The organism is Listeria immobilis (assembly GCF_014322845.1).
GTDB classification, from domain to species: domain Bacteria; phylum Bacillota; class Bacilli; order Lactobacillales; family Listeriaceae; genus Listeria; species Listeria immobilis.
This window is the reverse complement of sequence record NZ_JAASUA010000005.1, coordinates 173015-214444: the sequence shown is the minus strand read 5'-3', so window position 1 is coordinate 214444 and position 41430 is coordinate 173015. Positions and strand designations below refer to the sequence as shown.

At 36.6% G+C, this 41430-nt stretch carries 39 protein-coding genes (1 of these 39 running past the window's edge); 22 read left to right on the top strand and 17 right to left on the bottom strand.

All coding sequences use genetic code 11. The annotated features are described in order from the left end of the window. Positions 1–822 (top strand): SH3 domain-containing protein (locus tag HCJ45_RS08785; RefSeq protein WP_187124543.1); only part of this gene is annotated, 822 nt, incomplete at its 5' end. Between the two features lie 77 nt (positions 823–899). On the opposite strand, the gene budA is transcribed toward HCJ45_RS08785, so the two are convergent. From budA to ilvD, 10 genes are all read right to left on the bottom strand, one after another. Continuing rightward, positions 900–1619: an acetolactate decarboxylase gene (gene budA / locus HCJ45_RS08780; RefSeq protein WP_187124542.1), complete on the bottom strand. Its 720-nt coding sequence runs from the start codon at positions 1617–1619 to the stop codon at positions 900–902. Between the two features lie 190 nt (positions 1620–1809). Further along, positions 1810–3078, bottom strand: coding sequence for a threonine ammonia-lyase (gene ilvA / locus HCJ45_RS08775; RefSeq protein ID WP_187124548.1), 1269 nt, complete (start codon positions 3076–3078; stop codon positions 1810–1812). Between the two features lie 18 nt (positions 3079–3096). Further along, the gene (gene leuD, locus HCJ45_RS08770; RefSeq protein WP_187124541.1) at positions 3097–3678 is read right to left on the bottom strand and encodes a 3-isopropylmalate dehydratase small subunit; all 582 of its coding nucleotides are present in this window, start codon (positions 3676–3678) and stop codon (positions 3097–3099) included. Then, entirely contained in the window at positions 3665–5053 is a 1389-nt protein-coding gene (gene leuC / locus HCJ45_RS08765) for a 3-isopropylmalate dehydratase large subunit (RefSeq protein ID WP_185345437.1), read from the bottom strand. Before leuC ends, leuD begins: the two co-directional genes overlap by 14 nt. Position 5054: 1 nt before the next feature. Beyond that, positions 5055–6107, bottom strand: a complete 1053-nt coding sequence (gene leuB / locus HCJ45_RS08760) for a 3-isopropylmalate dehydrogenase (protein ID WP_185395481.1) — start codon at positions 6105–6107, stop codon at positions 5055–5057. Position 6108: 1 nt separating this feature from the next. Further along, on the bottom strand, positions 6109–7647 hold the full coding sequence (locus HCJ45_RS08755; protein WP_185395480.1) for a 2-isopropylmalate synthase: 1539 nt from the start codon (positions 7645–7647) through the stop codon (positions 6109–6111). Between the two features lie 156 nt (positions 7648–7803). Continuing rightward, the gene (gene ilvC / locus HCJ45_RS08750; RefSeq protein ID WP_185395479.1) at positions 7804–8799 is read right to left on the bottom strand and encodes a ketol-acid reductoisomerase; all 996 of its coding nucleotides are present in this window, start codon (positions 8797–8799) and stop codon (positions 7804–7806) included. A 65-nt stretch (positions 8800–8864) separates the two neighbouring features. Continuing rightward, on the bottom strand, positions 8865–9356 hold the full coding sequence (gene ilvN / locus HCJ45_RS08745) for an acetolactate synthase small subunit (protein ID WP_185345425.1): 492 nt from the start codon (positions 9354–9356) through the stop codon (positions 8865–8867). Then, positions 9357–11078, bottom strand: coding sequence for a biosynthetic-type acetolactate synthase large subunit (ilvB, locus tag HCJ45_RS08740; protein ID WP_185345422.1), 1722 nt, complete (start codon positions 11076–11078; stop codon positions 9357–9359). 17 nt (positions 11079–11095) lie between these two features. Beyond that, complete coding sequence (gene ilvD, locus HCJ45_RS08735; RefSeq protein ID WP_185345419.1) at positions 11096–12790, bottom strand: dihydroxy-acid dehydratase; 1695 nt, start codon at positions 12788–12790, stop codon at positions 11096–11098. A gap of 664 nt (positions 12791–13454) precedes the next feature. Between ilvD and HCJ45_RS08730 the strand changes: the two genes are divergently transcribed. Beyond that, on the top strand, positions 13455–13982 hold the full coding sequence (locus tag HCJ45_RS08730) for a GNAT family N-acetyltransferase (protein WP_185395478.1): 528 nt from the start codon (positions 13455–13457) through the stop codon (positions 13980–13982). After that, positions 13955–14440 carry a DUF6884 domain-containing protein gene (locus tag HCJ45_RS08725; protein ID WP_185395477.1) on the top strand — a complete coding sequence of 162 codons (486 nt, stop codon included), beginning with the start codon at positions 13955–13957 and terminating at the stop codon, positions 14438–14440. The genes HCJ45_RS08730 and HCJ45_RS08725 overlap by 28 nt, the downstream gene beginning before the upstream one ends. Here HCJ45_RS08725 and HCJ45_RS08720 read toward each other — a convergent pair. From HCJ45_RS08720 to zwf, 3 genes are all read right to left on the bottom strand, one after another. Next, positions 14423–14560: a hypothetical protein gene (locus HCJ45_RS08720; RefSeq protein ID WP_185345409.1), complete on the bottom strand. Its 138-nt coding sequence runs from the start codon at positions 14558–14560 to the stop codon at positions 14423–14425. The two genes, HCJ45_RS08725 and HCJ45_RS08720, sit on opposite strands and share 18 nt — an antisense overlap. A gap of 32 nt (positions 14561–14592) precedes the next feature. Then, complete coding sequence (locus tag HCJ45_RS08715) at positions 14593–15027, bottom strand: YueI family protein (RefSeq protein ID WP_185345406.1); 435 nt, start codon at positions 15025–15027, stop codon at positions 14593–14595. Between the two features lie 113 nt (positions 15028–15140). After that, complete coding sequence (gene zwf, locus HCJ45_RS08710; protein ID WP_185345403.1) at positions 15141–16616, bottom strand: glucose-6-phosphate dehydrogenase; 1476 nt, start codon at positions 16614–16616, stop codon at positions 15141–15143. A 301-nt stretch (positions 16617–16917) separates the two neighbouring features. Between zwf and rnz the strand changes: the two genes are divergently transcribed. From rnz to HCJ45_RS08630, 16 genes are all read left to right on the top strand, one after another. After that, positions 16918–17838, top strand: coding sequence for a ribonuclease Z (rnz, locus tag HCJ45_RS08705; protein WP_185395476.1), 921 nt, complete (start codon positions 16918–16920; stop codon positions 17836–17838). Positions 17839–17842: 4 nt separating this feature from the next. Then, entirely contained in the window at positions 17843–18634 is a 792-nt protein-coding gene (locus HCJ45_RS08700) for an SDR family NAD(P)-dependent oxidoreductase (protein ID WP_185395475.1), read from the top strand. Between the two features lie 46 nt (positions 18635–18680). Further along, positions 18681–21023: a helix-turn-helix domain-containing protein gene (locus HCJ45_RS08695; RefSeq protein ID WP_185395474.1), complete on the top strand. Its 2343-nt coding sequence runs from the start codon at positions 18681–18683 to the stop codon at positions 21021–21023. A gap of 254 nt (positions 21024–21277) precedes the next feature. Continuing rightward, complete coding sequence (locus HCJ45_RS08690; RefSeq protein WP_185345467.1) at positions 21278–22420, top strand: M20 family metallopeptidase; 1143 nt, start codon at positions 21278–21280, stop codon at positions 22418–22420. After that, entirely contained in the window at positions 22420–23820 is a 1401-nt protein-coding gene (locus tag HCJ45_RS08685) for an MFS transporter (protein ID WP_185395473.1), read from the top strand. Before HCJ45_RS08690 ends, HCJ45_RS08685 begins: the two co-directional genes overlap by 1 nt. A gap of 12 nt (positions 23821–23832) precedes the next feature. Next, positions 23833–25020: an amidohydrolase gene (locus tag HCJ45_RS08680; protein ID WP_185395472.1), complete on the top strand. Its 1188-nt coding sequence runs from the start codon at positions 23833–23835 to the stop codon at positions 25018–25020. 189 nt (positions 25021–25209) lie between these two features. After that, complete coding sequence (locus HCJ45_RS08675) at positions 25210–26412, top strand: MFS transporter (RefSeq protein WP_185395471.1); 1203 nt, start codon at positions 25210–25212, stop codon at positions 26410–26412. A gap of 116 nt (positions 26413–26528) precedes the next feature. Next, positions 26529–28181, top strand: a complete 1653-nt coding sequence (locus HCJ45_RS08670) for an aryl-sulfate sulfotransferase (protein ID WP_187124540.1) — start codon at positions 26529–26531, stop codon at positions 28179–28181. A gap of 194 nt (positions 28182–28375) precedes the next feature. Then, complete coding sequence (gene dinB / locus HCJ45_RS08665) at positions 28376–29446, top strand: DNA polymerase IV (protein WP_187124539.1); 1071 nt, start codon at positions 28376–28378, stop codon at positions 29444–29446. Between the two features lie 188 nt (positions 29447–29634). Next, positions 29635–30384, top strand: coding sequence for a GntR family transcriptional regulator (locus HCJ45_RS08660; protein ID WP_187124538.1), 750 nt, complete (start codon positions 29635–29637; stop codon positions 30382–30384). Positions 30385–30400: 16 nt separating this feature from the next. After that, positions 30401–30841 carry a PTS sugar transporter subunit IIA gene (locus HCJ45_RS08655; RefSeq protein WP_185345372.1) on the top strand — a complete coding sequence of 147 codons (441 nt, stop codon included), beginning with the start codon at positions 30401–30403 and terminating at the stop codon, positions 30839–30841. Positions 30842–30845: 4 nt separating this feature from the next. Then, entirely contained in the window at positions 30846–31127 is a 282-nt protein-coding gene (locus HCJ45_RS08650; RefSeq protein WP_185345370.1) for a PTS sugar transporter subunit IIB, read from the top strand. A 15-nt stretch (positions 31128–31142) separates the two neighbouring features. Next, a complete protein-coding gene (gene ulaA / locus HCJ45_RS08645) occupies positions 31143–32411 on the top strand; it encodes a PTS ascorbate transporter subunit IIC (protein ID WP_187124537.1) in 1269 nt (422 codons plus the stop codon). A gap of 23 nt (positions 32412–32434) precedes the next feature. Beyond that, positions 32435–33352: a phosphotriesterase family protein gene (locus HCJ45_RS08640; RefSeq protein ID WP_187124536.1), complete on the top strand. Its 918-nt coding sequence runs from the start codon at positions 32435–32437 to the stop codon at positions 33350–33352. 23 nt (positions 33353–33375) lie between these two features. Continuing rightward, a complete protein-coding gene (locus HCJ45_RS08635; RefSeq protein WP_343068879.1) occupies positions 33376–33975 on the top strand; it encodes a bifunctional 4-hydroxy-2-oxoglutarate aldolase/2-dehydro-3-deoxy-phosphogluconate aldolase in 600 nt (199 codons plus the stop codon). 12 nt (positions 33976–33987) lie between these two features. Continuing rightward, a complete protein-coding gene (locus tag HCJ45_RS08630; RefSeq protein WP_187124534.1) occupies positions 33988–34731 on the top strand; it encodes a creatininase family protein in 744 nt (247 codons plus the stop codon). A gap of 51 nt (positions 34732–34782) precedes the next feature. Here HCJ45_RS08630 and HCJ45_RS08625 read toward each other — a convergent pair whose 3' ends face one another. From HCJ45_RS08625 to HCJ45_RS08610, 4 genes are all read right to left on the bottom strand, one after another. After that, a complete protein-coding gene (locus HCJ45_RS08625) occupies positions 34783–35982 on the bottom strand; it encodes a toxic anion resistance protein (RefSeq protein ID WP_185345355.1) in 1200 nt (399 codons plus the stop codon). Next, positions 35960–36619: a 5-bromo-4-chloroindolyl phosphate hydrolysis family protein gene (locus HCJ45_RS08620; protein ID WP_187124533.1), complete on the bottom strand. Its 660-nt coding sequence runs from the start codon at positions 36617–36619 to the stop codon at positions 35960–35962. The genes HCJ45_RS08625 and HCJ45_RS08620 overlap by 23 nt, the downstream gene beginning before the upstream one ends. 356 nt (positions 36620–36975) lie before the next feature. After that, positions 36976–37974 carry an NAD(P)/FAD-dependent oxidoreductase gene (locus HCJ45_RS08615; protein WP_187124532.1) on the bottom strand — a complete coding sequence of 333 codons (999 nt, stop codon included), beginning with the start codon at positions 37972–37974 and terminating at the stop codon, positions 36976–36978. Beyond that, positions 37964–38788 carry an ABC transporter ATP-binding protein gene (locus HCJ45_RS08610; protein ID WP_185380836.1) on the bottom strand — a complete coding sequence of 275 codons (825 nt, stop codon included), beginning with the start codon at positions 38786–38788 and terminating at the stop codon, positions 37964–37966. The genes HCJ45_RS08615 and HCJ45_RS08610 overlap by 11 nt, the downstream gene beginning before the upstream one ends. 163 nt (positions 38789–38951) lie before the next feature. Between HCJ45_RS08610 and HCJ45_RS08605 the strand changes: the two genes are divergently transcribed. From HCJ45_RS08605 to HCJ45_RS08595, 3 genes are all read left to right on the top strand, one after another. Further along, positions 38952–39893, top strand: coding sequence for an iron-hydroxamate ABC transporter substrate-binding protein (locus HCJ45_RS08605; RefSeq protein ID WP_187124531.1), 942 nt, complete (start codon positions 38952–38954; stop codon positions 39891–39893). Between the two features lie 101 nt (positions 39894–39994). Beyond that, on the top strand, positions 39995–41020 hold the full coding sequence (locus HCJ45_RS08600; RefSeq protein WP_187124530.1) for a FecCD family ABC transporter permease: 1026 nt from the start codon (positions 39995–39997) through the stop codon (positions 41018–41020). Next, positions 41020–41430 carry the start of a FecCD family ABC transporter permease gene (locus HCJ45_RS08595; RefSeq protein ID WP_185345338.1) on the top strand. Its footprint extends 612 nt past the window's final position, so 411 of the gene's 1023 nt are visible here — the first part of the coding sequence; its start codon is at positions 41020–41022; the stop codon falls past the right edge of the window. The genes HCJ45_RS08600 and HCJ45_RS08595 overlap by 1 nt, the downstream gene beginning before the upstream one ends.

Here is a 41430-nt window from a genome sequence, read left to right as displayed (position 1 = left end):
ACAGCGGTATTAAAAACTTATTACGCGAAAGATAACTTAAATCTAAGAAGTGCAGCAACATGGGATAGCGATGTAGCTCAAAAAGTACAAAAAGGTGAAAAAGTAACAGTCAATGTAAAAGCTGGTACAAACGGTTGGCATAAAGTCACTTATGCTGGTAAAACAGGCTACATGATTTTAAATGATAACTATTTAGTGACAACGCCATTAAATATGAAAACTTACTATGCCATCAATGCGTTAAATCTAAGAAGTGCCGCTAATTGGGATAGTAGCGTCAGTCAAACAGTACCAGAAGGCGCACAAGTAAAAGTTGAAATGGACACCAATACAGGTGCATGGTACAAAGTGACCTACCAAAATAAAACAGGTTATATGCCGTTAACTAGTGATTATCTATCTGAAACAGCGGTATTAAAAACTTATTACGCGAAAGATAACTTAAATCTAAGAAGTGCAGCAACATGGGAAAGCGATGTAGCTCAAAAAGTAGAAAAAGGTGAAAAAGTAACAGTCAATGTAAAAGCTGGCACAAATGGCTGGCATAAAGTCACTTATGCTGGTAAAACAGGCTACATGATTTTAAACGATAACTACTTAGTGACAACGCCATTAAATTTAAAAACATACTATGCCATCAATGCATTAAATTTAAGAAGTGAAGCAACTTGGGATAGTAGTATCAGTCAAGTAGTTCCAGCAAATGCTAAAGTAAAAGTTGATATGGACACTAACATAGGTGTATGGTATCAAGTAACTTACCAAAATAAAACAGGTTATATGCCATTAACAGATGATTATCTATCTTTAACAGCAAAATAAAATAGATTTCAACTATAATTAATCAAAAAACCAGAAATTAGAGGAATAATCTAATTTCTGGTTTTTGATTAATAACATTAATTTTCCGCGGCTTCAATCTGCTCTAACATATCTGGTGTACTTAAATCACTTCTAAGGAATTCGGTCGTTTGTGGTAATTGTAGTTCGAATTCTGTTTGTTGGGCAACTTCTATCGTTCCTTCAAGCATTTCATAATCAAACACATGACCACCAATTTTTCGCAAATCATCAATGAAATGCACATGATAACCAGAAACGCCGATTCCACTAATATAAGCAGGAGTCCAAAAGCCAACAATAGTCCCAGTAATATATTCAAAATGATAAGTTGGCTGCTCTTTCACTGCCTCTATTAATGGCGGATAAGGTCGTTGTTGTTTGGGAACCACACGTGTATCAACAAATTTGAAATTTCCAGTCATTTTTACCGCATAAAAAACATTTGGCCCTTGTACTAATTCCGCGATTTGTTCTTCCACTCTTTGTTTTGTTGTTGGCTCCATGACTTTAAAAGAAGTATCCGCGTCAAAAAAAGTAGTACTAGCATAAGGTGTTGTGTCTTCTGGCTTAACTTTATAAGCTTGACCATCAGAACGAATTTGAAAAGCTTCTCCGTCTAAAATAATTAGTTCACCGTCAAACTCATCAAGTGTTCCAATACCAAGATCTCCATGCTGTAATAATTCTTTAAAACTAGTTGTTCCGCTAAATAGACCGCCAACTAGTGCTGCCATAGTTGAATGCTGAAATAATCGATTTTTTCTTACTGCGTCCATAATTGCCACTCCTTGAATTGTTATATATGAAAAAACGAATTTAATAATACAGTTTTATTTTAATAACTTTATTATACTACTTTATAACCGTAAACAAAAGATTTTAAACTGGTTTTTAAAATAAAATTCAACTATAACAGCGTGTTAAACTGTAATATAAAAAAGTTCCTACTAAAAAGTAGGAACCCTTTTACACAAGAAGTGTATATAGTGTTTGATTGTCATTAATAGGAATATAACTAGGGTCAAATGCGGCGACTCGTTCAAGCAACCCCTCATAATCATTTTTATTTTGGAGAAGTACGCCAATAATAACCGGACCATTACCACGATTTACTTTTTTTGTATATTCAAACTTGGTAATATCATCGTGTGGACCAAGCACATCATTAACAAATTCTTTTAATGCTCCAGGTCTTTGTGAGAAATTAACGATAAAATAATGTTTTAAACCTTCATGTAGCAAGGAACGTTCTTCTATTTCTTGCATTCGATTAATGTCGTTGTTACCACCGCTAATAACACAGACCACTGTTTTGTCTTTGATTTCCTCGCGATAGGTATCAAGTGCAGCAACCGACAGAGCGCCAGCAGGTTCGGCAACGATTGCTTGTTTCGTATACATATCTAAAATCGTTGAACAAACAGCGCCTTCTGAAATAGTTGTTACTTCATCTACCAATACTTTCGCATGTTCAAAAGTTAAATTACCAACTTCTTTGACCGCAGCTCCATCAACGAATTTGTCGATTTTATTTAGTTTTACGACTTGATTTTGTTTTAAGGCTTCGGTCATGGAAGGTGCGCCATCTGGTTCGACACCGATTATTTTCGTGATAGGACTTTTCGCTTTTAAGTAAGTTGCCACACCGCTAATTAATCCGCCACCACCAATTCCAGCAAATACATAATCAGCCTGTTCATGCGCTTTATTTAAATCTGCCACCATTTCAACAGCAAGAGAGCCTTGACCAGCAATAATATCTGGATCATCAAAAGGCGGGATAAAAGCTTGCCCATGTTCTATAGCAAATTCTTTGGCCGCTGCCGCAGAAGCATCAAATGTGTCACCAATTAAAACTACTTCTACATTACTACCACCGAAAAATTTTACTTGTGATACTTTTTGCTGTGGAGTAGTTGTAGGCATAAAGATGGTTGCTGGAACTGTCATACGTTTACATGTATATGCCACACCTTGCGCATGATTTCCAGCACTAGCACAAACTACGCCACGTTCTAATTTTTCTGCTGGAAGTCTTGAAATTGCATAAAAAGCACCTCTTAATTTAAAGGAACGAACACGTTGTAAATCCTCTCGTTTTAAATACACATTGCAATGATATTTTTCAGAAAGATAAAAATCATATTCGAGTGGTGTATGTCTGACGATAGATTTTAATACGTTATAAGCTTTTTCTACATCTTTCTCTGTTACTAATAAATCAACTAATTCCATCATCCTCACAACCTTTTCTTATATCGAATCGACTTTTTGTTCATATGCTTTAATGGCATCAATATATTCAAATGTAATCGCAATATCATCTAATCCATTAATAAATTTATTTTTCCATGTTGCATCTATTGCGAACGGGTAAGTCCCAACCGAACTAATAACTTGTTGGTTTGGTAAGTCGATTGTTAGTTTTTCTTCTGCTGAAAGTTCCGCTAATTTTTCGCGTGCTTCTTTTGGCAGAACGATAGGGAGGACACCATTTTTCGTGCAATTCATATAAAAAATATCACTATAACTTCCAGCGATAATCACACGGAAACGGTAATCTAGTAACGCCCATGCAGCATGTTCCCGAGAAGAGCCGCAGCCAAAATTCTCACCAGTAATTAAAATAGTCGCTTCTTGACGGTCTGGAGCATTTAATGGGAAATCTGGATTAGGTTTACGATTAGGTAAATAGCGCCAACTATCAAAGAGGAATTCTCCAAAACCAGTGCGCTCAATTCGTTTTAAAAAACTTTTAGGAATGATTTGATCCGTATCAATATTATCATTCATTAGTGCAACTGTTTTACCAATATGAACTTTAATTGCTTCCACTTATAACCGCCTCCTTACGAATATCAATAAAGTGCCCATTTATCGCCGCTGCAGCAGCCATTGCCGGGGAAACTAGATGTGTACGTGCGCCTTTACCTTGTCTACCTTCAAAGTTTCGGTTGGAGGTCGAAGCGCAGTGGACACCATTTGGAACCTGATCGGGATTCATACCGAGACACATTGAACAACCTGGTTCACGCCACTCGAAACCAGCTTCTTTAAATATTTTATCAAGTCCAATTGCTTCTGCCGCATTACGAACTTGTCGAGAACCAGGAACAACTAGAGCACGAATATTATTTTTGACTTTGTTTCCTTTAACAATACGTGCTGCTTCTTCCAAATCAGACAGGCGAGCATTGGTACACGAACCGATAAAAACATAACCAAGTTCAATTTGTTCAGCTTTTTGACCAGGCGCTAGTCCCATATATTCATAAGCACGTTCATAGTTCATATCTTTGATTTCAGGAAATGCTTTTGAGAAAGGGACGCCCATTTCCGGATTGGTTCCCCAAGTAACATATGGCTCTAAAATGCTTGCATCCATTTCGATATGAAGATCATAGGTAGCGTCTTCATCAGTCGCAAGTGTTTCCCAGTCTTGAATGGCTGCTTCCATATCGGTAGGGGCATATTCACGACCGCGAACATATTCGAACGTAGTAGCATCCGGTGCCATCATTCCCATTTTTGCGCCACCTTCAATTGCCATGTTACAAATGGTCATTCGCTCTTCCATTGACATATTACGAATCGTTTCGCCGTAGTATTCCACCGCATATCCAGTACCAAAGGCAACACCATATGTGGCAATTAAATGCAAAATAATATCTTTTGCATAGACACCTTTTGGCAATTTCCCGTTAATTTCAATTCCCATAGATTTTGGCTTTTGCTGCCAAATTGTTTGGGTTGCAAAGACATGCTCTACTTCACTAGAGCCAATCCCAAAACCAATTGCTCCAAAAGCGCCATGAGTTGCAGTATGTGAATCACCACAAACAATCACTTTTCCCGGTTGCGTAAGTCCTGTTTCTGGACCAACCATATGAACGATTCCTTGACGGTCACTTCCCATATCTGCTAACGTAACACCAAATTCTGCACAGTTTGTTTGAAGTGCTTCAATTTGTTTTTTAGCCACAAGATCTTGAATGTTGAAAATATCTTCTGTTGGCACATTGTGATCCATCGTTGCAAAAGTTTTATCGGGTCTACGTAGTGGTCTGTTTTCCATACGAAGCCCTTCAAAAGCTTGAGGAGAAGTAACTTCATGAATTAAATGGAGATCAACATATAATAATTGCGGTTCACCTTCTTTGCCAGAAATGACATGGCGATTCCAAAGTTTATCAAATAGTGTTTGCCCCATTTTATTCTCCTCCTTTAATTTGTTTTAGTACTTCACTTGTAAAATCAGTAGTGGATGTATTCCCTCCAAGATCAGCAGTTAAAAATCCAGCTTCCATTGTTGTGGCAGTTGCTTTATCAATTGCATCAGCTTCTTTAAAAAGGCCGAAAGATTGACGAAGCATCATTGAAATGGAAGAAATCATCGACATTGGATTAGCAATATTTTGGTTAGCTATATCTGGTGCCGAGCCGTGAATTGGTTCGTATAAAGAAGGACCGTTCTCAGCATGACTAGCGGAAGGGAGCATCCCAAGCGAACCTGTAATAACAGAAGCTTCATCACTTAAAATATCGCCAAATAAATTTTCTGTCACAATAACATCAAATGAAGTGGGGCGCTGAATAAGAAGCATCGCCGCAGCATCTACATATAAATGCTCTAAAGTGATGTCTGGATGTCTACTTGCTACTTCTTCCGCGATTTGACGCCATAATTTACTAGAAGCAAGAACATTTGCTTTATCTACTGAAGTTACTTTTTTATTCCGAGTGGCAGCAATGGTAAAAGCTTTTTCGATAATTCGTTCTATCTCTGCTCTCGTGTAAGTTAACGAATCTACTGCTGAATTATTATCCCAATGTTTAGGTTCGCCAAAGTATAGACCGCCAGTTAATTCACGAACGACAATAAAATCAGTTCCTTCAACAATTTCCTTTTTTAAAGGGGATAGCTGTGTTATTGAGCTTGGAACTTGAATGGGGCGAATATTGGCGAAAAGACCAAGAGCCTTTCGAAGTGCCAGCAATCCATCTTCTGGTCGTTTTGTAGCATTGTCCCATTTAGGCCCACCAATTGCGCCGAGTAGAATAGCATCGGCATTTTGACAAGCTTTTAATGTTGTGGTGGGGAGTGGAACACCAGCTACATCAATTGCAGCACCACCAAAAGGATGTGATTCTATTGTAAATGTATGCTGATATTTTTTGGCGATTGCTTCAAGGACTTTTATGCCAGCTGTCATAATTTCTGGTCCAATACCGTCACCAGCAAGGGAGGTGATTTTATAAGCCACGTTATTTTACCTCCTCAAAATCAGCTTGGTTACTCGCAATTTTACTTTTCCCTGAGGCGTGCAAATAAGCTTTGGCACTTGCAGTTAGTACATCAAAGTCAATGCCGATACCATGGAATTCTAAACCTTTAGTATCTTTTATAACCACATGAACTTCTGCTTGAGCATCTTGGCCTGCAGTGATTGCTTGAATACGGTAATCCGTTAATTCCACAGATTGCTTCATTAAACGATTAATCGTGTTATAAATCGCTTCAATACTACCAGAGCCTGTTGCAGCATCTTCTGTAGTAACACCATCTTTTTCTTCAATGCGGACAATGGCTCCTTGGACTCCACCAGTAACATATTGAACTTGTAAATGTTTTAGTTCAAAATCTTTTGAGGACTCAGAAGACTGACCAAGAATCAGCGCATGAAGATCTTCTTCGGTGACTTCTTTTTTTGCATCTGCAAGTTGTTTAAATCGTTTAAAAGCATTTTTTTGTTCTTGTTCGTTTAACGCATAGCCCATTTCTTCCATACGCGTATTAAATGCATGTTTGCCGGAAAGTTTTCCAAGTGGTAGTGAGTTTTTATCTACACCAACAAGCGCTGGTGTAATAATTTCATACGTATCAGGGTTTTTTAGCACACCGTCTTGGTGAATGCCTGATTCATGTGCATAAGCATTTCCACCGATAACCGCTTTGTTACGAGGAACGGGCATGCCTGACAAACGGCTTACCAAATCACTCGCATTTTTAAATTGATTTAAAATGATGTTCGTCTCTGCTTGATAAAAATCTTTGCGAATATGGAGAGCAACAGCTACTTCTTCAAGTGCAGTATTTCCAGCACGTTCGCCAATACCGTTGATGGTTCCTTCCACGCGAGTTGCCCCATTTTCAATTGCAGCAAGTGCGTTTGCGGTAGCCATACCAAGGTCATCATGGCAGTGGGAAGCAAATGTAACCTCATCAAATTGCTTGATTTCACGGCGCAAGTCTTGGAATAATTTACCAAACTCAGTAGGATTTGTATAGCCGACTGTGTCTGGAATATTTATGACAGTTGCACCTGCATCAATTGCCGTTTGAACAGCTTCAATAAGGAAAGCTCGATCGGTTCTTGTGGCATCTTCTGGTGAAAATTGTACGACATCAAATTTTTGTTTTGCATAACTAACATGGTGTTTAATGGAAGCGAGAACTTCCGCCCGACTCATTTTTAATTTAAATTTCATGTGTACATCGCTAGTTGCTAAGAAGATATGTATTTGCGGAGAAACAGCCTCTTTAAGCGCTTCCTCAGCTCGGTTGATATCTTCTTCCACACAGCGAGCTAGCCCTGTTACAGAACAATGTTTAATCGCATTTGCAATGGCCTTGACACATTCAAAATCTCCAGGAGAAGAAATCGGAAAGCCGGCTTCAATTACATCAATCCCGAGTTTTTCGAGTTGTAAGGCGATCTGGATTTTCTCCTTTACGTCAAAATTAACTCCAGGGGTTTGTTCGCCATCTCGTAGTGTTGTATCAAAAAACTGGATTTTCTTCATTCGATTTCACCTCTTGTTTTATATTAGATAGGGAAGCTTGGATTTTTCCTGCTTTCAGTATCAGTTTAGGAAAGAAATATTTCTTTCTTAAACTCATAATGAAATGGAATAAACGGTTGCTAGGCAAGGATTCTTACCTAGCAATCGTCTTAAGTATTAATGTTGTGGTTTCACAAATGGCATCATTTCACGAAGTTCAGCACCGACTTTTTCGATTTGATGACCTTGTTGTTCCGCGCGCATTCTATGGAACTCTTTAAAGCCATTTTTATTATCATCTATAAAAGCTTTAGCAAAGTTTCCATTTTGAATGTCCGTAAGTACTTCTTTCATCGCTTTTTTAGTATCTGCTGTAACGACACGTGGACCAGAAACGTAATCTCCATATTCTGCTGTATTAGAAATGGAATAGCGCATTTTTTCCATGCCGCCTTCATACATTAAATCAACAATTAATTTCATTTCATGGAGTACTTCAAAATAAGCAAGTTCTGGTTGGTAGCCGGCTTCTACAAGTGTTTCAAATCCTGCTTGAATTAAATGAGTTGCCCCGCCACAAAGGACAGCTTGTTCACCAAATAGATCCGTTTCAGTTTCTTCTTTGAAAGTAGTTTCGATAACGCCAGCGCGAGTAGCTCCAATTCCTTTTGCATAAGAAAGGGCAGTGTCACGTGCATTGCCAGTTGCATCTTGGTAAATAGCGAATAGAGAAGGGACCGCACCACCTTCAACAAAAGTACGACGAACAAGATGTCCAGGTCCTTTTGGAGCTACAAGGAAAACATCCACATCACTAGGTGGCTTAATTACGTCAAAATGGATATTAAAACCATGAGCAAAAACTAGTGCATTCCCAGCTTTTAAGTGTGGTTTAATTTCTTTTTCATACGTATCGCCTTGCGTTTCATCCGGTAAAAGTATCATAATAACATCGGCTTTTTCAGCTGCTTCACTAACAGAATAGACATCAAAACCATCATTACGAGCTGATTCTGCAGATTTCCCTTCACGAATACCAATAATTACTTGGTTCCCATTATCACGTAAATTTTGAGAGTGGGCATGACCTTGCGAGCCATATCCAATTACTGCTACTGTTTTACCTTCTAGCACGTTATTTTTCACTGCATCTTCATAATAAACTTTTGTCATTTTCCTAACCTCCACTAATTTCTTTTTATATTGCAAAGCACCTGACTTGCATGCTTTGTACAAACTTAATTCATTTTTTTTGCACTTCTTGTAAAACCAGTGACACCTGTTCGCGCCATTTGTTTAATTCCGTAAGGGCGTATAATATCGACGAAAGCATCGATTTTCTCGCTTGTACCTGTAACTTGGATAACGACATTTTTTGTTCCAACATCAATTACAGTTGCTCTAAATGGTTCAATCACTGCATTTAGTTCTGATCGAAGCGCGGCGGGGGAGTTGATTTTAATTAAAGCAAGTTCCCGTTCGATATGCGCATCATCCGTAATATCACTCACTTTTAGCACATCAATTTGCTTATTTAATTGCTTCGTTACTTGTTCGATTTCATATAGCGAATCTACATGGACAACGATAGTAATCCGAGATACATTAGGGATTTCGGTCCAGCCAACAGAAATGCTATCAATATTATATTGGCGTCTGGAGATAACCCCAGTGATACGATTTAGTACGCCAGAAGAGTTATTCACTGTAGCAGTAATGATTCGGCGCATTTATTCCACCCCTTCCATTTGGTGATTTGGTTTACCGCTTGGAACCATTGGAAGTACTAGTTCGTCTTTTGCAACATGGACATCAATGACAATCGGACCGGGATGAGAAAAAGCTTTTCTTAAATCTTTTTCTAGCGTTTCTGGATTGGTAAGCCGAACTCCCTTGACACCGTATGCTTCTGAAAGTTTCACAAAATCTGGTTGGCTCGAGAAAATGGAGTGGGAATATCTTTCACCGTGGAATTTTTCTTGCCACTGCCGAACCATCCCAAGCGAGCCGTTATTGATAATGACTGTTTTTACATTGATTTGATAATCATTTAAAATTGCTAGCTCTTGATTGGTCATTTGAAAACCACCATCACCAACAATGGCTACAACTGTTTTTTCTGGGAAAGCAAGCTGTGCGCCAACTGCTGCTGGAAAACCAAAGCCCATTGTTCCAAGACCGCCACTAGTAATAATTTGATGGTCAAATTGAAATGGATAGAACTGTGCAGCCCACATTTGGTGTTGACCAACATCTGTAGAAACAAGCGCTTCACCTTGTGTAATTTCGCCAATAAGTTCAATCACACGTTGCGGCTTAATCTCCGCTTTTTTCGTTTTATCAAAATGAAACGGATGGCGGTTTTTACGTGTCATATTTAATTTGTACCAATGAGAAGTGTCAGGATGAACAGGTAGTTCCATTTGCAATAGTTGCGTAATGGTTTCGTTAATATCAGCCACAATGGGTATTTGTGTTTCAATGATTTTTCCGATTTCTGCTGGATCAATATCAATATGGGCGATAGTTGCTTTAGGTGCGAACTCTTTAGGTGCACTAGCTAGACGATCGTCAAATCTTGAACCAAAATTGATTAGCAAGTCGCAGTCGGTTAATGCCATATTAGCTGCATAAGAGCCATGCATTCCACCCATTCCTAAAAATAAATCATGATTTTGTGGGAAACTTCCAAGACCGAGCAGTGTGTTTACAATTGGAATTTGATAGCGTTCAGCAAATTCTAAAAGTTCCGCTGTTGCGCGGGAATGATTGACGCCAGCTCCAGCTAAAATAAGTGGTTTATTCGCAGCAGATAAAGCTTGCATCAATTTTTCAAGTTGAAGTGGGTTCGGTGAATACGTTGGTTGATAACCCGGCAAATCAATTGTGTCCGGATAAACTGTATCGGTTTGAATAATTCCCATATCTTTTGGAATATCAACGACCACGGGACCCTTACGACCAGTATTAGCAATATGAAAAGCTTCATTAACAATTTTTGGCAAATCACGAACATCACGTACTTGATAATTGTATTTAGTAATAGGGATAGTTAAACCAATCATATCAGCTTCTTGAAAAGCGTCTTTTCCAATTCCAGGAGTATGAACTTGACCTGTAAAAATAACAAGTGGAATCGAATCGCTCATCGCGTCTGCAATCCCTGTTAAAACGTTAGTAGCACCTGGACCACTAGTAACAACAACTACGCCTGGCTTTCCAGTTACTCGAGCATATCCCTCAGCTGCATGGATGGCTCCTTGTTCATGTCTTGTTAGAATATGTGGAATATCGCAATCATAAAAGGCATCATATAGAGGCAAAACCGCGCCACCAGGATAACCAAAAATCATTTCGACACGCTGCTTCTTTAAGGCATCAATTAATAGTTCTGCGCCACTTTTACTAGTCTTTTCTGTTGTTTTTTCATTGTTCTTTGTCGTATCAATCACGCTTATCACCTCGTTTTTTAGTCGATTAAATCTTCTGGGATTTGCAAGATACCACCTGTATGAGCGCTTGTTACTAATGCTGTATATCTTGCAAGGTAACCAGTTTTTACTTTAGCTTTAAATTTAGGTAACTCTTTTCTTCTCGCTTCTAAAACTTCATCAGAAACTTCTACGTTTAAAGTTCTGTTTGGTAAGTCAATAGTGATAATATCACCATCATGTACAAGTGCAATAGGACCACCCGCTGCTGCTTCAGGAGAAATATGACCAACTGCGATTCCGCGAGTAGCTCCAGAAAAGCGACCGTCTGTTATAAGCGCTACATCTTTTCCAAGACCACGCCCAACAATACTACTCGTTGGTGCAAGCATTTCTGGCATTCCAGGACCGCCTTTAGGACCTTCATAACGAATAACAACAACATGTCCTTCACGTACAGTATGATTATCAATTGCTTCTACCGCTTCATCATGGGAACTAAAACAGATAGCCTCTCCTTTAAAAACTTTAACAGAAGGATCAACACCACCAACTTTAATCGCGGCTCCTTTGGGTGCGATATTTCCAAATAACATCGAAAGTCCACCAACAGGACTATACGGATTTTCTTTTGGGTGAATGACATCGGTATTATTAATTTTTGCATCTGCTACGTTTTCACGAATGGTTTTTCCGGTAACTGTGATTCGGTCGGGATGGATTGCTCCACCTAGGTCAACAAGTTCTTTGACAATAGCGGAAACACCACCAGCTTCATGAACATCATGCATAGAGTAAGAAGAAGAAGGGGCAATTTTAGAAAGATAAGGAACACGCTTAGCAATATCATTGATCCGTTCCAAATCATAGTCTTCAATACCGGCTTCATTTGCAAGTGCGAGTGTATGTAAAACAGTATTGGTAGATCCGCCCATTGCCATATCTAGTGCAAAAGCATCGTCAATCGCATCTTTTGTTATGATGTCACGAGGTCGAATATCTTTTTTTACTAAATCCATTAAGTGGAAAGCGGATTGTCGAATAAGATCGCGACGAGCATCAGAAACAGCAAGTGTAGTACCGTTTCCAGGAACCGCCATTCCAAGAATTTCCATTAAACAGTTCATTGAGTTAGCTGTAAACATTCCAGCACATGATCCACATGTTGGACAGGCATTTGCTTCCATATCCAGAAAATCTTCTTGAGACATGCTACCATCTTTAAATGCGCCAACTGCTTCAAAAACAGAAGAAAGTGTTAAGGCTTTCCCATGAGCAGATAATCCAGCTTTCATTGGACCACCTGAACAGAAAATGGCAGGAACGTTAGTACGAACCGAAGCAAGCAGCATACCAGGAGTAATTTTGTCGCAGTTTGGAATATAAAAGACACCATCAAACCAGTGCGCATTAATTACTGTTTCAGCTGCATCTGCAATAACTTCACGAGAGGGTAGGGAGTAACGCATTCCAATATGTCCCATTGCAATACCATCGTCTACACCAATCGTATTAAATTCAAACGGGATACCGCCAGCTTCTCTAATTGCTTCCTTCGCGACATCAGCAAGCTCTCGCAAGTGAACATGGCCAGGAACAATATCAATATAAGAATTACAAATCGCGATAAATGGTTTATCCATATCACCTGGACTTTTAATTTGACCTGTAGCATGCAGCAAACTTCTTGCTGGTGCTTGGTCGACACCTTTTTTTATTTTGTCACTACGCATATGACTTTACCCCATTTCTAATTAAGAATTATTTGCCGACGCTGAATTTTTAGAATTCACAAAATAGCGTGGCATTAAAGTATAGTAGATAGTAATTGCTCACTTGATAGCTGTTTTTTGCTTGAGAATTCGAAATCTGGCTAAAGAAAAAGCATCCCAATGATGAAAACAATGGGATGCTTTGCAAGAATCCCATTTAATGTAAACAGGACTCAAACTACTGTAAATTGCTACAGTGTTCAAAGCCCTTCTAGAGTAATAAAATTGTAATGACAGATTTAGTCGTTTTCATAAGTCATTATCCCCTTCATTAAATGGTTTTAGATTTTCGATTAGTCGCACATTTTTGAAAACAATGAATATCAAGAAATGTTATGTTATTACTAAATATAAACGGTTGGTAAGCGATTGTCAATTGTTATTTTGAAAGTTTTCCGTTAGTTTGCACAATTCAAGCAACTTAAACTTGGAAGTGAAATTAGTACCTGGTCTTATATTTAAAGTATAACTTAAATGGAAGCGCATTCAAAAAATAAAGGTCAATCATATAGTCAGAATAGTTTTATTTTTAATTTTTAAATAATAAATGACACAATAGTTGCGCAAACATACATAATTCTGCTAAATTGAAAGTAATAAATTAGTAGGAAAGCCGGGTTTAGTGGTGGACATTATAGAGACAGAAAGACTAATATTGATTAATTATACACTCGAGATGATTCAAGCAACGATTAAAGGGACGGAAAATTTAGAAAAGGCAAGTGGTTACCATGTTTCCAAAGACTGGCCAGGAATTGAATTCTTTTTTTACCTGCCATATGTTTTAGAAAATGTAAAAAAAGACGATCGAATGATTAAATGGACGAGACTTGTTGTACTTAAAGAAGAAAATAAAATTATCGGAGAAATTGGTGGTCAAGGAACTCCTGATGAAACTGGGGAAATTGAAATTGGCTACAGTATTGTACCAGATTACCAAAATAAAGGTTATATGAAAGAAGCATTAATTGGAATGATTACATGGTTAGAAAAACAGCCAGTAATTCACCGTATTTTTGCACGTTGCTATGATAACAACGAAGCTTCTATTCGAGTACTAAAACACAATCAATTAATACATATAGAAGAAAAGGATGTTTTTGAGCGACAAGGAAGAGTGATGACATGGGAATTTCCAATAAGCAAGAGCTAATAATAATTGCGTCAGGTAAACCAAAAATATGGGATAAATTTCCAAATATCGGAGCCGTTAAAGCTAGCGAAGCGTATACGGGAACATTTCATCGTTTAAGTAAAGCATATGCGGAAAAATTTGCAGAAAACTATTTAATTCTATCTCCTAAATATGGTTTTCTTAGACCGACAGATATGGTTCAGGAAACTTACGATGTCCGTTTTACAAGTAGAGGTGTGGGTCAGGATACTATACAGCTAGCAGATCTAAGGAAGATGTGGCAAGGACTACAAATAGACCCTACTGAACAAATCCCAATGTTGGGCGGGGAAAAGTTCAGAGGGTTATTAGCAGCGATTACGGATAATAAGCAAGTTTTTGAGTTCCCACTTTCGGGTTCAACAGGAATTGGAATAATGCAGCAAAAGTTAAAACAAGCAGTGGAGACAGGAATTCCATTAAATAGTACTAAGTAAAAGAAGTGCAGCAGTGATAAGCAAGAACATTACGCCCATGTTGATGTTTTTACGAATAAAGAAATAAATCGTTTGTAAAGACATCAATATGGCAAGTGACAGTGTAATAACATGTAGCATAAATTAACCTCCTAAATAAATAAGCGAGAAACTTAATTGAATAACTTCCGCACTTTTTCAAGGAGCGAAAGAGGTTCTTCTTCGGTTTCCACTGGGGATTCTTCTTTATATAAATGAATATCTTCTTTGTTAACTTCTTTTTGGCAAGCAAGAACAAGATAAATCTCTGTTTCGCCCTCTAAACGGCTAACAATAGAAAATTCATGTTGGCATTTTTCTGCAAGTTTAATGTATGGTCGCATGGAATTATAATGTAATAATCCATTTAAGAGAAGTTTGGAATCGGGAGTTTCAAGTATTGCTTTTTCTAGTTCAGGAAGCAATTGTTGCGATAAAACTTCTTCTTTCGTAAGTGCAACTAATACGCGTTCACGAAATGTTCCCAAATACTTTTTCTTCTCAGCTGGATTGATTTCTTTTGCCCCATACATGCCTTTTTCTAAATAATCATCAATATTTTCAGCCATTATATGAGCTCCTTTAACTAGTTGATTAACTCTATTCTAACATGTTAAAGGGCTTTTGCAAGCATACAAAAAAACCAGAAGTAGGAGAATTAGTCCTATTTCTGGTTTTTAAATTAATCAATTGGGAACCACTGAAATCCGTCACGTTGAATCAAGTCATCTGCTTCTTTTGGTCCAAATGAGCCGGATTTATAGTTAGGGAAATGATCTTTTGTATTTGTCCAAACATCTGCTACACGGTCAATAAAGTTCCAAGATAGTGAAACTTCATCCCAATGAGAGAAGTATGTAGCGTCTCCGCGTAAACAATCTAAAATGAGCTTTTCGTATGCTTCTGGTGTATTCATACCGTCCGGCGAAGAGTGAATATAATTTAAATTCACAGGCATAGTCACCATTCCTTGACCAGGTTCTTTTACATTTAAGTGAAGTGTAATACCTTCATCAGGTTGAATATGAATAACAAGAACATTTCCACCGAGGGATTGTTGTTGTCCAAATAAATTAAGCGGGACATCTTTGAATTGAATCGCAATTTGTGTTGTTTTTTTAGCAAGACGTTTTCCGGTACGAATATAAAATGGAACGCCAGCCCAGCGGAAGTTATCAATTTCAAGTTTAGCAGCAACAAAGGTTTCGGTATTCGAATGTGGATCAACATTATCTTCTTGACGATAACCTTTTAATTCTTTGCCATTTACTTCACCAGGACCATACTGACCACGGATAAAGTTTTGATGTACTTCTTTCCCTTCAAAAACACGTAATGAACGAAGCGCACGTACTTTTTCATGGCGAATTTCACGTGTAGTTAAGTTAATTGGTGGTTCCATTGCTAACAATGAGACAATTTGAAGAATATGATTTTGAACCATATCGCGAAGAGCGCCACTTTCATCGTAGTAACGACCGCGATCTTCCACACCAAGTACTTCTGTTAAACTCACTTGGATATTATCAATGTAACGATTATTCCATAGCGACTCAATAATCGAATTAGCAAATCGAATGACCGAGATATTTTGAATCATTTCTTTACCCAAGTAATGATCAATACGATAAATTTCATCTTCATTAAAAGCTTGACGAAGCGAACTATTTAATTCTTCTGCACTCGCTAAATCATGACCAAATGGTTTTTCGATGATTAAACGATGGAAGCCTTTTGTATCAACAAAGCCCTCAGATTTGATACGGTTTGCAATTGTTCCAAAGAAATTTGGCGCCATAGCAAGATAGAATAAACGATTACCATCTAGCTCATATTTTGCATCTAATTCATCCGATAAATCTTTAAGTTTTACGTAGGAATCTTTATTAGTAACGTCATGAGATTGATAGTAGAAATGAGAAGCAAAAGCATCTGCATTTTTTTCAGAACCATCAATGTCTTTAATTGATTCTTTCACTTTATCACGGAAGAATTCATTACTCCATTCACGACGAGCTGTTCCAATGACAGCAAAATTATCGCCTAGGGAGCCCTTACTAAATAGATGATATAGCGAAGGGTAAAGTTTGCGATTTGCCAAATCTCCCGTACCGCCAAAAATAGTAATCAATGCTTTTTGTTCTAACTCATCTGTCATACGTCATTTACCCTCTTTCTTGTTCTCTTTAATGGCAAAAATTAGCTACTAGAATCTATTCTCCTAGTTTGAAAAAGAACCCCATAAAAAAAGGCCTTTAATAAATGAGCTATTAAATTTCCTCATTAGTCCATACTATTTTATCTATAAAGAAGCATTTGTGCAACTGTTTGAACTGATTATTTTTTTAATTTGACAGTTATTTCTGAATTATAAGGGTTTTACTAGAAAAATGTTTATTTCCTGTTCCTTTAAGAATATGATAAAATAAGACACGAACTGGGAAAGGACTGGAACGAAAATGGAACTTGTTTTTTTAGGAACTGGAGCAGGCGTACCGTCACGAGGCCGTAACGTCACATCCATTGCACTATCAATGCTAAATGAACGAAATGCAATTTGGTTATTTGACTGTGGGGAAGCGACTCAACATCAAATTTTACGAAGCCAAATAAAATTAAGCAAATTAGAATGTATCTTTATTACTCATATGCATGGTGACCATATTTTTGGTTTGCCAGGCTTACTTAGCAGTCGCTCATTTCAAGGTGGCGATACTGATTTAACCATTTATGGACCAGTAGGAATTAAAGCTTACGTAGAAACATCACTAAAATTAAGTGGTACAAGATTGACATATAAAATTATTTTTGAAGAGATTGAGCCAGGAATTATTTTTGAAGATAAGATGTTTTGTATTACTGCTGATGAATTAGATCATGGGCTGACTAGTTTTGGCTACCGTATTGTTGAAAAAGATAAGCAAGGCGCTCTGAATGCAGCCAAATTAAAAGCTGATGGGGTAGAAGCAGGTCCGATTTTCCAAAAATTAAAAAATGGCGAAGTAGTCACACTGCCTGATGGACGAGAAATTGATGGCAATAATTATATTGGTGAACCGCAAAAAGGGAAAATTATTAGTATTTTTGGCGATACAAGAGAAACAGCAAACGAATTAGCCTTAGCTAAAGACGCTGATATACTTGTTCATGAGGCGACATTTGAAGGCGATAAAGGGAAGATGGCCGCAGAATATATGCATTCTACAACTATTCAAGCAGCAGAACTTGCAAAAAAAGCAGGCGTTAAAAAATTAATTCTCACTCATATTAGCTCCAGATATGACCGTGAAGCAAGCAAGTCACTATTAATAGAAGCAAAATCTGTTTTTGAAAATACGGAGATAGCCTACGACTTAGCTGTTTTCCAAATAGGAGAGTGATAAAATGAATGCTTTTTTAAAGAATAAAACCGTATTAATTACAGGGGCTTCTAGTGGACTTGGTGCAGAAATTACAAGACAAATTGCCGCTTCAGGAGCAAATGTTATTATTACAGCGAGAAGCACAGAAAAATTAATCCATTTGCAAAAGGAAGTTACCACGAATTTTGCAGTTAATGCTGAATATTTTACGTTAGATATGACCGATTTTGAACAAATAAAACAAGTAAGTGAAAAAGTAAATCAAGCTTATAATGTGGATGTGCTAGTAAACTGTGCGGGATTTGGTTTATTTGAAAATGCAGTAGATATTCCATTTGAAACAGTTGAAAAAATGTTTGACACAAATGTTCTTGGATTAATTCAATTAACGCAATTACTTTTGCCAAAAATGCAAGCGCGTAAGTCTGGGCATATTATTAATATTGCGTCTCAAGCTGCTAAAATTGCAACACCAAAATCAACCGTTTATTCAGCAACAAAATATGCAGTTTTAGGATTCTCCAATGCACTTCGTTTAGAATTGAGCCCTCATAAAATCAACGTTACAACAATCAACCCGGGACCAATCGCGACGAATTTTTTTGATGTTGCGGATAAATCGGGTAACTATTTAGAAACGGTAGGAAAACTCGTATTAAAACCTGAAAAAGTAGCACGCAAAACAGTGCAAATTATGGGAACAAAACGTCGAGAAATTAACTTGCCGTTCGTAATGAATATTGCCACACGCTTATATCAAGTAATGCCTCAAGTCATTGAGTTTTTCGGAAAAGGTGCATTTTTAAAGAAATAATGCTAACTAAATAATTCGGACATGCTATACAAAGGAGTGAATGAGAGTGCCTCACTTAAAAGACTATACCATTGGCATTGAACGTGTTAAAAAACCAACTTCAGATATTTCACTAGGAACGAAAATTATTTTTGCTTTTTCTGGAAAAATAACCATTAAGATCGCCGAAGAAAAGTTTGATTTGGAAGAAGGCGACATCTTAGTTTTAGATCGTAACACATTTTATACTATTCAAGGTGATACGACTAATTTAATTATTAACTTAACAATTACCGACACATTTTTTGCTAATTATTATGAAGATTATTTCCAACATTCCTTTAAATTCTTCTCCAAGGATAGTGATCCCGGAAGAGAACGGGTTGTTGGGTCTTTACGAAAATCAGTTAGCGAGCTTCTAATTACCTCCGTGACAAAAAACCATTCTAGTAAACTTGAGGCACAAACTGCTTTGTTCCAAATTTTATTGCTATTGACACGGTTTTTTAAAAAAGAAATTCCGTCTTCTACTCGAAAAGAAGTCAATGATAAACGTATCTCTCGAATGATTAGGGAAGTAGAGGAACATTTTGATGAGGCGTTGTCACTTAGAGAATTTGCTCAAAAAGAATTTTTAAGTGAAGCTTATTTATCTCGGTATTTTAAAAAGACTACTGGACTTGGTTTTTTGCAATACTTAACAGAAGTTAGATTGAAACACGCATTGCAGAGCTTAATGTATTCAACAGAAAATATAACGGAAATTGCCCTGAAAAATGGTTTTTCGAGTCAGAAACATTTTTCGGAAGTGTTTAAATTCCATTTTAATATAACGCCGAGTGAATATAGAGCAAAGCATCATTCGGATTATAAGCAAACAGAAGAGCAAGCAGAAACACAAATTAGCAGTAGTATGGAACAAATAAAGCCAACATCAGAAATGTTAATTAAATTGGCAAGTCTTTATCAAGAAATGGAGCCTGGGGTTGCATTGAACGAGGCGCCATTTGAGAAAAAAACGATTAATGTGACGCATAACACACCTCGTAATTTATCCAATAATATTCATATTTTAACTATAGGTGAACTAAAAGAAGTATTAAAAGAAGAAGTGCAAAAGCAAATTATTACCACTCGTGATGAACTTGGCGTTAATTATATCGGAGTTAGGCACTTATTTGGCGGTTCTACTTTTTTGCCAGAAGCGGAAACAGATGAATTAGTTCCGACTTCCTCACCATATGCAAAAGCTGATTTAGCACTTACCTTCTTAAAGCAGCAAAATCTTCAATTATTTATTCGTTTAGAGTATCAAGATATTTCAAGAGATGAGCAAAATGTCTTTCAGCGTTTGGACCATTTTTTAAGACATTCCATTCAAATGTTTGGTAGAGAGTTTGTTTCAAAATGGCATTTTATGTTTTTTGAACCCAAATATACCTCAGCTAAAAAAGAAGATTTAAAGCGGCTTTATATAAAAGTACAAGAAACAATCAAATCGATACTTCCAGCAATTCAAGTGGGTAATTTTGTACCATTTTCTTTATCTAAAAATGCGGTTCCAAGTCAGCACAAATGGTTTTTAGATTTTCCAGATCAAATTGATTTTATTTCTTTTAATGCTAATCAAAATGAAGCAGTAGATTTTTCAAATGAAGATATTAAATCCTTTTTGATTTCTGAAGATTATTGTTTGGCTAAAACACTAAAACTTAAAGCATTTTTAAAACATCATCATATAAATAAGCCAATGATGTTAATTAATTGGAACACACTTACTGGGAATACCAGACATACAAATGGAACTTTTTTCCGCGGAGCATTAGTATTAAAAACAATGTTAGATTTGGCACCAGAAGTTAGTGCACTGGGATTTTGGATAAATACCGAACTGCATGAAGGGGATGATAGTCAGTTAAATATCAGCCTTGATGGACTGGAAATGTTTCACTTCTTCAATGGGAAGCGCCCGGCGTTTTATGCAGTTAAATTTTTAAAACGTCTGAAAGGGTTAGTTGTTGCTGAAGGGGAAGATTATATTATTACGAAACATGAAGATGGTTATCAGCTTATTTTAATGAATAGCGCAACGATTAATCCGCGTTATGCGGTAGAAGAGAAATTTTTAAAAGAAGAGCGCAAAGAAGTTCATATTCGAATGCAGGGACTAGAAGCAGGTGAATACCAAGTACGTAAATGGCAATTTGACCGTGATAATGGTGCGCTATACTCCAAATATTGGCAGCTAAATAGTAAACATGGCCTGGATAAAGAGATTTTGGACTATATAGTAGATGCCTCTCAACCCACTTTAACAGTAAGTGATGAAACTATTACAGAAGATTGGTCATTTTATGCGTATCTAGATATTAATGCGATTCATTTTTACGAATTTAGACATACGATATAAAAGTTCAGCTCAATTGAGTTGAACTTTTTTTATACCCTAAGCACCGAATTTTTGACATCCCGTTAATGGAAATAAAAAAGAAAAAATAATCAAGCCAAAAGTAAGCAAAAAAACAAACTTCTTTTAGCCGTTTTTTTCTTATAATAAGTATGCAACGATAAATACTCGTGTTCTGGCCAGCGCGAGTATATTAAATGGAGGTTTAGACATTGAAAGAAAAATTATTCCAAAAATTAGATGAAAAACAAAATCGCATGATCGAAATTCGTCGTTATTTACATGAACATCCTGAACTTTCTTTCCAAGAGGAAGATACAGCAAAATATGTTGCCGATTTTTATAAAGATATGGACTGTGATGTTCGCACTCATGTAGGTGGCAATGGTGTTGTTGTAACAATTGATTCAGGAAAACCAGGTAAAACACTTGCCATTCGTGCTGACTTTGATGCTTTGCCAATTCAAGAAGAAACTGGATTACCTTTTGCTTCACAAAATCCAGGTGTGATGCATGCTTGTGGTCATGATGGACATACAGCTTATATGCTAATTTTAGGAGAAACACTGATTGAAATGAAAGATGAGCTAACAGGGAAAATTGTTATTTTGCACCAACATGCAGAAGAAACTCCTCCAGGTGGCGCAATTCAAATGATTGGTGATGGAGCGCTTGATGGCGTTGATAATGTACTTGGAATTCACGTTATGTCCACAATGAAAACTGGGGAAGTATATTATCGTGAAGGAGCTATTCAAACAGGTCGTTCTTACTTTAAATTAAAAGTTCAAGGACAAGGCGGACATGGTTCTTCACCACATTTAGCTAACGATGCGATTGTAGCAGCAAGTGAATTTGTTGTAGCTGTTCAAACAATTATTAGTCGTCGCTTAAATCCATTTGATGTAGGTTCTATTACAATCGGTTCTTTTGATGGAAAAGGTAGTTTTAATGTAATTAAAGATGCTGTTGAACTTGAAGGCGATGTTCGCTCTATGTCAGAAGAAACACGTAATACAATCGAAAAAGAAGTAAAACGTATTGCTAGCGGACTTGAAGCAATGTTTGGTGTTACTTGTGAACTGGAATACAAAAATGATTATCCAGTATTAAACAATGATGTCGCTTTAACTGAATTTGTTGTTGAATCACTAAAAGATGCAGCAATTCCAGAAGTAACTGATATCGTTCGTTGTGAACCACAACCACCATCCGAAGACTTTGCTTATTATGCCCAAGAACGTCCAAGCGTATTTTTCTATGTTGGAGCTATGCCAGCAGATGGCCATGCCTACCCGCATCATCATCCAAAATTCGACATTAATGAAGATGCATTACTAATTGCCTCAAAAGCAATGGGTGCTTGTGTCTTAGATTACCTAAAAGGAGAGAATAAATAATGGCAACAACAGAATATAAAGGTACAAATAAACTTATCGTGGGGATTGTATTTGGTGTTATTACATTTTGGCTGTTTGCACAATCAATGGTTAATATCGTACCAGCAGTTCAAGATGATCTTGGAATTTCATCAAGTTTACTCAGTGTCGCTATTAGTTTAACTGCACTATTTTCCGGTATTTTCATCGTAGTAGCTGGTGGATTAGCGGATAAATTTGGTCGTATGAAATTAACATATATCGGTCTTATTCTTAGTATTATCGGTTCACTACTACTTGTTATTACACAAGGTGCAACATTATTAATTATTGGTCGTATTATTCAAGGGCTTTCTGCTGCATGTATTATGCCTGCAACATTAGCACTTATGAAAACTTATTTTGACGGAGCAGACAGACAAAGAGCATTAAGCTATTGGTCAATCGGATCATGGGGCGGCTCTGGTATTTGTTCGTTTGCTGGTGGCGCAATTGCTACTTATATGGGATGGCGTTGGATTTTTATCTTCTCTATCGTATTCGCACTTCTAGGTATGTTATTAATTAAAGGCACACCAGAAAGCAAAGTTGTTCAAACAACAAAAGCAAAATTTGACTCTTTAGGACTTGTTCTTTTCGTTATTGCAATGGTTTGTTTAAATCTTATTATTACTCGTGGTTCTAGTTTCGGTTGGACTAGCCCAACAACTATTATTATGTTAGTTGTATTCCTTTTATCTGCTGGGATCTTCTTCCGTGTAGAACTTCGCCAAGCAAATGGCTTTATTGATTTCTCTTTATTCAATAATAAAGCTTATACAGGCGCAACATTGTCTAACTTTTTATTAAATGCTGCAGCTGGAACATTAGTTGTTGCTAACACATATGTTCAAGTTGGTCGTGGCTTTACTGCTTTCCAATCTGGAATGTTATCAATCGGTTACTTGGTTTGCGTATTAGGTATGATTCGTGTCGGTGAAAAAATATTACAACGTGTTGGTGCTCGTAAACCAATGATTCTTGGTTCTGCTATTACAGCTGTTGGTATTGCGCTAATGGCACTTACTTTCATTCCAGGTGTTCTTTATACAGTATTAGTATTTATCGGTTTTGCATTATTTGGAGTTGGTTTGGGTATGTATGCAACACCTTCCACAGATACTGCAATCTCAAACGCACCAGAAGATAAAGTTGGCGTAGCTTCAGGTATTTACAAAATGGCTAGTTCTCTAGGTGGTTCATTCGGCGTAGCTATTTCAGCAACAATTTATGGAGTACTTACAATTGCAGGCGATGTTAATTTAGCAGCAATGATTGGACTATTAACTAACGTGGCTTTCTGTGTAGTATCTCTTATCTCTGTTGTTGTCACTACACCAAAAGCGAAAAAAACGGCACCACTTAAAGCTGCAAAAGAATAAGGAGGCTGTAGTATGCGTACGCAATTAATGAAAATGCTTGATGAACGTAAAGATGAAATTATTCAAATTAGACGTCATTTACATGAGAATCCAGAACTATCTTTTCATGAAGCAGAAACGGCAAAATACATCCAAGATTTTTACAAAGGGAAAGATGTAGAAATTGCAACGGAAGTCGGAAATGGTCATGCAATTGTTGTTACCATCAAAGGTGGAAAACCAGGGAAAACAATTGGATTACGAGCTGATTTTGATGCGCTTCCAGTAACGGAAGAAACGGGTCTGCCGTTTAAATCTAAAAATGAAGGAGTTATGCATGCTTGTGGACATGATGGACATACAGCATACTTACTTGTTTTGGCAGATTGCTTAATTTCCTTAAAAGAAGACATTCCCGGAACAATAAAAATCATACATCAACATGCAGAAGAAACACCACCAGGCGGAGCAAAAAGTGTTGTTGAATCAGGTGTTTTAGATGATCTAGATCAAATATTCGGCATTCATGTCTTTCCTTTTGGAGAGTCTGGCGAAGTTCTTTACCATAGTGGGTATTCCATGGCTGGTCGCACCTATTTTAAATTGAAGATTCAAGGTGTTGGCGGACACGGTTCTTCCCCACATATGGCAAATGACGCAATTGTAGCAAGTGCTTATTTTGTCACGGCTGTTCAAACAATTATTAGTCGTCGCTTAAATCCATTTGATACTGGTGTTGTTACGATTGGTTCTTTTGACGGAAAAGGAAGCTTTAACGTTATTAAAGATGCTGTAGAGCTTGAAGGCGATGTTCGCTATATGAACACAGAAAATCGGGATAAAATAGATGCAGAAATCCACCGAATCGTTGCTGGTATTGAAGCAATGTTTGGTGTGACGACAGAATTAACTTACACAAATGATTACCCACCACTTTACAATGATCCAAAAGTAACAGAACAAGTGGTAGCTGGTTTGCAAAAAGGTGTCGGAGAATATTTAACTGCTGTTTCTGAATATGATATGCTTTCTGGTTCAGAAGATTTCGCGTATTATTTAGAAAAAATCCCAGGAGTATTTTTCTACATTGGCGCAAAACCAAAAACAACAGAATCTGCCTACTTTAATCACCATCCAAAATTTGATATTGATGAAGATGCATTATTAGTTGCTGCAAAATCTGTCGCTGAAGTAGTATTAGATTACTATCATTTAGACTAACGATAGTTTTGAAAAGAGCATAATCAGAGAATAAAATCTGGTTATGCTCTTCTTTTATTTTAAAAAGAAAGCGTTATAAGTTATATTAATTATGTGTACTAAAAAAATTACTGGAAAGTTAAAAAGATTTTATAATAAAATATTTTTAGGAACATGCAACTATTCAAAATACAAAAGGGGTTAACTCAAATGAATCAGGTAAAGGAAAAACGTTCGCTAATGGTTTTACTTGTGCTATTTTTAGGCTACACCAGTGTGTATGTTGATAAGTATACTATTGGTATTTCTCTGGTATCAGTTTCTCAGGATTTAGGTTTTGATCCTAGTCAGAAAGGGCTAATTTTAAGTGCATTCTTTTTGGGGTACACGATTTTCCAAATTCCAATGGGGTATTTAAACAATAAGATTGGAGCGCGACCAGTACTTGGTATATCAATTATTATTGTAGGGCTTTTCCTAGCAATCTTTGGATTCGGCTACTCTTTACTTTTTTTAGTAGTTGTACGTTTTTTATCAGGGGCTCTAGGTCATGCTGGATATCCGCCATCGATTAGTAACTATATCTCGCTAAACATTCCGTTAAATAAACGTGGCTTTGCTCAGTCCGCGATGCTTGCTTCATCAGGATTTGCAGCATTTATTGGTCCATTATTAATAGCACCTTTGCTACTCTCAATGGGATGGAGAAACACGTATTATGTCATGGGAGCCATGGTAGTATTAATTGGTTTATTGATTTTAGCAGTTGTTCCAAAATCTAGCAACACAGAAGCAGAAAGTCAAAAAACAAAAATAAAAGTACCGTTTTCTGAGCTTTTGAAAGATAAACAGCTTTGGATTTTACTACTATCTTCTCTATTTATCAATGCGGCAAATTATGGCTTAACAAGTTGGCTAGCTTCATATTTGAACGAAGCAAGAGGTCTTGCCATTAGCCAAGTTAGTTATATTAGTTCTTTAGCAGGTATTTGTATTTTAATTGCAGGTATTCTTGGTGGTTACTTTATTAGTCGCTTTTTTGAAGGAAAAGAAAAAATAGTGATTTTTATTTTCTGCTTGTTAGGCGCATTTTCCGTCTATGGAGTGTATTTATTTGATCAGTTAGCACTTTCTGTTATTTGTTTGTGCTTATGTAATATTTTCCTAATTATGGCCTTTACAACATTGATGGGGTTACCACACAAATTATTTAAACAAAGTCATATCGCAACAAAATATGCGGCAATTAATTCTGGTGGAGTCTTAGGTGGCTTTTTTGCACCAATGATTATTGGCGATTTAGTTGATGCTACCAATTCTTATCAATCTGCCTTCTTATTCTTAGCGGCAACTTTAGTAATTTCAGGAGTAATTGTATTAGCCATTAAAAAACGCCAAATAGAAATTCAATAATAAAGGTAAATCCGGTTTTACAAGTAAGGAAAAATAATATACTTTTTTCGCATTACGTTCATAGTTTTTTCAAACTTTCTTGTTAAACTAGGCTGTAATGTGAAAGGAGTTTCCTTATGTCAATTAAATTAAAACGAAAAATCCCAAAAATTATATGCATCACAGGTTTCATTCTAGTGCTTTTTCTCGCTACTGGACTTGGCTACTTTTTCTACCAGAATAAATCAGAAACTTCTAAGCAAAATTACTATATGCTAGATACAGAGCTTGTTGATGAACAAACAAAAATAGAAAAACAGCTAAAAAAAGATAGTGAAGGTAGTACACTGGAAAATCCCTTTATAAAGTTAAATCCATATGGAACAAGCCCGCTAACAGCTATGCTTCTTTTTAATACAGAGGAAAAAATGAAAATAACTGTGGAGGTGGAAGGGGAAAATGCTGCCACTACTATTCAGTCAGAGGTCAATTCAGACTATACGACTCAACATGAAATAGCTGTTTTAGGGCTTTATCCGAATAAGGCAAATCAAGTGAAAATCACGGCTGTAACACAAACCGGGAAAAAAACGGAAAAAACTATTACAATCCAAACGAATAAGCTACCTGACGAGATGCCAAAAATAGATGTCACCACGAGTGATACTACACAAATGGAACAAACGGGTAATCAACTAACTTTTATAACACCAAGTACTAAATATGCCTATGGTGTAGATTCAAATGGTGATGTACGCTGGTATTCGACAAAATACAATAGTCATGTTTTTAAAGAACTTGAAAATGGACATTTATTGTATTTAACAAAGTATGACAATGCGGATGATACATATTCACTGCTTTTAGAAACTGATTATTTAGGGAAAATATATCATGCGTATTCAATGACCACAGAAGCTGAAAGTGAACAATCAGGTTCTTCCTCCAAGTCCGCAATTCATCATGATGCAATAGAATTACCCTCAGGAAACTTACTTTTAACAATAAATGATGATACTAAATACATGGAAGATACAATGATTGAAATTGATCGTCAAACTGGGGAAGTCATAAAAGAAATTGATTTAAAGGATATTTTACCGGAAAAATTTTACAAAAATTATAAAGCTCGTTCTGATGGGAAAGTAGATTGGTTCCATCAAAACGCCATTTGGTATGACGAGAGTGATGATAGCATTGTTATTTCCAGTCGAAATCAAGACACTGTAATGAAACTCGATTACGAAACAACGGCAATCAAATGGATTCTTTCTGATAAAACAGGTTGGCCAGATGCTTATAAAAAATATTTACTTGATTCAACTGGGACAGATTTTAAATACCCCGCAGGTCAACACGCAGTAGAAATTTTACCTGACCAAGACGATAATTCAACAACAGTAGATATTTTGCTCTATGATAATAATGTAGTCGTTACACGAGGAGACAAAGAAGCATCTGGTCAATATAGTGAAGCCGTGCAGTATCGTATCAATGAGAAAACGAAAAAAGTTGAAATAGTCTTTTCTTATGGAGAATCGTTGGGTGAAGCATATTGGACAGAAATTGTTGGTGGATCGCGATATATGGAGACAACAGGTAATTATTTGATTAACTTTGGTCATCGTAAGGATGGAAAAGAAAGTAGCATAATAGAAGTAAACCAAAAAGGAACTGTTGTTTTCAAAATGAACCTCACCGATTTCCCAACATCAGCTTGGGCATATCGTGCAGAAAGATTTAGTTTATATCCGGCAAGCTATACGTTTAAATTAACGCAAGATGAATAATGCGCTGATTAGAAAAACATTCTACCAAGTTAATGGTTAGAGTGTTTTTCTATGTAAAGAAACCTCACTAAACACTGCTTGAAGTAAGCCTTAAAAAGTTAAAAAACAAAGATTTTATACTTGTAATTAATAAAGAATACGTTTATAATTACAATAAGAACGCTTGTTCGTTTTTGCTAGAAAGAGGTGCAGTTATGGATACAAGTAGAAAAATTATTCATATTGATATGGACGCTTTTTATGCATCTGTAGAACAACGCGATCATCCAGAGTTTCGTGGAAAGCCACTAATTATTGGTGGTGATCCAAACAAACGAGGCGTAGTATCCACTTGTTCTTATGAAGCACGAAAATTCGGAGTACATTCTGCTATGCCTACTCGACAAGCAGTAAAACTTTGCCCTAATGGTATTTTCATTCATGGCAATATGAAGCATTATGTCGAAGTTTCAAGTCAAATTCGAGAAATATTTTCCAGATACACAGATATTATTGAGCCGTTATCACTGGATGAGGCTTATCTTGACGTAACTGAAAATAAAAAAGGAATAAAATCCGCTACACTTATAGCTCAAGATATTCAACGAACAATTTATCGTGAATTAGGATTAACAGCATCAGCAGGCGTTTCATTTAATAAATTTATTGCTAAAATCGCATCCGACTATCAAAAACCTGCAGGAATTACGGTCGTTTCTCCTAGTGAGGCAGAAGCTTTTTTAGAAAAAATTCCTGTAACTAAATTTTATGGAGTTGGTAAAGTTACAGCAGAAAAACTTCATCGGTTAGGCATTGAAACAGGTTTCGACTTGAAACAATGGAGTGAATGGGACTTAATCCGTGAGTTGCATAAGCAAGGCTATCATTTGTATCGTCACGTTCGAGGACGTTCTAATAATGTTGTAAATCCGCATCGTGACCGAAAATCTGTAGGAAAAGAAACAACTTTTGAATTTAATGTTTTAGATGAACGCATTTTAGAACAAAATTTAATGATTTTTGCTAAAAAAGTAGAAGAAAGACTGATGAAACTACAAAAGCATGGTAAAACGGTAGTACTAAAATTACGATATAGTGATTTTACAACCATAACAAAACGATTAACTTTAAATGAATATATTCAAGACGCCCAGCAAATTTATCAAACAGCAGCATTACTACTTAGAGAAAGCTATACTGGCAAAGAAAGCATTCGTTTGATCGGTCTAACCGTAACGAATCTCAAGCCAGTTTACTTCGAGAACTTACGCTTGGAAGGGCTATAAAACAGAGAAGTGAAGCAGTCACTTTTCTGTTTTTTTATTTAATACATTATAATCTTTAAAAAAATATTGACTAATTCATCATGATGTTATACACTGAAACCAACGAAAGGTTATAATGTTTATTGAAAATTTTATTATGAATGTTATAATGAATCAAAAGACAACCTTTCGAGAGGAATGAAACTTATATGAAAAAATTAAACAAATCAGCTTCTACACCGCTTTACGTACAATTAAAAAATGAACTTCAAGAAAAAATCGAACAAGATATGTCTGTAGGAGATTTACTTTTAACAGAAACAGAAATTGAAAAGATGTATCAAGTTAGTAGAATGACCGTTCGAAAAGCGATAGAAGAACTAGTAAATGAAGGAATCGTAAATAAACAACAGGGAAAAGGGACCTTTGTAAGCCAAACGAAGACCACGCAAGGGCTTGGAAGGATTTTTAGTTGGTCAGAAGAAATGAAGATACAACATAAAGAATCTAAAACAATTAGTACAGAAATTTCGATTGTGCCACCTTCTAAGAAAATTCGTGCTGCATTACAACTAGATAAAAATGAGCAAGTGGTATGCATTCGACGTGTACGAGAAATTGACGGAGAACCAGTTGCCATCATGATTAATTATCTGCGCGCGAAATATGTTCCTGGTCTAATTGAAACAGGATTAAGATCTGATTCTCTCTACTATGATTTGGAAAAAATTTACAATATAAGTTTAGTACATGCAGATGAAATTATTACTGCAAGATTATCTAACCCAATCGAATCTGCTTTGCTAGTAATTCCGGAAGATTCCGCTGTTTTACATGTTCGACGTACTTCCTATATGAAAGGGAACATCCCAACTGAAGTTGTTGATATGGTAGCACGTGGAGATCGTTATCAATATTTAGCCGAACTTGAAGGTCGTACAAAAAAACATATTATTTAATAAAGGAGGAAAAAGGATGTTGCCAATTACTTTAGAACAAATGGAGTTGGATATTGAAGTTGATAGCCCAGTAGAAGCCATAAGAGCTGCTGGACATCTCTTAGTAAAAAGTGAAAGCGCTTTACCTAGCTATGTGGATGCGATGGTTGAAAGTTATCAAACACTTGGACCCTACATTGTACTCGCGCCGCACATTGCAATCCCACATGCTAGACCAGAACATGGTGTAACTAAACAATGTATGTCAATTGTTCGCTTAAAAAATCCCCTTAAGTTTGGTCATCCAGAAAACGATGATGTTAAATTAGTCATTGCTATCGGTGGCGTGGATACAAATTTCCATATTAAAATGTTACAAGCATTAAGCAGAGTTTTAACAAATGAAGAAAAATTAAAGCTGCTTATGACAAGTGATAACAAAGTTGAAATATTACATACCATTAAAAAGGAGGATTAAGTTTATGGAAATTTTAACAGTTTGTGGAATGGGTTTTGGAACAAGTTTGATGTTATTGATGGAAATTCAAGATATGGCGAAAAAACACGGTTATAAAGTAGACGGAGAGGCCACTGATTTAAGTAGTGCCAAAGGAAGGACTTGCGATGCGATTGTTGCTTCCAGTGAAATAGCTGCAGAATTAGCAGGTGAATCAGCAAAAGTTATCCCGATTATCAACATTCTTGATAAAAAAGAAATTGAAGAAAAAGTGTTACCTATTATAAAACTATATTTTGCTTCATAAAAAAGGAGGATTACGATGCTCACTTTCATCACAGAAATTTTATCTACACCAGCATTTATATTAGGAATCATCGCAGCCATTGGATTAATTGCTTTACGAAAAACAAGCTCGGATATTATCAAAGGAACACTTAAAACTATTTTTGGCTTTATTATGTTACAACAAGGATCAGCAATTATTGTTGGGAGTTTAATTCCTTTTAGTACAATGTTTGAAAATGCCTTCCAATTAAAAGGGGTGGTTGCAGAAGATAATGCAATTGCTGCCGCAGTACAGCAAGTTTTAGGAACAGAAACATCTTTAATTCTCGTATTTGGTTTTATTATTAATGTTATTCTTGCTCGAACGACTAGATGGAAATATATCTTTTTAACTGGTCATATGATGTTTTCATTTGCGGCTACTATGGCAATCGTATTTGATCAAATGGGCTTTAGCAGCTGGCAAATAATTCTATTCGGTTCCATTGCTCAAGGGATTTCAAGCATTGTCTTCCCTACCTTAGCTCAACCATTTGTTCGTAAAGTAACTGGTAATGATAATGTCGGATTTGGTTTCTGGGGAAGTTCACTAGTATGGTCAACAGGGTGGATTGGTGGTAAATTTGGAAATAAAGCAAAATCTACGGAAGATATAAAAGTACCAAAGAAATTAGACTTTTTAAAGGAAATGTCCGTATTAATGGGAATTGTGATGGCGGTAATTTACATTTTCACTTCCTTCTTTGTAGATGAGCCTGTAATGAAAGAATTAGCAGGGACACAAAGCGATGTATTATTCGCAATATTGCAAGCATTTACTTTTGTTGTCGGAATATTAATACTACTTCAAGGTGTACGAATGTTTTTAGGTGAGCTCGTTCCAGCATTTAAAGGGATTAGCGAAAAAATTGTTCCTGGAGCAATTCCTGCACTAGATGTACCCATTTTTTACTCATTTGCACCAACAGCAACAACGATTGGCTTTTTATGTGCAGTAGTTGGTGGACTTGGAGCAACATTGATTTCGACAATGATGCCAGTTGTAGTACTACCTTCAGTAATTGGGTTGTTCTTTATGGGAGGTGCAGCTGGAGTATTTGGTAATGCTATGGGAGGAAGACGTGGAGCGATTATTGCTGGTTTTTTACTTGGATTTGTTTTCCAAATGATTGTTGCAATTGCTTACCCAATTTTAGGATTAGACGGTTATGGTATTCAAGGGCTATGGTTTGCCTCAACAGATGCAATTATCGTTATAGTAATTATTCGCCTAATCGGAGTATTGTTTGGTATTGCGCTTTAAAATATTAAAGGAGATGGATTAGAATGGAAAAGAAAATCAGAACAGTACTTGGTGATATTTCTAAAGAAAGCTTGGGGTTTACGTATTCACATGAACATTTATGGTGTTGCCCACCCCCAGTTCAAAAAGATCGTGATTTTGAGTTAACAAATTATGCTGCATCTTTAGAGGAATTAAAAACATTTTATTCCATTGGTGGAAAAACATTAGTAGATGCTTCGACGCTTGATTACGGCCGCGATGGGAATAAATTAAAATCCATGTCCGAAGAGTCGGGGGTCAATGTTTTAGGTGTAACCGGATTTAATAAGCATATTTATTTTCCAGATTGGGTACGAGAAGAATCCATCCAACAAATTACCGATCGATTAATTCATGATATTGAAAAAGGAATGGATGGGTCAGATGCTAGAGCAGGAATTTTAAAATCTGGTTCTTGGTACAATTTGATTCATCCTTTAGAAGAAAAAGTAACTCGTGCGGTTGCTTGGGCACAAAAAGAAACCGGCGCGCCTATCTGGTTGCATACAGAAGCTGGAACAATGGGACAAGAGATGTTAGCCATTTTAGAAGAAGAAGGTGTTAATTTAGAATTGGTTGCAGTTGGGCATAGTGATCGTAATGCCGACCCATACTATCATTTAAAACTCGCTGAAAAAGGTGCTTATGTACAATTTGATGGGTGTGGCAAAGTAAAATATTATCCAGATAGCACACGGGTTGATTTAGTGAAAAATATGCTTGAACATGGCTTTGGAGATAAACTACTTGTTTCTGGTGATATGGGGAGAAAAAGTTATCTGCATGCTTATGGCGGAGGACCAGGTTTCCGTTATATAAAAACTAAATTTATTCCTAGATTATTAGAAGAGGGTGTTAGTGAAAAAGAGATTAACGCAATTTTTTATGAAAACCCAGCTAATTGGTTAGCAAAATTTTAAAGGAGGGGATACGTTTGATAACCATCGAAAAAAATGAAATCATGGCCATAATTCGTGATGTGGACCTAGTGGATATCATTCCCATTGTGGAAGTTTTAATAGATGAGGGGATTACAAAGCTTGAGGTTTCGCTTAGTAATGAAGCAAAGGGGTTAGGGTGTCTAGAAGCATTAAGCCGACACTATTCAAAAGAACAATTAACACTTGGAGCAGGTACCGTTGTCTATCTAGAACAAATAAAAAAAGTGCAACAAGCAGGCGCGACATTTATTATTACACCGGGTTTTGAGAAAAATATAATTAAAGAAAGCAAACGGCAAGGAATAGCCATTTTTCCAGGAGTTTTTTCACCGGGAGAAATTGTTGAAGGGTTACAATTAGGCGTCGAAATTTTTAAATTGTTTCCAGCTGGAGAGCTTGGACCAACCTACGTTAAAAGTTTAAGAGGACCATTTCCAGATATCCATTTAATGGCAGTTGGTGGAGTAAATGCGAGAAATAAGGAAGAATACGCAGCAGCAGGGTGTGACTCTTATGCTATTGGGAGTGAACTTGTTCCTCGCGGGGCAACAAGGGAAATGCTGGACAAAATAAGAGCAAATGCAAAAGCTTTTCAAAGATAGGATGGATGAGTAATGACGCAATCAGCCAAAAAAATAATTAATATGACGCGAGATGAGGTACAACAAGCATTAGCGGATTTTCCTGTAGCCATTTTACCACTTGGAGCGACTGAACAACATGGACATCATTTGCCACTCGGGGTAGATATTTTTTTAGCAGAAAACCTTGCTAGCTTAGTTTCTGAAAAAACAGGTGCAGTAGTTATTCCGACTATGCCATTTGGGTATTCATGGGTGTGGCGGGATATTCCAGGAACAATCTCTATTCAGCAGCATCATGTAGAAGCTATTATTAAAGATGTAGCGCATAGTGTGTCAAGATATGGCGTAAAAATGCTTGTACTAATAAATGGACACGATTCGAATAATAGCTCTATGAAGTATGCTGTTCGTGAATTAGCGGATGAACTAGATATGCCTGTCCTGTATTTATTCTATCCGTCACTTTCAGAGGTAATGGCAACGAATTGTGAGTCAGAACCTTGGTATGGAATGATTCATGCATGTGAGTTTGAAACTTCTCTTATGCTAGCAACTAAAAAAGAACTAGTGACAATGGATAAAGCAGTAAAAGAGTATCCAGAAAAACCTGTATTGTATGGAAAAACAACTATTTCGTTAGGAGACTTGAGTAAGAGTGGGGTATACGGAGATGCAAGTCTTGCTACAGAAGAAAAGGGTAAAGAAATGGAGCGGATTTTTGCTAATAAAATGGCAGAACTTGTTTTAGAAGGCTATGAATATTTCACTAAATAACACAAAAACCACTTCTTAAAAAGGAGTGGTTTTTACGTTAGCAATGTTTCATTATTTCATTTCAAGTAAACGTTCTTTTAGTTCTTGTTCCATAGTTACAAGTTCTTTTTCTGCTACGGCACGTTTAGCACGGCCTTCTTGTTGGATTTTAAGCGTTTCTTGTAAGGTTTCAATTAAGCTAGATTGTGTTTCTTTTAGGGTTTCGATGTCGACAATACCCCTTTCATTTTCGCGTGCTGTTTCGATAGCATTTGTTTTTAACATATCAGCATTTCGTTTTAACAGCTCATTAGTTGTTTCAGAAACTTGACGTTGAGCTGCTACAGCTTGTTGTTGACGAAGTAGGGTAAGCGCTATGGCTACTTGGTTTTTCCATAATGGAATGGCAGTCATAATGGATGACTGGATTTTTTCTGCAAGTGCTTGGTTTGTATTTTGAATTAAGCGGATTTGCGGAGCTTGTTGGATGGTAATTTGACGACTTAATCGTAAATCATACACCCGTTTATCAAGTCGATCTGCAAATTGCGTTAAGTCATTTACTTCTTGATAATCCATTTGGTCCCCAGTTTGCTCGGCTTTTTTGCGAAGTTCTGGGAGCATTTTCGTATTAATCTCTTCTAATTTCAATTCTCCAGCAGCAATATAAATATTAAGTGCTTGGAAATAATCTTTATTTTTATCATAAAGTTGTTCTAAGAAAGAATTATCTTCTATTAAACGCTTTTTGGAGTGTTCCAGTTTCAACGCGATGCGGTCTATTTGGGTACCAATTTTTTGATATTTAGAAGTAATTTCATTGATGGATTGTTTTACTCGGTGGAACATTTTTGTGAAAACATTTTTGTTGCGAGCAGCTAATTCGTCGGGATCTGCTTCTTGTAGGCGATACATTAAATCACTAATAATATCTCCAATTGGACCAACATCTTGTTTTTGCACATGAGCAAGCATTGAATGCGAAAAGTCATGTAGTTTAGCTTGAGCAGGCGCACCGTATCCAAGAATTGCAGCTTGGTTACCTGGTTCTATTTGTTTCGATAATTCGAGTGCTTGTTTTTTGTTTGTTTCCGTTAGCATATCTACTAAACGAGGAGCTGCATCTGTTTCGTTATTAACAATACTTGCTGCAGATGCACCATCCGTTCCAAAAGGGTTAGCAAGAAGATCATCTAACGTCTGGTTAAATTCTTTTTCAATTACTAAGTCTTTTAATTCATTCGTTTCTTCACTTGGCTTTTTCTCGGTCATCTTTTGTACCCCTTTCGAGTTTCTTTTTCTGTTTGGAAATGGAGTTTTTAGCTACTTCTAATTCGAAATCAAGGTTGTTTACATCTTGATTTAAGAGCGTAAATAAATCCTTTTCAATAACACGACTTAAATCATTTAAAAGTGTGCGCGTATCAGAAAGTGTTTGGTAGATTTTTTTGTCTTTGACAGGTTGTTTTTCTAAGAAAGCATATTTTTCCGTAAGCTCTACCAAAGAATCAAGGTGGGAGAAAAAGAAATCTTCTGCTTCATAAAAACGCTTTGGTTCTTCTTTTACGATACCGTAAATCCGTTTTGTAAGTAAAAGTGTTTTATTGCGCTCTTGGAAAGAATAGAGAGCCTTATTTTGTGTCATGATTTTTTGAAGGCGGATTATTTTCACACGAGCTTCTTCTAAGTTGGTGCGAATATATTTATATTCTTTTTTAGTTAACCCAGTGGCAATCATTTGTGCGCGATCCCCAGCTTTGGATGAAAAGAAAAATAGGACAGCTGCAACAGCTATTGTGATTGCTGCAATTATCAAGCCACTTTGGATAATGGAAGTAAGAATACCACCCAAAATAATGACAAGTAAAATGGAACCAGTGAATGCTAATATTTTTTTAAAAACGGTCATTATACATCTTCTCCTTTAAGTACCTGTTTGAAAGGTCCGCTTTTCTAGGTATATTTTTCTAAAAACAAATGATACTGCAAGCAATCTACTAGTTAAGTATATTTAGTATCTCGTAACTAGGCAAGTTGAAGGGTTTTTATGTTTTAGAAAGTGTACTTTATTTGTCCTTATCATACCATATTTAGAAAATAGATGTTATCAGTCGTGCGATGTAAATTAAACTCGGACTTAGTTATCTTATAGTGAAAAAATAAGAAGTAAATCGCTTAATTGGTGGAGAATGAAGCAAAAAGCATTCCGTTTTAAATAATGGAATGCTTTTTTGATTTCAAATGATGCTAACTATCATGAAAATACTAATGAATAAATTTCTCGTGATGCGTACTAATCATTGCTTCATCAGCAGCATTTGGTTCTAAATATTTTTTTGCGCTATTAATTGCTATCGGACCCTCATGTAAGCCAGCTGCGATAATACGAATTTTTCTCGGGTAAGCAGCACTATCTCCGCAAGCAAAAATTCCTGGAATCGTTGTTTTCATTTCATCATCAACAAGAATGCCAAAATCTGTTAATGTAAAGCCCCATTCAGCCATTGTTCCTAAATCTACTTTAACACCATGATTGATAAAAAGGGCATCTGTTGGAATAGTTTTAGTGCTGTTTGTTTGATTGCAGTAAAGTGTTGTAGCAGTTAATCGGTCGTTAATTCCAAATAAAGCGCTCATTTCATGATGGATATGAATTTGAACACGGGAACTTTTTAAGGCTTTTACACGCTCCTCATGTGCTTTAAAATCTTCCCCACGATAGATTAAATGAACTTCTTTTGCAATAGGCTCTAATGTATGCGCCCAATCAATTGCAGAATTTCCGCCACCAGAAACAGCGACAACTTTGTCACGAAACTGTTCCAGATTTTTAACATCATAGAAAATAGCGTCAGGAAAATTTTCAGCATGTAAAGCGTCTAAGCGATTAACTTCAAAAGTACCACTACCTGTCGCGATAACAATCGTTTTAGAAAAATGGATTGTCCCATTTTGAGTAGTTAATTGAAAAGTGCCATTAGATAGCTTAGTAACTTCTACTACACGCTCATTACAGACAATGGTTGGATGGAAAGTCTCTGCTTGTTCTTTTAAATTAGCTATCAGATCCGCACCAGTAATAGCAGGGATTCCGCCAATATCACGAATAATCTTTTCAGGGAAAAAATAACGCACTTTGCCACCAACAGCTGGTTCGGCATCGATAATTTTCGTCTTCATGGACCGAAGACCGCTATAAAAAGCAGCAAAAAGACCAATAGGCCCTGCACCGATAATGGTCACATCATAGAGATCATTTGGCAATTGAATCAAGCTCCTTTACAATTTCACAACCATTACAAGTTTCATAAGGCAGGCAAAGAGGGACACCGCTTCGTGGATCAATTAAAATATCGGCTTTGATATTAAAGACATCTTCCAATGTTTCTTCGGTCATTACACTAACCGGCGTTCCTTCAGCTACTACTTGTCCCGCTTTAATTGCAATCATGTGATGTGCGTATCGCGATGCATGATTTAAGTCATGTACAACCATAACAATCGTGCGGTTTTCTGATTGGTTTAATTGTTTGAGTAAATTTAATACATCTAATTGGTGCGTCATATCTAAGAAGGTCGTTGGTTCATCTAAAAATAAAACATCTGTCTCTTGAGCAAGGGCCATTGCAATCCAAGCTCTTTGGCGCTGTCCACCTGACAAACTATCAATCGGACGATCCGCAAACTCGGTTAAATTGGTTACTCTTAGCGACCAGAAAATAATTTCTCGATCTTTTGCAGTAATGGATTTAAAACTGCTTTGATGAGGAGAACGGCCATAAGAAATTAATTCGAAAACCGTTAAACCATCTGGAGCAGAAGGGTTTTGAGGTAAAATTGCTAACTGCTTGGCGATTTCTTTGGTTGGCTGACTATGAATGCTTTTACCGTCTAAATACACCGCACCTTGACTTGGTTTCATTAATCGGGACATTGTTTTTAATATAGTGGACTTCCCAGAACCATTTGCTCCAACAAGAGCAGTTATTTTATTTGATGGAATGGCTATATCTAAACCATCCACAATGATTCGTTTATCGTAGGAAATTTGTAGATTATCGGTATGCAAGTCTTTCATTTTTATCGCTCCAATTTCAATTAAAATGATAATCATTCTCAATGCTTAAGTATAGAGTTTTTCTAACAAAAATGCAAGTCTTAGTCAATAAAACAAGTTGCATCAAATGAAATATTTCGCTATACTAATTGAGAAATATTATCAATTACAAGGGGGAAGTATATTGAAAAAAAGAATTAGTTTGTTACTATTGGTGCTTTTAACTGTAGTAGTTATGGGTGCTTGTGGAAATAATAAATCAGCCGATAATGAAAAAGTCGAAATGCGTACTTATACAATGACGAATGGTGAAAAAGTCGAAATACCAGCGCATCCAAAACGGATAGTTGCTTCAGAATACTTAGGAAATATTGTCTTACTTGGTTTAAAACCAGTTGGTGCCAGAGAAAAACAATTGGAAAACCCATTTCTTAAAGGAAAGATAGCTGGGATAGAAGACATCGGTGATCCTGTTTCTGCGGAAAAAGTAGCAGAATTAAAACCAGATTTAATTGTTGTTTCAAAAGAAGATGAGTTCGAACAAATGTCTAAAATTGCGCCAACTGTTTTAATTCCATATGCAACTTCTAAAACAGTAGAAGAAGATGTACGCCAGATTGCTGATTTAGTTGGTGAAAAAAAAGCTGGAGAGGCATGGATTGATAGTTTTCATCAAAAGGCTAAAGCCGCAAAAGCAAAATTAGCTGGAAAACTTGATGCGGATGAAACTATTGGTATTTATGAGGTCCAAGATAAAGATTTTTACGTTATGGGTCAAAATATGGGACGTGGTGGTCAAGCAATTTATAACGCCCTTGAACTAAATGCACCAGCAAAAATTAAAAAAGATGTATTAGACGGTCAAGATTGGCAGAAGATTTCATTAGAAGTTCTACCTGAATATGCAGCAGATCGAATGTTTATAACAAAGAATTCCTCTAGCGATGCGAAAGATGGTGAAAAAACACTACAAGAATTAACGAATTCGCCAATTTGGAAAAACTTACCTACCTATAAAGCAGGAAATGTTTACCAAATGGATTTTGATACAATGTTTTATTATGATCCTTTAGCCGTTGAAGGTCAGCTAGATATTATAGTAGATAAATTACTTGATTCCAACTAAATATTGCGATTAGCGAGGTAAATTGATATAATTTTCTTTGCGATTGATAATTATTATCACCTAAAACGAGCAGAGATATCAAATGGAAGGAATTTGTGCAGATGGATAAGTCAAAACAGTTAAAAATGAACACAAGACCAGCTGTTGCTATTATTATACTTACAGCTGGGCTTGTAGCGCTCCTTATTATGGCGCTATTTGGCATTGCAGTTGGAGCGGCAGATATTCAATTAAGTACTGTCTGGGATGCGCTCTTTCATTATAATAGCTCAGAAACAGAACATCAGATTATACGGAGTTTGCGTGTTCCAAGGGTAATTGCTGATATGGCAATTGGTGCCGCATTTGCCGTGGCAGGGGCCATTATGCAAGGAATTACAAGGAATCCGCTTGCTGACTCTGGACTTTTAGGACTAAATGCTGGTTCTACTTTTATGGTAGCAATTTGTTTTGCTTTTATGCCAGGTCTTAGTTATAATTCGTTAATAATTTTTTCTTTTGTTGGAGCGGCAATTGGGGCGTTTATGGTGTTTGGTGTTAGTTCCATTGCAGGTAGTGCCATGTCACCAACACGATTAGTACTTGCTGGGGCAGCGGTTAGTTCGCTTTTGACTGCGTTGAGTGAGGGGATTGCGATTTACTTTAAATTAAGTCAGGATTTGGCATTTTGGTATGCTGGTGGAGTTGCTGGTGTGAAATGGGGTCAACTTGAGGCAATTTGGCCATGGTTACTGGGCGCATTAATTGTAGCACTACTTTTAAGTAAGTCTATTACCATTTTAAGTTTAGGCGATGATATTGCAATTGGTCTTGGCGAAAAAACGACCTTAGTTAAAATTGCTTCCATGGTCGTCGTGCTTGTTTTAGCGGGCTTAGCTGTATCTGTAGTTGGTCCGGTTGGATTTATTGGTTTAATTGTGCCTCATTTGGTCCGCTATTTAGTAGGGGTAGACTATCGGTGGATTATTCCTTGCTCAGCAGTTGTTGGGGCGTTTTTAACACTGGTTGCTGATATTGTAGCAAGAACGATTAACCCGCCCTATGAAACACCAATTAGTGTAGTTTTCGCTTTAATTGGAGTTCCTTTCTTCCTTTATATTGCTCGTAAAGAAAGGAGGAACTTATAATGTATATGACTGCAGCAGAAAAAAGGAAAAAATCACAGCGGATATGGACTATTATTATTTTAAGTTTATTTATTTTTATTATATTTACATATAGTGTCAATGCGGGTTATTCTAAATTACCATTTTTAGAAGTAATAAAGTCATTCTTTGGGATGGCGGACCCAGGCACTCAACTTATCGTGACAGAGTTTCGGTTGCCAAGAATTGTTATTGCTCTTTTGGTTGGCGCTGGTTTAGCTGTTTCGGGAACAATTTTACAAGGTATTTCTGGAAATGGACTTGCTGATCCAGGAATTTTAGGGATAAATAATGGTGCTGGTTTAGCGGTTATGCTTTATATTTCTTTCTTCCCTTCAACCATGGAAGTGCCTGTTTTATTTATGCCATTTATCGGGTTTATTGGTGCGATT

What these genes read in the sequence shown, in the direction of transcription:
- budA (WP_187124542.1), bottom strand. Translation starts at nt 1,619, where the DNA reads ATGGACGCAGTAAGAAAAAATCGATTATTTCAGCATTCAACTATGGCA.
- ilvA (WP_187124548.1), bottom strand. Translation starts at nt 3,078, where the DNA reads ATGGAATTAGTTGATTTATTAGTAACAGAGAAAGATGTAGAAAAAGCT.
- leuC (WP_185345437.1), bottom strand. Translation starts at nt 5,053, where the DNA reads ATGGGGCAAACACTATTTGATAAACTTTGGAATCGCCATGTCATTTCT.
- HCJ45_RS08755 (WP_185395480.1), bottom strand. Translation starts at nt 7,647, where the DNA reads ATGAAGAAAATCCAGTTTTTTGATACAACACTACGAGATGGCGAACAA.
- ilvC (WP_185395479.1), bottom strand. Translation starts at nt 8,799, where the DNA reads ATGACAAAAGTTTATTATGAAGATGCAGTGAAAAATAACGTGCTAGAA.
- ilvN (WP_185345425.1), bottom strand. Translation starts at nt 9,356, where the DNA reads ATGCGCCGAATCATTACTGCTACAGTGAATAACTCTTCTGGCGTACTA.
- ilvD (WP_185345419.1), bottom strand. Translation starts at nt 12,790, where the DNA reads ATGCGTAGTGACAAAATAAAAAAAGGTGTCGACCAAGCACCAGCAAGA.
- HCJ45_RS08725 (WP_185395477.1), top strand. Translation starts at nt 13,955, where the DNA reads ATGGGAATTTCCAATAAGCAAGAGCTAATAATAATTGCGTCAGGTAAA.
- HCJ45_RS08720 (WP_185345409.1), bottom strand. Translation starts at nt 14,560, where the DNA reads ATGCTACATGTTATTACACTGTCACTTGCCATATTGATGTCTTTACAA.
- HCJ45_RS08715 (WP_185345406.1), bottom strand. Translation starts at nt 15,027, where the DNA reads ATGGCTGAAAATATTGATGATTATTTAGAAAAAGGCATGTATGGGGCA.
- zwf (WP_185345403.1), bottom strand. Translation starts at nt 16,616, where the DNA reads ATGACAGATGAGTTAGAACAAAAAGCATTGATTACTATTTTTGGCGGT.
- rnz (WP_185395476.1), top strand. Translation starts at nt 16,918, where the DNA reads ATGGAACTTGTTTTTTTAGGAACTGGAGCAGGCGTACCGTCACGAGGC.
- HCJ45_RS08700 (WP_185395475.1), top strand. Translation starts at nt 17,843, where the DNA reads ATGAATGCTTTTTTAAAGAATAAAACCGTATTAATTACAGGGGCTTCT.
- HCJ45_RS08690 (WP_185345467.1), top strand. Translation starts at nt 21,278, where the DNA reads ATGATCGAAATTCGTCGTTATTTACATGAACATCCTGAACTTTCTTTC.
- HCJ45_RS08685 (WP_185395473.1), top strand. Translation starts at nt 22,420, where the DNA reads ATGGCAACAACAGAATATAAAGGTACAAATAAACTTATCGTGGGGATT.
- HCJ45_RS08680 (WP_185395472.1), top strand. Translation starts at nt 23,833, where the DNA reads ATGCGTACGCAATTAATGAAAATGCTTGATGAACGTAAAGATGAAATT.
- HCJ45_RS08675 (WP_185395471.1), top strand. Translation starts at nt 25,210, where the DNA reads ATGAATCAGGTAAAGGAAAAACGTTCGCTAATGGTTTTACTTGTGCTA.
- HCJ45_RS08670 (WP_187124540.1), top strand. Translation starts at nt 26,529, where the DNA reads ATGTCAATTAAATTAAAACGAAAAATCCCAAAAATTATATGCATCACA.
- dinB (WP_187124539.1), top strand. Translation starts at nt 28,376, where the DNA reads ATGGATACAAGTAGAAAAATTATTCATATTGATATGGACGCTTTTTAT.
- HCJ45_RS08660 (WP_187124538.1), top strand. Translation starts at nt 29,635, where the DNA reads ATGAAAAAATTAAACAAATCAGCTTCTACACCGCTTTACGTACAATTA.
- HCJ45_RS08655 (WP_185345372.1), top strand. Translation starts at nt 30,401, where the DNA reads ATGTTGCCAATTACTTTAGAACAAATGGAGTTGGATATTGAAGTTGAT.
- HCJ45_RS08650 (WP_185345370.1), top strand. Translation starts at nt 30,846, where the DNA reads ATGGAAATTTTAACAGTTTGTGGAATGGGTTTTGGAACAAGTTTGATG.
- ulaA (WP_187124537.1), top strand. Translation starts at nt 31,143, where the DNA reads ATGCTCACTTTCATCACAGAAATTTTATCTACACCAGCATTTATATTA.
- HCJ45_RS08640 (WP_187124536.1), top strand. Translation starts at nt 32,435, where the DNA reads ATGGAAAAGAAAATCAGAACAGTACTTGGTGATATTTCTAAAGAAAGC.
- HCJ45_RS08630 (WP_187124534.1), top strand. Translation starts at nt 33,988, where the DNA reads ATGACGCAATCAGCCAAAAAAATAATTAATATGACGCGAGATGAGGTA.
- HCJ45_RS08625 (WP_185345355.1), bottom strand. Translation starts at nt 35,982, where the DNA reads ATGACCGAGAAAAAGCCAAGTGAAGAAACGAATGAATTAAAAGACTTA.
- HCJ45_RS08620 (WP_187124533.1), bottom strand. Translation starts at nt 36,619, where the DNA reads ATGACCGTTTTTAAAAAAATATTAGCATTCACTGGTTCCATTTTACTT.
- HCJ45_RS08610 (WP_185380836.1), bottom strand. Translation starts at nt 38,788, where the DNA reads ATGAAAGACTTGCATACCGATAATCTACAAATTTCCTACGATAAACGA.
- HCJ45_RS08600 (WP_187124530.1), top strand. Translation starts at nt 39,995, where the DNA reads ATGGATAAGTCAAAACAGTTAAAAATGAACACAAGACCAGCTGTTGCT.